Below are 55,918 nucleotides of genomic sequence, written 5' to 3' on the forward strand. Positions count from 1 at the left end.
CGAGACCCTGACTAAAGACCTCATCGATATCGGAAAATTCAAGGCTGGCTTTTAGTTTGCCAAGCAGACGTTCGATTTCCCTCGAGTCTTGATTGCGTACAGCAGCCATTAAGGGGATTAACTCATTGACACAAGAAACTAGCGAACGCGGCATTTGTGGGTTAAAAATTAATAGTTCTGCAACTTTTTTAGGGGTGATTTGATCTGAATAAATTTGCCGATAAATTTCAAATGCAGATACTGAGCGCAGTAGTGAGGCCCAATGATAAAAATCAAAGAAGCTATCGCCTGATTCTTCTTCTAATTCTTTTTTCGTTGGTATTTGCTTTAAATTTTCTTGAATCTCATATTTTGTTTCCAAGATGCGCGCAGTATTATCAGCGCGCTCGATTAAAGTGCCAATACCTAAAAAATATAAAGCTTCATTTTTTAACATTGTGCCTTGAATCACGCCACGCACTAAATGACAGCGGTGCTTAACCCAATCTAAAAAGCGACTATGGTCTGAGCGCTCGCGATTAACTAAGATGGTTTGTAGTTCAAGCCAAGTAGTATTTTGTGTTTCCCATACCTCGGAGGTGATGCGACCGCGAATCACGCGAGCATTTTCACGGGCAGAATATAGGCAAGAAACAATACTAGATGGGTTAGTATTTTCATAAATCATGAAGTCAAGCACGTTATGACGATTGATGGCGTCATATTTGCTGCCAAAATCATCTTCTAATTTCGAAATCGTCAAGAGTTTTTTCCAGCTTTGCTCGAGAAATTGTTCTGGCTGGGGAAGTAAAGACGTTTGATGACTAACGTCGAGCATGCGTGCCGTATTTTCAGCGCGCTCGGTATAACGTGCCATCCAATAGAGGCAATCGGCGGTACGACTTAACATGATTGCCTCATTTTTCTAGGACCCAGGTATCTTTTGTGCCGCCACCTTGAGACGAATTAACCACTAATGAGCCTTCTTTCAGGGCCACTCGGGTAAGCCCGCCTGGTACCATCTTCACCGTTTTACCTGAAAGCACAAAAGGGCGTAAATCAATATGGCGGGGCGCAATACCCGATTCCACAAAAGTTGGGCAGGTTGATAAGGCTAAGGTAGGTTGTGCAATATATTTTTCTGGGTTGGCTTTTAAGTGGACGCGGAAACTTTCTATCTCAGCTTTGCTGGCGGCTGGTCCTACCAACATGCCATAGCCGCCTGCACCATGCGTTTCTTTGACCACCAACTCGCTTAAGTGTGCCAAGGTGTAAGCCAGATCTTCTGGTTTACGGCATTGAAAAGTAGGGACGTTATTGAGAATGGGTTTTTCACCTAAATAGAACTGAATCATTTCCGGTACATAGGGGTAAATCGATTTATCATCAGCTACGCCTGTGCCTATAGCATTAGCCAAGGTCACATTACCAGCTCGGTAGGCCGAGAGGAGACCAGCAACACCGAGTGTGGAATCAGAGCGAAAAGCCAGAGGGTCTAAAAAGTCATCATCAATGCGTCGATAAATGACATCGACTCGTTCGGGGCCTTGGGTAGTGCGCATGAAGACCTGCTCATTTTTCACATACAAGTCTTTGCCTTCAACCAATTCAACCCCCATTTGTAAGGCTAAATAGGTATGTTCAAAGTAAGCTGAGTTGTACATCCCTGGAGTTAACACAACCACATTGGGTTTTTTAACATCGCTGGGTTTTACTGACTTCAGACACTCCAATAAAAGGTCGGGGTAATGCTCTACGGGTGCAATGCGTTGCTCTTGAAACAAGTCGGGAAATAAGCGCATCATCATTTTGCGATCTTCCACCATATATGAGACACCAGATGGCACGCGTAAGTTATCTTCTAATACATAAAACTCCCCTGCACCTGCACGCACAATATCAATTCCCGCAATTTGCGCGTAGATGTCGCGCGGCACATCTACATTGCGCATCTCGGGACGGTATTGGGCATTATTAAAAATTTGCTCGGCGGGCACAATGCCCGCTTTAATAATGGCTTCTGCATGATAAATATCAGAGATAAAACAGTTTAAGGCTTGAACCCGTTGACGCAGCCCAGCTTCAAGCTGAGCCCATTCTTGAGCGCTAAATATCCGCGGAATTTGATCGAATGGAATCGTGCGTTCTGCGCCCAAGTCATCACCATAAACAGCAAAGGTAATTCCCACTCGTCGAAAAATCAGTTCCGCCTCAGCGCGCTTCAGACCCATAAGGGTATCGCTTTGCTGCTTTAGCCAGCGATGAAAGGTGCGGTAATGGGGCCGCGCTTTACCTGCCTCGTTGAGCATTTCGTCGTATGGCAAGTTCATCGCTATAAGTTAAATCACCTTAGGGTACTTCAGGGGCGAACGGGGAGGTTCGATGGTGCATTAATGCACAAATTTGGTGCTAAAAGAAACTTTTTAGCTAAAAACGGCTTATTTTTAAAGGCAGCTCCAGCGAAAAGTGCCGTTAGCTTAAGACAGGTCGCCGCGGGCAATGCGGGCTTTTTCTCGCTCCCAATCACGTTCTTTTTCGGTAGCGCGTTTGTCATGTTGTTTTTTCCCTTTAGCTAAGCCAATCTCGCATTTCACATTGCCTTTCGAGAAATGCAGGTTAATGGGTACAAGGGTATACCCCTTTTGATCGACCTTGCCAATGAGTTTGCGAATTTCAAGGGCATTAAGGAGTAATTTACGGGTACGCGTGGGGTCAGCTAGTACATGGGTCGAAGTGGAGCTAAGCGGGCTAATATGTGCGCCAATGAGGAATAGTTCAGCCTTGCGGATTACCACATACGCCTCTTTAATTTGTGCCCGGCCTGCGCGAATGGCTTTCACCTCCCAGCCCTCTAAGGCGAGTCCAGCTTCGCAGCGTTCCTCGATAAAATAATCAAAGAAGGCTTTTTTGTTATCAACGATACTCATGGTTTATATAGTAATTTTCTGACTTAATTATGGCAGACGTCTACAAGACCGTTTTAATTAACCAATCCGTTGAACGGATGTTCGATTTAGTGACCGATGTGGCGCGTTACCCTGAATTTCTGCCATGGTGTGGCGGCGTAGAGATTTTTGAACAGTCTGAAACAATTTTAGACGCCAAAATACACATTCATTTTAAAGGCATTAATCAATACTTCCATACGCGCAATGTGAATCATCGCCCCGAAACCATTGATATGGTTTTTGTCGATGGACCGTTTCGGCATTTTTCAGGTCAGTGGAACTTTATTGCCTTGCGCGAAGATGCGTGCAAAGTAGAGTTTAAGTTGCATTGGGAATTTAAAAATGCCTTGCTCGATAAAATTATTGGCCCCGTCTTTGCCCATATTGCTGGTACGTTTGTCGATCGCTTTGTCACCCGAGCTGAAAGCTTATATGGCTAAAGGCTTGAATTTGTGGCTTTGCGACGCCCGCGCAAGCGCTAGTTTGCAAAGGGGCGATGCCTCACCGATCATTACTCCTTTGTATTTACCCCTGCCAAGTGGCGCGGTGGCCACCATTGGAATGGCCTTAATGCGTGCCGGGATTGCTAGTGGGCCCACTGATCCAGCCTTTAGTCGAAAGGGTTGTATTGGGGTCTTTGGCAAGCGCAAAGACTGGCTTAGCCCTATTTATGAAGGTGATCGAATTGAGTTATATGGCCCCTTATTGATTGATCCGAAGGCAGTGCGGCGTAAAAAAGCCAATCAAAACCGGGATAGTGAATTAAAGGCCAGTGCCCTGGCTCGTCAGGCCCGTCGCAAGGCGAAGCAGCGATAAGTCTATAATCTGATTTTGCGACTAGGGGTTTTGTATGCGACTCATCCAAAAAGCACTCACTTTCGACGACGTGCTCCTTGTGCCTGCTTATTCGGCGGTCTTACCACGTGATGCGAGTTTAATTAGTCGTTTAACCCGCGATATTGCCTTAAACATCCCCTTAGTTTCGGCGGCCATGGACACCGTAACCGAAGGTCGTTTAGCCATTGCAATGGCCAGCGAGGGTGGTATTGGTATTGTGCATAAAAATCTCAAACCAGCTGAGCAAGCCCGCGAAGTAGCTAAAGTAAAGCGTTATGAGTCAGGCGTCTTGCGTGACCCCATCACCATTGGACCTGAGGTTACCGTGCGCGAGGTGATTCAGTTATCGCGTGAACATGGCTTTTCTGGCTTTCCTGTGCTGCAGGGCAAGACGGTCGTGGGCATCATCACTAATCGCGATTTACGCTTTGAAGAGGAGCTTGATGCGCCGGTAAAAACCAAAATGACGCCGCGCGATCGACTCGTTACTGTGGGCGAAAGCGCTTCATTAGAAGACGCCAAGCGCTTAATGAATAAACATCGCCTTGAACGCGTGTTGGTGGTCAACGATGCTTTTGAATTACGGGGCCTAATTACGGTTAAAGATATTTTAAAGGCTACCGAGCATCCGAATGCGTGTAAAGATAGCGAAGGTAAGTTGCGCGTTGGGGCGGCGGTTGGAGTGGGCTCAGATAACGACGAGCGCGTCGAGTTACTGGTGAGGGCAGGGGTCGATGTGATTGTGGTTGATACGGCCCATGGTCATAGTCAAGGGGTTCTTGATCGAGTGAAGTGGGTGAAGAAAAATTATCCGCAAGTGCAAGTGATTGGCGGCAATATCGCCACTGCTGATGCCGCAAAAGCATTATTGGAAGCGGGGGCCGATGGCGTCAAGGTGGGTATAGGCCCCGGCTCCATTTGCACTACTCGCATTGTGGCGGGCGTCGGTGTTCCACAAATTACTGCCATCGTCAATGTTGCGCTGGCCCTCAAAGGCACCGGTGTGCCATTAATCGCCGATGGTGGAGTGCGCTATTCAGGTGATGTGGCGAAAGCGCTGGCAGCTGGAGCAGATGCGGTAATGATGGGCGGCATGTTTGCAGGTACTGAAGAGGCGCCAGGTGAAGTCTTTTTATATCAGGGCCGTTCATATAAAAGTTATCGTGGCATGGGTTCTTTAGGTGCGATGACGGATGGTGCTGCTGATCGGTATTTCCAAGAAGATATTGCCACTGCTAATGCCGATAAGTTAGTTCCCGAAGGTATCGAAGGGCAAGTACCTTATAAGGGTAGCGTTCTCACCATCTTGCATCAACTGACTGGCGGTATTCGTTCCTCAATGGGGTATTGCGGTTGTAAAACAATTGCCGAGTTACATGACAAAGCCAATTTTGTAGAAATTACTTCAGCAGGTGTGCGTGAATCGCATGTGCATGATGTCAAGATTACAAAGGAAGCACCTAATTACCATATTGATTAAACGATATCGCTGTGCACGCTAAGATTCTTATTCTTGATTTTGGTTCCCAAGTAACCCAACTCATTGCCCGCCGTATCCGTGAAGCAAAAGTCTATTGCGAAATTCATCCTTACGATTGCGCTCCTGAACTGATTCGACGTTTAGTAGAGCAAGACGACTGCAAAGGCATTATTCTTTCTGGCGGTCCAAATTCAGTTACTAGCAGCGCTAGTCCTAGAGCCCCACAAATTGTTTTTGAATTAGGTGTGCCAGTACTTGGCATTTGTTATGGCATGCAAACCATGGCTGAACAATTGGGCGGTGCGGTTGCGTCAGCCGAGACGCTGGGTAAAGCCCGCGAATTTGGTTACGCAGAAGTTCGAGCACATGGCCATACTGCCCTTTTAAAAGGCATTGAAGATTTTGTGACTACTGATGGTCATGGCATTCTGAAGGTCTGGATGAGTCATGGTGATTCGGTCACGACTATGCCGCCTGGCTTTCAATTAATGGCCTCAACCGCCTCTTGCCCCATTGCTGGCATGGCCGATGAAGCCAAACAATTTTATGGTTTTCAGTTTCATCCAGAAGTAACCCATACCCTGCAGGGCGAAGCCATCTTGCAGCGTTTTGTACATGATATTTGTCATTGCCCAGGCGATTGGGTGATGGGTGATTACATTAGTGAGGCCATCGCGCATATTCGCGCACAAGTTGGCAGCGATGAAGTAATTTTAGGTTTATCGGGAGGCGTTGACTCGAGCGTTGCCGCAGCATTAATTCATCAAGCGATTGGTAATCAACTTACTTGTGTATTTGTCGATCATGGTTTATTGCGCTTGAATGAAGGTGAAATGGTGATGGAAATGTTTGCCCGTAATTTAGGGGTGAAGGTTATTCGGGTGGATGCAGCTGAACAATTTATGGCGCAGCTAGCAGGCGTAAGCGATCCCGAGATGAAACGTAAAATTATTGGCAAAGAATTTATTGACGTATTTCAAGCTGAATCCATCAAAATTAAAAATGCCAAGTGGTTAGCGCAAGGCACTATTTATCCGGATGTCATTGAGTCTGCTGGCAAAGGTAAAAAGGGTGCTCATACCATTAAGAGTCACCACAATGTAGGCGGTTTACCAGATGATATGCACTTGAAATTACTCGAACCCTTACGTGAATTATTCAAGGATGAGGTGCGCGAGTTGGGTGTGGCGCTAGGTCTACCCCGTGAAATGGTCTATCGCCATCCCTTTCCAGGCCCTGGTTTGGGTGTGCGCATCTTAGGTGACGTGAAGGCTGAATACGCTGATTTACTGCGTCATGCCGATGCCATTTTTATTGAAGAATTGCGCAACACGATTGATGAAGTTAGCGGAAAATCATGGTACGACTTAACGAGTCAAGCTTTTGCGGTATTTCTACCAGTCAAATCAGTAGGAGTAATGGGCGATGGTCGCACTTACGAATATGTTGTAGCTTTGCGTGCAGTGCAGACTCAAGATTTTATGACCGCACATTGGGCGCATTTGCCTCATGAACTATTAGGGCGTGTATCTAACCGAATTATTAATGAGGTGCGCGGAATCAATCGTGTGGTCTACGATATTAGTGGTAAGCCACCCGCTACGATTGAGTGGGAGTAGCTGCTTGAGTACAAAATTAGTCACCTTTGATGTCTATATGGCTCTTCTCGATATCGAGGGCAGTCTCCGGCCTGTCGTTCAGGAAACGCTGGGCCTGGATGCCGATATTGCCTCAGCATTCGTGCGTCTTTGGCGGACCAAGCAAATGGAGCGAGCCGCCATCAGCAATTCACTTGAGAGGAGCCGTACATCCTTTGGCGAATGTACGGCCATGGCTCTCGACTACTGCCTTGGTCGCTACAACATTACAATAGGAGCGGATACGCACAGCAATCTACTCTTCGCCTGGGATAAAATAAAACCATGGCCTGACGCCGATGCTGCCATCGCTGCTGTCAAGGCAATGGGTTGCCAGACGGCGATCCTTTCCAACGGTGATCAGCGCATGCTCGAAGCCGTCGCCCTCAACTTTTCAACACAATCGTTTGATCACATTCTTTCATCCGAAACGGCTGGTTACTACAAACCACACCCCTCTATATACAATTTGCCAGTGAGTATTCTTGGCATTTCCAAAGAAAACACTGTCCATATTGCCGGCAGCCCTAATGATGTCCTTGGAGCAATCGCGGCGGGAATTCAATGCATCTGGTCAAACCGTCATGGTGATCTAATCCTCGATCCCGCTTTCCCGCCTACCCACGAAATATCAAACCTCACCGGTGTCGCTAACTTAATTGATGCTTAAAGAGGTGCTGTAGGCCGCACGTTCGAATCGTGCTGGGTAGGCAAAAAACTCAAAAATAATAATTATTACCTCAGTCAATTGAGATCTATTGGATCAATCATGATCGAACTTGAGTAGCGTTGGAGTCACCTACCTCAAGTTTTGATTACATTGGCGTAGCTCAGTTTGGCCATGGATCGATAGATAAAAAATTCCCATTTTTTGGTGGGCTTGCGCCCGCATTCCCCGCGGCAAGAGTAGATCCAACGACGGCAGATGCAACTATGGATCGTTGTATGAACTCACGACGCGAAACAAGTTGATTTTTTTGCATTTGTAAAATCCTTATTCGTGGTCAATAGGTTTAGTCAGCCTTGATATTCGTAGCCTTAATTACCTTTGCAAAATTTTGGATATCATTTCTAACGTAGGTATCTAGTGATTGCGAAGTCCCACCAAAAGGCTCGGCAGCCTGTACAAATAGTTGTTGAACTACTTCAGGACGCTTTAATATTTCATTAACGTCCGAATTGATTGACTGAATGATTGCGGCTGGAGTGCCTGCGGGTGCATATAGCGCTACCCAAAAGACGCTATTAAATCCTGGGAAACCACTCTCAGAAACTGTGGGAACGCTTGGCAGATTTGGGGAGCGTTTTTCACTAGTTACTGCTAATGGGCGAAGGCGCCCAGCATTAATGAAGCCAATAGATGCAGTCAGTCCCGAGACTAAAACCGGTACTTGCCCTCCCAAAACATCAGCAGCAGCAGGGCCACCACCTTTATAGGGAACATCAACCATTTTGATGTTAGCTGTAAATTTAAATTGCTCACCGGCAATATGTTGTAGGGAGCCAATCCCAGCGTGAGCATAGCTTAATGAGTCGGGATTGCTTTTCGATGCCGTCACAATATCTTGAAGCGACTTATAAGGGGTTTGTGGGTTGACTGAGATTGCATTTGGAGTGGAGGCCAATCCAACTATGGGAATAAAGTCCCTAGGAAAAATTTGGGCTTTGGCGCCTATTAAGGCAGGGTTTGCAGCATTACCACTACTAGCAGCTAAGAGGGTGTATCCATCATTTGGTGAGTTTGCGACAAACTCAGTACCAATCATGGCATTAGCACCCGGCTTATTTTCTACTACTATTGTGGCCCCCATTTTTTCTGTCAATTTTTGGGCAATCATCCTCGTTATAACATCGGTGCTTCCACCTGAGCCATAAGGCACAATGATTTTGATGGGCCGATTAGGGTAAGTAGATTGTGCAAAACTGGATGTGATATTCCAAGAAGTGAGTATCACCAAACTAGCTAAAAGAACTTTTTTCATGTTATTTCCTCCTAATAATTTAAGTTAGTTGCAACGCCTCTAGTTTAGAAACTTCATTTCCAGCAATTTGGCCGCTAATGAGGCATTCAGCCAAATTACCACCTGAAAGATATAAGAATCCCCATATTGAACCTATTTCACCTGCAACATAGAGCCTAGGGATAACTTCATTAAATGTATTTAAAACCTCTTGTTTTGTGTTGTGTACGAGAGCACCCTGAGTATTTGATACCACTGGCCAGACCGCTCCAAAATAGTAAGGGGCAGTGTGGATGGGTATTCTCGTTTGTGCGGGCCTACCTAACTCGTCGATTGCATTTGAGCTGCATAGAGTATTCCATTCTCGAATCGTATTTTGCAGAGTATCAATTGGCACATTCATTAAAGTTGATAGCTCTTCAAGTGAGTCGGCTTTCTTCAAAATGCCTAAATCAACTTCCTTAAGATTATCAGAGCTCCATTCGTAGACATCAATATCGGGGTCATTAATAAAGGCTTTTGCAACTGGATACAGCTTTCGTCCATCCTCATCAAAAAGCATAAACGCGGGTAAATTCGGAAATCGATTTTTACTAGCTTCATATTGATCCATATAGCGATGACCTGTATCGTGTCCATATGGCTCATATTCGTTCATGAAGCGTTTGCCATCTTGATTAATCAGAATCCAAGACATGCGAACATCTGTGGTTGTTACGCCTCTGGTCCAGTCTGGTAATTTTTTGCTTCTGATGCCAAAGGGGTACTTGGGGTCAGTATGACGAAATCCATAGCTGCCATGAAAATGCCACATATGACCAATATCCGCACCTAAAGCTTGAGCCATTTTGATGCCATCTCCAGTATTACCAAGAGTTGCAGCAGGTAACACGGGATAGAGTTGCCAGTACTGACGCTGCATTTCAATGCCAGCTTCAAATCCTCCGCAAGCTAGAACTACTCCATATCGCGTTCCGATTCGTCGAATTTGATTATTAGCTTCAACTAATAATCCGGTAACTACTCCATTGTTATCAATAATCAGTCTTTGCACGGCATTGGAATAGCGTACCTCAATATCAAGCTTTTTGACATTGTCATTGATCACCTTGAAAGCATTAGCACCCGATTTGAGAGATTTTGCTCTAGGAAACTCTTTGCTTTGATCAAAGCCAGGCACGGAATCGTATTCCATAAATTGAAAAGCTTCATAACCAGGTAGCGGGTAATTTGCTGGTCTGTCAAGCGTGGTCAGGCTTGCATTATTTACTTCACCTAATTCTTTTAACAATGTAGGAAGCTTAACCATTTCTCCTGAAAAGTGGCTTAACAGACTGTCATTAATTGTTTGTACATTAGTTGCCTTTAGGTACTCATAGGCCTTCTCTTTATTTGTAGCAATCCTAAAGCCACCACCTGAACAAATCGATAATCCACCTGGGATACTCATTTTTTCAAAAATGATCGCTTGTCGTCCAACCTTGGCCGATGCAATTGCAGTCATGCCGCCCGCAAAGCCATATCCCACAATCGCTACATCTATGATTTCGTCAAAATGATCTGACCCTGCTTGGGCGTGAGGAAATGCCGTCATAGATTGCTAACCTTAAATAATAATATGTTCCGCATAGCAGAACTTACAAATTTCATAATAACTATTGTGGGATAAAAAAAACATATTGACAAGTGTTTAATTAGGTTTTAGAGTCTTTTTAACTAAATAAAAAAAGTTCTGCAATGCAGTACAAAAATAATCTTACGCGCAACCAAGTCATAGCTTCAGCCGCTGGCACCCTAGAGGTACTGGAGGCAATTAGTAAGCTAGGGATGCCTTCCTCATTAGGCTCAATTATTTCTGCTACGGGAAGGCCAAAGGGCACGGTCCATCGTATGGTCTCAACCCTTGTAAATACAGGCTTTGTGATACAGGATGAATCAGGGCACTATTTTTTGACATTAAAAGCTTGGCGTATTGGCTCGGTGGCAGTACAGGCTTTAGATATTGCCGATAAAGGTAGGCCGATCCTCAGTAAACTGGGTTCCGAAACTGGCGAGACTGTGCATCTAGCGGTATTAGATCCTTCAGGCGGCGTTGTATATGTTGCCAAGGTTGAAAGTCCCAAGTCAATTAGTGTACAAACCAGGCTTGGCCAAATCAATCCTTCGTGGTGCACTGCAACTGGAAGAAGCATTATTGCTTTTAATGCCCTAGTTGCCCAAAAAGTTTTGTCAGAAGAGCTTGAAAAGTTTACAAATAAAACAATTACTAGTCCTGAGAAGATACAAAAAATACTCAATGAAGTTAGGGTGAACGGCTTTGCAGTCACATTAGCCGAGAACCATCCTGAAATGGGTGGTATCGCTGCGCCAATTCTGGATCACACTGGTACGGTAGTTGCTTCATGTGGAGTTGCCATTCCAGCATTTCGGATGAATGCAGATCTCGTTGATCGATTCATTCCTCTTGTAGTAGATGCAGCAAATAAAATTTCAAATCTACTTGGGTATACAGCTACATTAATTGATAAGGAAATCGCTCATGCATGAAGAGAGCTGTGATATTTTGATTTTAGGGGGAGGGGGCGCCGCTCTTTATGCAGCGATTAAAGCCCATGATGCCAACCCCAATTTAAAAATTATATTGGCGAGTAAAGGCTTGATTGGCAAAAGTGGCTGTACTCGTATGGTGCAGGGTGGATATAACGTTGTTTTGAATTCAGAAGACTCGTTTGATAAACATTATGACGATACCTTGCGGGGTGGTGGATTAATTAATGATCAAGAGCTTGCATGGACTTTAGTTACCGAGGCTCCAAATAGGATTATTGAGTTAGAAAATAAGTTTGGTTGTTATTTTGATAGAAATGATGATGGCAGCATTCATCAGCGGGCACTAGCGGGGCAATCATTTAATCGAACTGTTCATAGCGGAGATTTAACTGGCATTGAGCTAATGAATCGATTGCTTGAGCAAGTATTAGTCCGAGATATCAAAAAAATGAGTGAAGTGCGCGGTATTGATCTGTTATTTGATGGCAATCAAGAGCGGGTTATTGGCGCCGTTCTCATGGACTTCAACTCAGGTGAATTAATTCAGATGAAAGCTAGGGCTGTATTGCTCGCAACAGGAGGGGGCGCGCCCTTATATAAATTTACACCGGCCTCTTTAGAAAAAAGTGGCGATGGCTTAGCGATGGGCTTCAGGGCCGGAGCAGAAATGATCGATATGGAAATGATGCAGTTTCATCCAACAGGATTAATTGCTGGAGATTCTGTGATGACTGGGACTGTATTAGAAGAGGGGTTAAGGGGTGCTGGTGGACACCTATTAAATGTAGATGGCAAACGTTTTATGGAAAATTACGATCCCGCCAAGATGGAGCGCTCTACGAGAGATCGCGTCTCCAGATCAAGTTATATGGAAATTCGAGCTGGTAGAGGCACTCCGCAGGGCGGCGTCTTTTTGGATGTGAGGCATCTGGGAAAAGAATTCTTACTCAAATCCTCTCCAGGAATGTACAAGAGATGCCTGTCTGTTGGTTATGACATGGCAACGGATCCAATACAGGTAACTCCAACTGCGCACTTTCAGATGGGTGGAATACGAATTGACCCCCTTTGCCGAACTTCAATTCCAGGGTTATATGCCGCCGGAGAAGATGCCGGAGGCGTGCATGGAGCTAACCGATTAGGTGGTAATGGGGTTGCCGAGTCGATTGTGTTTGGGGGTGTTGCTGGTGAGGCAATGGTAAATGATTTAGAAAGCCAATCTGCCCCAAAAAATAAGGGCTTTGGCAATTTAGAGGAAATATTGAATAAATTAACCCCCTCACAAGGCAGCTTAAATCCATTTCATTTGCGTAAGGAATTGGGCTCGATGGCATGGGATCAAATTGGAATTATTCGCAGCAAAGATTCCCTTGAAATAGCGCAAACAAGTTTGGATGGCTATGAAGAGAAATTAAAAGGAATCTCAATTCCAGAAAAAAGAGCCGGTAACAGTGCCTTGCATGAAAGAATGAATTTAGAAAATTTAATTACAGTTGCAAAATTAATATCAAAATCTGCTGCCTTGCGTACTGAAAGTAGGGGTAGTCACTACCGTGAAGATTTTCCTGAAATAGATCAGCAAAATCTATACAACATTTATCTTAAAAAAGATATTGATGGAGCGATTCATTCTGAGAAGCGGCCTGTTAAATTCACCAGAAGAAACCCAGAGCAACTTCGTGGCGAAACCGTTATTCCCAAGGGCAATGTTAATTTAGCCGACGATTCTAAGATGACCTCTGAGGTTTGAAATGCTAAGAATTTATTCAGCTAAAAATTGGAAATTTCTATTTCATCGGGTGAGCGGATTAATTCTGTTAATTTATTTCTTACTGCACGTACTTTCAATATCTACCGCTTTACTATTTGGTCCTGAAGTATTTGATTCGGTGATGAAAGCCTTTCAATCTAACGTATTTCATTTGGTAGAAGCTATCGTTGTTATTTGTGTTTTGGGTCATGGATTAAATGGGCTTCATATCATTGCAAGTGAGCGTGGTTGGTTCAGAAATGAGCAGGGTAGCTAATGAAGCAAACTTATTTAAGCGGGAATTCATTAGATCTCAAATTGTGGAGGCTACAGCGTAGCTCAGCAGTTTTTGTATTACTTTTAGTTATTGTTCATTTGATTCTCCAGTTTATTGTTTTTAATTCTGATGCAATTACTTTTCTAGAGGTGTCCGATCGCATTAAAAGCGGATTAATCTTAGCCGTTGATGTTGTTTTGCTGATCTCAGTATCTCTCCATGGGTATCTGGGCTTTCGCGGTATCTTGCTCGACTATATTAATTCTTCACGCCTCGCTTATTTTATAACTTACACCATTTTCTTTGCTATCGCTGCGACCATTCTGTATGGGTTGGTTGCATTACGCGCGTTTATTTAAGGGAAACCACATGTCAAACGTAGAGTCCTTTGAAATTACTTTAGAAGTATCAAGAACTGATAGTGATGATTTTGAATCATTCAAAGTTCCCGTTCCCAGCAAGAATAGTCGAGTATTAGATGCCTTGCTTTATGTTCGACATAATATTGATCCATCCTTAGGCTTTCGCTATTCATGCCGTGCTGGTATGTGTGGATCGTGCGCTGTTGTCGTTAATGGTAAAGAGAGCTTAGCGTGTCAAACAACGGTCGGCTCTCTGCAATCCGATGTCGTTCGCGTCGAGCCAATGCGGGCATTGCCTGTATTAAAAGATGTGATGTGTGATATGGATCCATTTTTCAAAACATTAATCAAATCACATGCGGCTTTGGTATCCAATGATCCTGATAGAAAAACACTCAGGATTATGCCACCTGGTGAAAAAGTTCGAAAATCAATTCAAGACCAAAGTGGTTGCATTACTTGCGGTGCCTGTTTTTCTGCATGTGAATGGTCGGCTACTAAAGAGGAGTATTTAGGCCCCTCGGCTATGAATAGAATTTTGATGCTAGCTTTAGATGAGAGAGACTTGCTAGGGAAAAAGCGATTACGTGGAATTGCTACTGATTCAGGTATCTTTCGTTGTCACGGGCTTGGGAGCTGCTCTACCGTGTGTCCTGTCGATATTCCTCTACGAGAGGGGATGCAGAAATTGAAGGGTTTAATTAGTAAGGGTGATTTCGATTAATGCAAGCGTATGATTTGAACTTTTCTAATGCCGATTTAGTAGTTGGTAGTGTTCCAAAATACTATGCACAACTTGAACCAAACAAAATTGCACTTTACGATGGAAAAAAGTCTATTACTTATGGAAATTTAAATAATCAAGTAGATATCTTAGCCTCAGCTTTAATTTCCCTAGGGGTTAAATCAGGAGATATTGTTTGTGCATATCTACCAAATTGCATAGAGTATGTATTAGTGGTTTTAAGTGTTGCACGTGCCGGGGCAATTTTTTCACCAATCAATCCTCGTTACAAAAGTGTTGAAATTTCTGAAATATTGCAGCAGTCCAAGCCAAACATCATCTTCACTAATGTAGAGCAAGCAAAAAATATCAATGAAGTACTTAGTAGATGGGCTATTAATAAACCTGTCGTTATCGAAATTGATGGCCAGGATACTGATGGCAATATCTCTTTAGAAAAATTGCTTACTGCAGACAAAATAAAAATACCAGATTGCAGTGAGAGTCAATTCTTTAGTTTGATGTTTACCTCCGGAACAACGGGCAAGGCAAAGGGTGCTTTAGCAACACATAAAGCTAGAATGATTTGGGTTCTGAATGCAGCGATTCAATATGGTTTAAATAGCCAAGATGTCTATTTAGGTACCATGCCCCAAGTGCATTCAGCAGGCCTAACCTTTACATTAATGCATCTTTATGTTGGCGCAACAGTTCGGATCATGCCTCATTTTGATGCAGATGAATTTATAAAAATTGTTGAAGCCGAAGGAATTACATCTTCCTTGACGGTTCCCACAATACTAACAATGCTAGTAGAGCAATTAGAGAAGAATAAACAAGATTTAACTGCTACAAAATTAAAGCGAGTTGTCACTTGTGGGTCACCGCTTCCAGTGAATATAAAAAAGCGTGTGCTTGATAAAATTAGCAAGCAATTATTTGATTATTATGGCTCTACTGAATCCAATAGCATGTCCGTTTTGCGTCCTGAAGATCAATTAAGAAAGCCAGAATCTGTTGGGCAGGCATTTCGCGGTGTCAGACTAAAGATAATGAATATCGATGGTGTGGAATGTTCTGTTGGAGAAGTAGGTGAGGTTTGGTGTATCAATCCCTCTGTGATGACTGAGTATCTGAATCAACCAAAGGAGACCATGGAGGCCTTTACAGATCGCTGGTATCACACTGGAGATCATGGTTTCTTAGATGAAGAGGGATATTTACATCTTGCAGGTAGACTGAATGATGTCATTATTAGTGGCGGCGTCAATATTTATCCTGCAGAAATAGAGCAAGTTTTAATGAGTCATCCCAATATTCTTGATGCTGCAGTGGTGGGTGTCGATGATCCAAAATGGGGTCAAGCCGTTAAGGCTTATTTGGTAACCCGCGGCCATGTAAATATTGCAATAGGTGAAATACAGGCTTTTTGTGAAAAGCAGGTTGCAGCATATAAAAAACCGCGTTATGTTGAGTTTCGAGAGTTTTTACCAAAAAATGCAGGTGGTAAAACCGTTAAAGCCGAGTTAACTGGAGTTCATAATGTCTAATGCATCAAATTCTCTATTGGCATGTTCAATTAAAGATCGAATTGCAGTTCTTACATTAACCGACCCACCAAAAAGAAATGCTATGAGTCTTGGGTTGCGCAAAGAATTAATGGCGTGCTTGCAAAAAATTCAGTCACTTGATGAGGCAGATGCCATCATTATTACCGGCGATGGGGATAAATCTTTTTCGGCTGGGGCTGACATTAATGAGGTGGCTACTAGAACGCCTGCTAAGGAGCTCTCAATTGAAGCACAACTTCGACGCGAATTGCCCCGCCTAATTGAGACCATGCGGATTCCTACTATTGCCGCCATTAATGGATATTGTCTAGGCGCTGGTTTAGAGCTCGCGCTAGCTTGTACTTTAAGAATCGCCTCTAATAACGCGATCTTGGGGCTTCCTGAAATTAATTTGGGTGTAATTCCTGGTAGTGGGGGCACTCAAAGATTAATTCGCTTTGTTGGTTTGGGCAGGGCAATGGAGTTAATAACGATAGGAGAACCCATTTCAGCAGATGAGGCTTTACGAATTGGCTTAGTTAACAAAGTGTGCCCTCCTACAGAGCTGATGGGTGAAGCACAATCATTCTGTAAAAAATGGCAAAGTAAAGGGCCGATTTCTTTGATGCTTGCACGAGATGCAGTACTTAAGAGTTTTGACTTAGATTTGATGTCAGGGATCGACTATGAAAATAAATTATTTGCATTAGCTTTGGCAAGCAACGAAAGAGATGAAGGAATTGCTGCGTTCAAAGAAAAGCGCCCTGCAAATTTTCGTAAATAATTGAATATTTGCTCACTTTGAAAACAATCGCTGAACAATACGCTGAATTTTTAGTTAAATTAAATTATCAGCAGATCCCGGATGAAGTTCTCTTCAGTGCTAAACGGCATATTCTGGATACTATTGGCGTGGCTATTCGGGGGAGAGCGCATGAGAATGCAGTGAATTCTTTAAAAGGCCTGATTGAGGTAAATAAGAACGCATATTCCATATCGGTTTGGGGTTCTAAAGTAAAGCTTTCGACTGAATATGCTGCTTTAGCCAATGGGATTGCTGCTCATTGCCTTGATTTTGATGATACCCATACCGATTCAATTCTTCATGGTAGTACTATCATTGCGCCAGTTGTCCTCGCTTTGAGTGAGGAGCTTAATTTATCCGAAGAAGACCTTTTAACAGCATTTATTGGCGGCTGGGAGGTTGCCGCTCGGATTGGCTTGGCCTCTAAGGGAACCTTTCACAAGAGAGGTTTTCACACAACCTCCATTGCAGGAATTTTTGGAGCTGTTGCTGCGGCTTCAAAGTTACTTCATTTAAGTGAAAATGAAATCGTTAACGCACTTGGTTTGGCAGGAAGTCAAACTTCGGGGATCAATGAATACTTAACCAATAGCTCATCATCAAAAAGTATGCATGCTGGCTGGAGCGCCTTCTCAGGCATCTTATCAACTCGATTTGCGAAAAATGGCATGACTGGGCCGCATTCAGTATTTGAAGGTCGTGATGGTATTTTTAAAACCTATGGCATCTTCGATGAGTGCGATCTATCGATTGCTACTAGTTCATTATTTAAGACTTGGGAAACTACACGAATTTCTATTAAGCCCTATCCTTGCTGCCACTTTGCGCATGCCTTTATTGATTGCATAGGTAGCTTACTTGAAAAAGGAATTCAGGTTGAATCAATTTCTGCCATTAAGTGCTATGTTCCAGAAATTGAACAAGCCCTAATCTGTGAGCCATTTTCTGAGAAATTACGTCCAGTAACTACTTATGGCGCTAAATTTAGCCTACCTTTTTTACTTGCTACAAAGTTATTAGATAAAAAAATTAATCACAATACTTTTATCTTAAAAAATCTTAATAGAAGTGATATTGAAGCTATCTCAGATTTAGTGAGTTATGAAAATGCTGATCTATCAACGACGATGTTTCCAAAAACATTTCCTGGACATTTATCGGTAACTCTAAAAGATGGAAATGTTGTCACTGAGCGCTTGGATATAAATATAGGACACCCTGATAATCCAATTTCTCAAGACCTTTTACTAGAGAAATTTTCTGATAATTGTAGTGGGTTAATCAGCGAGCAAGCCATCAAAAAAATTATGGATTTAGTTATGCTTATGCCTAAATCCTCAATTAAAGATATCACAGCTGCAACCCAAATTACAGTGTAATTATTTTATAAGGATGGAGACCAAAATGAAATTATATGAAAACTATCAATACTTAAAATTTGATAGACCTTCTGAGCGGGTTCTTAGAATTACGATTAATCGGCCAGAAAAATTAAACTCGCTTCCTTGGGAGGCTCATGGAGAGCTCTCTAGAGTCTGGCTTGATGTTGATAAAGATAAGGAAACAAATGTCGCCATTATTTGTGGCGCAGGAAAAGGGTTTTGTGCTGGTGGTGATTTTGGTATGGTCGAAAAAATTATCAATGACTATGAAATGCAGGCAGAGGCTTTACGAGAATTTCGAGATCTTTGCTACAACATGATTAATTGCTCTAAACCAATTGTGTCTGCGATACACGGGCCAGCAGTGGGCGCAGGCTTGGCTACGGCACTCATGGCTGATGTTTCAATAGCTGCAAAATCTGCTAGATTAATTGATGGCCATACTCGACTAGGCTTAGCGGCAGGAGACCATGCTGCCATGATTTGGCCTTTACTTTGTGGAATGGCTAAAGCAAAGTACTATCTGTTAACCTGCGAGCCAGTAATGGGCGAAGAGGCTGAACGTATTGGTTTAGTTTCTATGTGCGTGCCGGATGAGGAATTGCAAGCTAAGGCAGAAGAGGTCGCTGCAAAATTAGCCAAGGGAGCTCAACGACCTATTCGCTGGTCTAAATATGCACTAAATAATTGGTTTCGCATGGCTGGGCCAATCTTTGACAATTCTGCTACCCTAGAATTATTAAGCTTTAATGGTCCGGAAGTTAAAGAAGGATTGGCTTCGCTAAAAGAAAAGCGAGATCCTAATTTTGATTTTAAAGTGTAGTTTTACTTTTTATTGAGCTGATAAATTACGTATTTGAATAATTTTGGCCCAATTTTTAGATTCGTTTTTAATTTGTTGACTAAATTCTAATGGTGTATTTCCAATAGCATCAAGACCATTTATTTCTAGGCTTGTACGCATTGCGTCTGTATTTAAAGCTTTAACAGTGGATTGTTGAATTATGTCGACAATAGATTTTGGAGTACCTGCAGGCGCAATAAGCCCAAACCATCCAACATTTTGAAATCCAGCTAGGCCCGCTTCAGTCGCTGTCGGAATATTTGGTAGCTGTTTGGATCGTTTAACATCTGCAATAGCAAGGGGATTTATTTGCCCAGTTTTTGCAAACCCTGATGCCCCTGAAATAAAGAGAACCATAAAATCAATTTGACCAGATGCTAAATCAATTACAGCGGCAGATTCACCTTTGTATGGAATATGGGTTGCGGAGATATTTGCTGAAAAAATAAAATTTTCTGATGCGAGGTGAGTTTGACTGCCAATACCTGCAGACCCAAAAGTAAGATTTTTAGTTTTTGCAAGTGTGATTAAGTCACTTAAATTATTAACTGGAACTTTTGAATTTACAGTAATTAACATTGGACCACCCGCTACATTGGTTATTGGTATTAAGTCTTTTTCATAATTAAGTGGTAATTTTTTATAAAGTGTGGGATTGACAGTGAGCATGCTCCCAGATGCAAGTAGAAGTGTATAGCCGTCGGGAGAAGAATTTGATACAAATTCAGCAGCTATATTTCCGCTTGCTCCAGCTTTATTTTCAACGATTACATTTTGATCCCATATTTTAGATAATTGTTGAGCCAAAACTCTTCCTAAAATGTCGGTAGTACCACCTGCAGTAAATGGAATTATCAGCCTAACTGATTTTTGTGGCCAAGCTTGAGCTTTTACTTGATTTGGAAAAAATAATACAAAAGTAATATAAATTAGGAAGCCTGTGGCGTATAAAAAGCAAAATTTATTTTTTATTAACATATTCCCTCTGATTTTTTATCTTACGTGAAATAAGTCTATGATTTTTATGCTGTTACTCATTCAAATCTATACACATCCCAGCAGATACAAATTTTTAAAGCCTAGGTAGCACGTTCGAATCGTGCCGGACGGAGACAGCATCCGCAAAATTTTTATCGTTAGGTAGGTCTCCCGCTATTCCCTTTAAATTCTCTATTGTTAGCTATACATTACCACAATCTTTACCTAATGATTCCGTTAGTTGTTTCATAAATTTTTCACAAGTTAGGTCGCATAGCGTGTAACCAATACCTGCGTACAATACTAGTTAATGGAAGACTAATTTATCGTCAAAATGCCACACCACCAAGCTAGTTACACAGAAGTTACACAAACAAATTCAGCAGGCGTAACCTACTGTTTTGTATGTGGTTTTTGCAACGTAACTATTGAGTGGGAATAGAATTTATTTACCTCATCAAGCCTTTATTCAGACTTTATTTGCATGCTCTTAACAATTGGGGCAAACCTAATTAAATCCCCCTTAATTTGCTCACCAAATTTTTCAGGGGTGCCGGGTGATGGAGTAATACCCATTGCTAAGAGTCTAGTCTTTCCCTCTGGTGAGTTCAAAATTTCATTTAAGGCTTGGTTTAATTTAATCAAAATAGGTTTGGGTGTTTTTGCCGGAGCCAACAAACCTACCCAATCATCTATTTCAAACTCTTTGATGCCTGACTCGGTAAAAGTAGGCACATCTGGCATGCTTGGACTTCTTTTTGCGCTTGAGACTGCAATGGCTTTAATGCGCCCTGATTTTACATATTGGTTAGCACCCGCCACAGCGGTATAAACCAAGGGGATGTTCCCTCCTAATAAATCAATTAAGGCCTGCCCACCGCCTTTGTAAGGCACGTGAACTAAATTAGCACCAGTTTTTTGCTTGAGTAATTCACCAGCAATATGCGGCGTTCCGCCAGCACCAGAGGTGCCATAAGATAAGCCATTCGGATCTTTTTTGGAGATGGCAATCACATCAGCTAAAGTTTTGCCTTGGAAATCATTGTTTGCCACCACAATCAAAATTGCATCGCCAATTTTGCCAATGGGCGCAAAATCTTTTACGCTATCAAACGAGATTTTGTCAAAAAGTGATGGGTTGATCGATAAAGTTCCGGCATAACCTAGGAGCAGGGTATATCCATCGGGCTCGGCAGCAGCCACCATTTGCGTGCCGATATTGCCAGATGCTCCAGGGCGATTATCAGCAATGACTTGTTGCCCTAATTTTAAAGAAAGCTGTTCTGCAATAAAGCGGCCTGAAGTATCTGTCACCCCACCAGGAGTGAATGGAATAATGAGGCGTATGGGTCGATTAGGATAGTTCGTTTGCGCATGTGAGGTGAGCGAGAAAATAAATGTTCCGACTAAAAGTCCATGCAATAGGTATTTGTGTAATTTCATCTCAGTTCCCTCACTTTGTTTCTACAAACCGTTTTTCAAATTCCCAAACATCTTGAAAGCCCATTAACTCGGAAAGCTCGCCAAAGTCATATAAGTCGACTGGGTTATCAATGGAAGACCCTGAATGTTTAAAGTGCTCGTAGACCTTAGTCATCGCTTGAACTGAGGCCAATAAAGCCGTAACCGGAAAGATTGCAAGCTTAAATCCACATTGCTCTAATTCTAATTTTGACAAAATAGGGGTACGACCTTTTTCCACCATATTGGCAACCAATGGATGGTTGGGAAAAGTTTCGCCAATGCGTCTGATCTCGTTTAGATTTTCAGGGGATTCAATAAATAATATATCCGCTCCAGCACGAGCATAGGCTTCACCTCTTTTTAACGCTTCATCCAAGCCTAACGTAGTTCTGGCATCAGTTCTGGCGATAATTTTAAATTGCGGGTCGACCCTTGAAGCAACTGCAACCTCAATTTTTTTAACCATCTCTGCCAGCGGTATGACGCGTCTTCCAGGGGTATGGCCACATTTTTTGGGAAACTCTTGATCCTCTAATTGAATCGCTACTGCGCCAGCTGTTTCATATCCGCGAACGGTATGCCGCACATTTAATAAGCCCCCATAACCGGTATCACCATCCGCAATAAGCGGTGTCTTAGCCATGCCAGCCATTGCGGTAACTCTGCCAACCATGTCAGTATAAGTGGCTAAGCCCGCATCGGGAAGGCCTAAAAGAGAGGCTACGGTGCCATAGCCGGTCATATAAAGAGCATCAAAATTCATGCGGTCTGCCAATCTGAGCGAGACCATTTCAAATACTCCGGGGGCAACAATTAAGCCAGGGCTAGCAAGTCTTTGATTAAAAGTGTCTCTTTGAGAAGGCATCGCGATCCTATTCATTTTTTACTTGATGTGTTTGCTGAAGGGTTGGTGAAGAACGCTCACTTAAATACTCGGCAATCTTTTTTAGCAACTGGGTGATATCGTTTTGCACCGTTTGAAAATTTGCATTCGGCTCTCGGCTTGCTTCATTCATATAGATGGGTCGACGAATTTCGACTTGAAGGCTATGTCGATTTTTATCAGGTTGGCCAATCTGCGCTATGAGTTGCATGCCTTTATATGGATCGTTGCGAGCAACTGTGTAACCCAGCGTGCGCAAATATTGTTCGATCAGATTCATAAATTCTGGCTCACAGGTGGTGCCATCGCGATCGCCAAGCACAAAGTCGGCCAAAGGATGAGGATTATTTTTTATCTGTAAGCGTTCGTAGGCATTATTTGGCATGGAGTGTAAATTTAAATGCCATACCCCGCCGAACCGTTGCATGCTATTTTCGATGGCTTGCGCTAGCGCTGCATGATACGGGCGATAATAGTTTTGAATGCGTTGCTGTACTTCGTTTACGCTCAATTGGCGATCATAAATTACAGTGGCAGCGTTTAGTTTTCGCCAAATTAAGCCGTAACCCAAGCGACTTTTCTCGCTTGGAGACAATGGTTCTGGCCAATCGCCATCTAATAACAGCGGATCAATATCGTTCGCTGTGCGGTTTAGGTCGATGTAAGTGCGAGGAAAGTTAGCTAACAGTAAGGTGGCTCCAACACTAGGAGCGGCGCGCCAGAGTTGATCAACATGGGTATCTTCGCCCCCCCTGAGTTGGGCTCGCGGTACAACATGACAAAAATCTGCAGGATATTCGGTACCACTATGTGGTGAGTCACAAACCAAAGGGATGGCTGAATCGGCTGGTTCAAGCAAGCGATAAGGCGAGTTTTGAGAGCCGATCATGGCCTTAGTCAACTTGAATGTTGGCCACTTTAGCGATGCGCTGATATCGGTCAATTGCTTGCTGAATCTGCTTGGCAAATTCAGCGGGTGTTCCAGGTATAGCAATCGCACCAGATTCCTCAAGCTTCTTAATAAATTCAGGATTTTTCATGCCCTGATGGATCGCTTTATTGAGCTTAGCAATAATGCTCGGTGGGGTACCGGCGGGGGCCACAATCCCAAACCAGCCACCACCACCCATTTGCGGAAACCCTAATTCGCCATAGGTGGGCACGTCGGGTAGGGCGGGTGAGCGTTTTTCTGCCAGTACCGCTAAGGCTCGTAAACGCCCTGCTTTAATTTGCGGTAATGCTGAGGGTAGGTTATCAGTAATGGCATCGACTTGCCCTGCTAACGCATCATTCATTGCTGCGCCTGCACCTTTATAAGGGACATGCAGTAAACGAATTTTGGCGAGCATGGCAAAGTACTCAACGTTGGCATGCCCTAATGAACCGGTGCCAGGGGTAGCAAAGGTATATTTATTGGGATTAGCTTGAGCTAAGGCAATGAATTGCTGCATGGTGTTAGCCGGCACTTTTGGATTGACCGCAAATACGCTCGGCGTTGCCGCCACATTAGTAATGGGCGCGAAGTCTTTAATCGGGTCATACTTGAGTTTTCCGGCATACACCGCTGAATTAGCCCCATGCGTACTCATGGTGGCCATTCCTAGGGTATAGCCATCAGGCTTTGCTTTCGCGACAACCTCCATGCCAACCGATCCGCCAGCGCCAGCCCGGTTTTCTACAATGATTTGCTGACCTAATTCACGGCCGGCATATTCAGCGATGAGGCGTGCAGCCAGATCGGTTGATCCACCAGGGCCAAAAGGAACGATTAGCTTCACTGGTTGATCGGGGTAATTACTCTGGGCAAAAGTAGGTAAGCCGCAGAACAGCAGGGCCCCCAAGAGAAGATGGAGCAACTGACGCAATCTAGGCATAGGATTCCTCAGTACCAAAAACAAGAAGAGTTGGCGTTTAATGGCTTGTCAGTTTACCTTACCGCACTCAATGAATTCAATGCACTTGAGCTCGGCCAGCAACAAGGTAAATTGTTTATCATAAGGGTCTGAAGCATCCGCTAATTTACGAACTGGAGCAATCAATGCCATTTTCACGTCGCCTTTTTATGCTGTCTGCCGCTCTGGCTCCCTTTGGCTGTGGTTCAATCGGTTATTTACGCGGGACTGCTGTGCCTGCGCCAAGTCCGATGCCGGCAGTGCGTCCACCGCAGGTGGGTCAAGAGTGGTCTTATTTACAGCGGGATATGTTTAATGGCAATACGCTGGGCACCTTAACCGAACGGGTGCAGTCGGTGGGCTCGCAAATTGTCATTACCCGCTCGATGGATACGAGCACAGCATCAGCCAATACGAGTTCTGGTGCCTTTGGTGCCATTATGAAAGATATCAATCAAATCAATGAACCAATTGGTTCAATGGGCAATGAAGTGCAAGGCCCATGGGGCACTTTTTTAGCGAATCCCAACTGGAAAACCTTATTGTTATTTAACCCAGGAGTACCAGCCTGGCCCCAACAATTAAATGCATCCTGGAGTAAGCAAACCAATACCAAATATCAGGTAGCTGGCAATGCGGGCTATACCTTTTCATGGGAAGAATATATGAGTGCTAGCGCTTGGGAAACCATCACGGTTCCAGCTGGCACATTTACCGCATTAAAATTTAGTAGTTTAGTTAACTACACTAGTCCCGATGCGAATAAAATTAATTGCATTTGGCGAGAAACCTGCTGGTTTGCCCCGCAAATTGGGCGCTGGGTAGCACGGGAATCATCGGGATCGTATATGTTAATTGGTGTTATGCAATCGCCATTTTTAGAAAATGAATATGTTTGGCAGCTAAGCTCTTGGAAATAAATTTATCGCGCCGTGTTTGTTTAATCGCTATAGGCGCCTTACCCAGTGCTTGTCTCACCCCGATTCCTTATCCTGCTGCAACTGTAAGCCCAACGCCGAGTGTACCTCCCCAAATGCGAGCACCTCAAGTGGGGCAGCAATGGGTTTACGCCGTGCGGAATATTTTTAACCAAGAGACACTCGATGTCGTTACAGAAACGGTGGTGCAAGTAGGCGAGCAAATTCGCATCCAACGTAACTCTAATAAAATAGGCCCCTTACCCGATGAAGTTCAAGGACCTTGGGGCAAGATCATTCAAGATCCGCATTGGCAACCTGCGCAAAAGTTTATTCGTCCACTACCAATATGGCCTGAAAAATTAGAGCTGGGCTGGTCTGGTTCTTATCGCGATCGTTATCAAGTGCTCGGTTACCCAGATGCTGACTTTGCTTGGCTAGTCACTATTTCAGCAATTGCTTGGGAAAAAATTCGTACGCCAGCTGGATCATTTGTCGCCTTGAAATACAGTAGCGACTCACCCTATTTTGAAAGTAATGATGTTTCACGTTTCGCTAGCTTACGCAATGAAGAAACTTGGCTAGTACCCGAAATTGGACGCTGGGCGATTCGCCGTAGCATGGGGCGCTATTTATTAGGCGGCATGAGTTGGTCTGGCTCATTTTGGGAGGATTATTTAGAGTGGGAGCTGCAGTCATGGAAATAAATTCTTTCCTAGCTAATTTATTCACCCAGCAATTTAATTAATGTATAGCGTTAAAGAAATTTTTCCTACCTTACAGGGTGAAGGCGCGCATGCTGGACGTGCTGCTGTATTTTGTCGGTTTTCAGGCTGCAATCTTTGGAGCGGACGTGAGGAAGATCGTGCTACTGCTATTTGCCAATTTTGCGATACCGATTTTATTGGTGTTGATGGTATTGGTGGTGGAAAATTTTCGATTGCTGGCGAGTTAGCGAGTGCAATTGAAGCTGCCTGGCTAACTACCGCTGCCGGCCGTCATTACCGCTATGTGGTTTTTACTGGAGGAGAGCCGCTCTTGCAGTTAGACGAAGCTCTTCTGCAAGCCTTACACGCGCTTCAGTTCGAAATTGCCGTTGAAACCAATGGCACCTTACCATTGCCCGCCGGAATCGACTGGGTGTGTGTGAGCCCGAAGGCAGGCACTGAGTTGGTGGTCAAACAAGCCGATGAAATTAAATTGGCGGTGCCACAAAATGGCCATACTCAATTGGAGATGTTGTTGAAACGATTTGAGAGCATGGACTACCGACATCGTTTTTTACAACCCATTGATGGTGTAGAGCGCACAGCGAATACCGCTTTAGCAGTACAGCTTTGCCAAAAAAGACCCTTGTGGCGTTTAAGTCTTCAAACCCATAAATACATTGGGATGCCTTAATATTAGCCCTATGATTACGATTACTAGGCGGTTCGAGTTTGATGCAGGTCACCGTATTCCCCACCACGAGGGTCAATGCGCCCATTTGCATGGTCATCGTTATGCTTTAGAGATCACACTTGCTGGCGAGGTTTTGCAGCATCCTGGCGCTGCCGATGATGGTATGGTGCTTGATTTTGGTGAAGTTAAGCACTTAACACAAGTGCATTTAGTGAGCTTATGGGATCACGCTTTTTTAGTAGCGCAGGAAGACCAGCGCGTCGTTACTTTTTTAGCAAGTATGCCAAATCATAAAACTGTCGTTTTGGCTGATGTGCCTACCGTAGAAAATTTAGCGCGAACCGCTTTTCAGATACTTGAGCCTGTTTTTAAGGACTCATTTCAGGGGCGCCTGACTTTAGCTTCAATTCGTTTGTACGAAACGCCTAATTGTTGGGCTGATGTTTTTAGTTCAGTGACCGTAGCAGTTTAATTTGATGAATACTGATATTGATTTTATGAGGCTAGCATTGGAACAAGCACAATTAGCGGCCGCCCAAGGAGAAGTTCCGGTGGGGGCAGTATTGGTTAAAAATGGCGCGGTCCTCGCTCGTAGTTTTAATCAGCCTATTGCTAAACACGACCCGAGCGCACATGCTGAAATGAATGTTTTGCGTTTAGCTGCAGCGCAGCTTGCAAACTATCGTTTACCAGATACCACGCTCTATGTCACCCTCGAGCCCTGTGCGATGTGTTGCGGGGCGATGCTGCATGCGCGTATCGAACGTGTTGTTTATGGAGCGCCTGACCCTAAAACAGGAGCGGCTGGCAGCGTCCTTAACATCTTTGGTGAATCGCAAATTAATCATCAAACTGCCGTCACCGGTGGTGTTTTAGGTGATGACTGTGGTCATGTATTACGCACCTTTTTTGAGGCCCGCCGCAGATGAAAATTCATCTCATTGCCCCCTCTGGTGCAGCGCTTGAGCAACGTAGCCCTGATAATGCGGTGCGCTACTTGATTGAGCAGGGTATTGCCGTAGAGAACCTTGCTTGTGTGAAACGAGTTCATCAGCGCTTTGCTGGAACTGACGTTGAGCGCTTAGTTGAGCTCAATGCGCTTGCCAAGCTTGATCCTGACACGACTGTAATGGCCATGCGCGGTGGTTATGGTTTGCAGCGTATTTTGCCGAGTATTGACTGGGTTGCATTAGCGAATACAGTAAAGCGGGGCGTGCAACTATGCGGACATAGCGATTTCACTGCGCTGCAATTAGGCCTATTGGCTAAAACAGGTGCGATTAGCTTGGCGGGCCCAATGCTGAATTACGATTTTGGGCGAGTGAATGCAGCAGGTGAGCCCATTCCCCCCAATGCTTTCATGTGGCAGCATTTTCAACGGGCAATCAACGCACGTCAATTAGATTGCCAAGTTCTAAAAGCACAACCCTATCTGGGAGCGAAGCAAAATGCAGTAGCACTAAAGGGCATCTTGTGGGGCGGCAATCTTACTATTTTATGCACCTTAATCGGTAGTGAGTTTATGCCGAGCGCTGAGCAAACTCGGGGCGGAATTTTATTTTTAGAAGACATTAACGAACATCCTTATCGGCTTGAGCGCATGCTCATTCAGTTATTAGAGGCTGGGGTCTTTGCACAGCAGCAGGCCATTTTATTAGGCGATTTTTCAGGCTATCGACTACTTGACAATGATCGTGGTTACGATTTCTCAGCCGCTGTGGCTTGGTTGCGCGAGCGCCTGCCAAGCTCGATTCCGATTTTAATGGGCTTGCCATTTGGCCATTGCCCTGAAAAATTGACTTTACCGGTGGGCGCGCAGGCTAATTTGACAGCCAATTTAAGCGGATTTGACCTGCAGGCACATTGGTAGGAATTACGCCTAAGCAGGCTAAGCTTCGGCACTACTTAAATGAAAGCTGGCTTTAGAGTCTTGTGCCAGAGCCTCCTGCAGAGCTGGTAAAGCAAGCTTCAATTTTTCATTTAGAGTCCAGGGCGGGTTCACAACTAACATCCCACTCGCTTGTAAGCGCCGCTCACTTGGATTATTCGCTACCCGCAACTCTGCTTGCAGCCAAGGTCTTGAGTAACTCATAATGATTTTTTTTAAGCGCGCAGCTAAAGCGATCGATTCTCGCCGCGGCAGAATGGGATACCAAATGGCAAAACAACCTGTAGCGAAACGTTGCAAACCTTCAGCAAGCGCGGTTTCAATCTGGCGATAATCATTTTTATCTTCATAAGCAGGGTCAATTAAAACTAAGCCCCTGCGCCCGGGTGGAGGTAATAATGCTTTAAGTCCACTAAAGCCATTGCTGGCATAGACATCAATTTGTTTGGCATTGGGTAGTTGCGCTACATTTCTTTGCAGAATCAAAATTTCTTGGGGATGTAATTCAAATAATTTGAGGCGGTCTTGCGGTCTTAAGAGCCTCGCCAAAATAAAGGGAGAACCTGGATAAATAGATAAGGACTCAGTTTGGTTTTCAAGCTGAACTTGCTGAAATAAGTTTTGAAAAGAGGGTACTAATTTGGTGGTTAAGCGTTCAATACCCCATTGCGCTTCTTTACTGATTTGCGCAAAGCCGTCTTGCAAGTGATAAATGCCAGCACCAGCATGCGTATCAATAAAAGTGACTGCCCCTGGTTTTTCTTGGAGGTAGTGAATTAACTCAATAAGCACAAGATGCTTCAACATGTCAGCATGTCCACCAGCATGAAAAGCATGGCGGTAACTAAACATAACAATGCATGATGAAGCAGTGAATGACTAGGCAGACGTTTTTTGGCGGAGACCAAAAACGATGAGGGTGAGGAAAATAAGCATTACCCCAAGATTTTGTAAATACTGGTTTTCAGCAAAATCGAGAGAGGTATTTAGCAAAATATAGATGGTAATAAGGCCACCCAAGGCAATAAAGCGTGGCCACCAGCCATTGGCTAGGAGTTGTTTGCGAGGTATTTTATCGGCTAGATAGGCACCAATGAGGCCGCACCAAAAGCCTAAACCCGCTGCCACTAACACATCGCTCAGCCAATGCACGCCGAGGGCACTGCGTGAAATTCCCACCAAAATAGCGAGGAGAAATAAAAGCAGAAGGGGGGTGCGTAAGGTTTGCTTAGCACAGAAAAATATTGCTGTGGCCACAGCAAAAGCAGTGAGCGTATGACCTGATGGCATGGAGTTGCTTAACAACATATCGCCAAAGCGAAAAAAACTGCCTTCAGCCAGCACACCAGAAGGCCGGGGTAGGCTTAGCAGCGGCTTCAGAATAGAGCTAATGACCGCTGTTAAGGCCCCAGCAAAAATACCAGCACTTAAAGCCCGCGGCGCAAAAATAAGCAGCGGGAAGGTAATCGCAAAAAGACCCCAACCGTTACCTAAATACGTAAATGCTGCCCAGGCCCAGTTCGGAAGAATTTGGCTGGCTTCATTGAGTACTAAAAACGAACTAACCTGTTGGTGGGAGACAAATAAACCAAGCCCCAACGCAATGGGAAGTAGGGGCAAAAGCCAGAATAGCAGCCGCGGTGCGCGATTAATCGGTGGCATCCAGTTGCACTGCGACCTTGACCATCACTTCTGCAACGGTAATAGCCTGCATACAGACATTATCTTGACAAGGCGTTTTGCGATGATTAGCTGCGCTTACACAAGGGGAGCAGGCAAGCTGCGCAGTAATGGGAATCGAGCGGCCGAGCGAGCCATATAAGGCTGGAGTTTCTGGGCCAAAAAGCACCACGGTACGTAATTGGGTAACCGAAGAAAAATGACCGGGACCCGAATCATTGGTAACCATGACTTTAGCCAGCGTATATAAAGCGGGTAATTCACCAAAACTTACTTTGCCAGCAAAGTTAATCGCACGCTCCACCTTTGCTTCTAAGCGAATGGCTTCAACATAAGCAACTTCATTGGCCGAGCCGGTAATGAGGATGAGATCGTTTGGCCAGCGGGTATGGATTGCCGCAATGAGCTCAGCAAACCGTTGCGGTGCCCAGCGGCGTTGGGGCAACAAATCGCTGGCATTGGGATTGACGAGGATGAGGCGTTGGGCTTGAGCAGCAAACGGAATAGCGAGTTGCCGAGCTAAGCCAATAATGCGCTCTTGTACAGTTTGTAGAACCTGTGGATCGATCTTGGCTTGCTGAATACGAATCGCAGAATCGGGAATGGTAATTTTACTAAAAGGAATTTCAATGGCAGTTGCAAATGCTGCATGCACCAAAGAAATAAAGTTTTTAGCGATATGAATATGGGGGTTGTAATGCACCTTACGCGTTAGCATGGTGCCGCGCCATAATCCCTCACCGTGAAAAATATGATAACCAACCCGCCGTTGTGCACCACAGAGCCCTGTTAAGAGGGCGGTAAAGCGAGAAAATAATTCGAGGTCAATTACGGTATCAATTCGCTGCTGTCGTGCTTGCCATAAAAAAACCACCGAGTCGCGCATCAGGCTAAATAAGCCCGATGAATCAATGGTAAAAACATTTTCTGGCTTTACAGTATTTAACAAGCTTAAGCTCGCACGATTACTTTTAAAAATAAGAAAGTAAATTTCTGCTCCGCGAGCTTGGGCTTCGCGCATGGCTGGATCAACTAATATTGCGCTACCCATTTCGGATAATTCAATAAACAGTAATTTACGCGGCGTTTGTAATGCTGGTTTAAATGCACTTTGCAGGCGATCGAGTACTGAAACTAGCGGGCTGATGATTGCGCAGAGTGGCACCCCCACCCAATGGTCGATGCTTCGCATGGTATTGACACGAATACTCATTCGGTACGCTTATTTAAATTTTAAAATGGGATAAACGCCAGGTAGAGCACAGAGCGCAGAGAATGCACCAAAGCTAACTGAGGCTAACACGGTTAAAGAGGGTTCCACTCCCCATAAAACGAGTACCGAGGAGAGTGTTGCTTCGCGTAGCCCCCAACCAGAAATACTAATCGGCAGCATGAGCAGCAAACTGAGAGCAGGCAAACCAATCATCAGCGCTTCTACTGGAACGGCAGCCCCATAGGCCTTTAAGCAGCAGCCTAGCGCAACGATATTAAAGCAGTGAATGCCAATTGAGAAAGTCACTTGGGCAATGGTTATAGGAAAACCAAAAGCAAAACGAATGCCTGGTAAGGTAGCCATCATGCGAAAGCGCGCCAAGATTTTTTCTAAGAGCCTGAGGCTGGGCCCCCAAATTAAAATGAGCGCACCAACTATGCCAGCAAAGAGCATGATTGCAATTACGCCGTAACCTAATTCAACCCCCCAGCTAGCTAGCGTAGCGCCACCTAATACCAAGCCAATCCCACCTAATAAGTTGTTACCTGCTAAGCCCAGCATACGATCAATTAAAGTCATCGCAAAACCTAGGCGTAACTTTGGTGTGGCGTGCCCTAAATCGACTTCATGATGCAATTCCTCATCAAGCTCTTTTTTGCCGCCAACCTTGTCATCAGCGGTCAGGTGGCTGCCGGTAACAGCCCGGTAACTATCGCCACCCAAGGTGCTAGGCAAGCCCTGATTAATTAAGGTGCCAGCAAAATACAACTTAATGTAAGCAAAGACACTCCCTTGAAAGCCTACTTTACGCATCAAGAGGGCCCAACGAATACCGCCACAAGTAAACGCCGAGAAAATAGCCAAAACCGCCCCAATAAACCACATGGGTTGCATTTTTAATTCAGTCGTAAAAAGTGCATGCCAGTCGATGCCACTGGTGGCTTTCCATAACAGGGCAATCGACAACAAAATACGAATAGTGGGCCAACTGCGCTTGAGAATGGTTTTCCAGCCAGGTTGAGGGGCGGCGTCTAAGGGCCTATTTTTGCTCATAGGCGTAAGGATAATGCTTTGGGGTGCCAGCCCTGACAAAAGCTGAAGTCAAAGCGGGATAAAGCTTGGTTAAAGCGGTTAATAGTAAGGCTCTCGATGGTTTCGCAAGTACTAAAATAACCCCGCGGATCGCTTGTATTCACTGGCGCGGCAAACGGTAGGCCTGACCAGTTCACCAAGATAACGTTGGCATTTTCTGGTAAAGGGCCAAACCAGAGATCAAATTGATCTTGACGCTGGTCGATGACAAAAACCGGTAAAGGCTCGCTATACCAAGCTAAGCGACTAGCCAGAGTCCAATTTTGTACTGCAGTTCCAGCAGCTTGTTTCTCTTGTACTAGTTGCGCAGCTCGGGCTCCTGCTAAATTCCAGCCATACAGATCAGCGATGGGATTATTTGGTTGCCCCCTAAAACTGATGCCACCGATAAATACTAAGGTGAAGCCTAATAAGCAAAGCAATAATTGCGTTCCTGCGCAAATGCTGAGCAACCAACGATATGATTTTTGCCACAGCCCAGCTAGGCCAATACCAGCAAAAGGCGCTAAACAAAACCAAGCGGGGCTTGTCCAATGAGGTAGACCACCGCCAGCAGAGAGAATTGCAAAAAGAATAAATGGCAAGAAAAAGAAGCTTAACAAAGCGAGTAGTTGCGGTTTATCAAGCTTCAGAAAGTAACGGATAAAAATACCGCCGCCGATTGGCAGTAAGACTCCATAGGCTAACAATTGCAGTCCAAAAAATCGCGCTATACCCAACCAAGACCAAGTACCGCCGCCGCCATGATTGATTTGGTATTGAAAGGAAATCCACGCATGGGCCCAATTCCAGAAAATAATCGGACTGATCGCAACGAGTGCAATGAAACACGCTAGCCAAAAACCAGACTGATTGAGCCAGTTCTTACGTGGAGATACTAAAAAAACCAGCGCAAGCGCAAGTGCACTAAAAATGGCAGTGTATTTACTTAAACCGGCTAAGCCTAGGACTACACCCAAGACCACCCATTGCCAAACGTAAAACTGCTGCGCTTGTTGCAGCCAGCAAATGGCCAGCCATAATAAAGTTAATACTAACGGGGTTAAAAGCGAATCGGGTAAGAGGCCAATTGCTAAAACGTGTGGCAATGGCGCTAAGACAATGGCAAGCACAGCAGCAACACTAGCCATTTGTTTTGAGGGTAATTGCTGGGCTAGCGAGTTGCGAGTTTTGGTTTGTAGATACAGTATTAAATCGTTAGTGATGTAATACACCAATACACATGAAATGAGCCACAGCAGTTCAGGTATGAAGCGGATCACACCCTCACTGAAGTCATTGGCAACTAAAGGCCATTGAATCCAGCCAACTAAAGGAGGGTGATCAAAATAACTCCAAGCCAGGTGTTTGGCATATAAGGCATAGTGCGCTTCGTCGACTGAAAATTCAACGGCAAAGCCCAGCGCCAAATGAATTAATGCCGCACCAAGCACGCAGCCTAAAACCCAGCGCAGTAGTACTGACGGGCGCAAGAAAGTTGTCATGCGAGCTGTTGAAGCAGCCTGTTTAGGCTAAGTTTTCCAAGTACACCTTAAAAAGGGCTTGTGTGCCGGAACGACCCAGTTCTTTGGTCATTAAAAGATCGTAGAGTTTTTTGGCTTGTTTTAAGCCCGGTAAATTGAGACCCATTTGCTCTGACTCGGTAATCGATATCCCTAGGTCTTTCACTAAATGTTCAATCATGAAGCCGGGGGCAAAGTCTCCTTGTACCATTTTTGGCCCCAACATATTTAATTGGGTGCTACTAGCAGCTCCGCTGCCAATCACTTTGAGTACAGCCAAAGGATCGAGACCGGCTTTTTTGGCGAACGAAAGGCCTTCACACACTCCCATAATGGTTGAGGCAATCACAATTTGGTTGCAAAGTTTAGTATTTTGTCCAGAACCAGCAGGCCCTAAGAGCGCAATATTGTTGCCCATCAGTTGAAAGAGGGGGAGTACTTGGTCAAAGGCTGTAGCATCTCCGCCAACCATGATGGAGAGTTTGGCATCACGGGCACCCACATCGCCACCTGACACTGGCGCATCGAGGCAGGCAACCCCTTTTTTAGATCCTGCGGCAGCAATTTGTACCGCTAAAGCAGGGCTGGAAGTGGTCATGTCGATGGCTATGACGCCATTCTTTGCATTAGCCAAAATGCCCTGCGGGCCCAAATAGGTCTCTTCGACATCGCGGGGATAGCCAATAATAGTAATAATCACATCTGCTTGCGCAGCTAGTTCCGCCAGCGAGTTGGCCCAAATGGCGCCGCGCGCAATGAGGCCAGCAGCTTTTTCCTTCGTGCGGTTAAAGACCTGTACTGGATATCCACCAGCGAGCAAATGACCGGCCATACTGTTGCCCATAATGCCGGTACCAATAAAACCAATTTTGCATTGCGCAGGGTTGGCGCTTTTTACTGAGGTGTTTGTCATGATCGAGTCTTTAAAGGGGTGAATAAAAATGATGAAAAGGTGATTTTAGACTGGTCTGCGCAGAATCTCTGGGACAATTCCAATTGATGAAGTTAAGTCCTCTTTTTAGCCGCCTAGTCATCGTTGCAGTAGCGCTTCAACTGGCTGCCTGCAGCGGGCCCATTTTGGTCTCTGCAGATGGTCAGGCCGGCGGAGTTTCGAACGCTGATCGGGAAGATCCCCAAGATTCAGTAATGAAATTTTCAGTCCAAAGCGGACAAACTGGGCTGCCTAAAGGTTGGCAGTTTTATCGTTTGGCACCTTATAAGAAAAATACTGTTTATCGCTTAGAGAATTATCAAGGCCGCACTGTCTTAAGCGCTAATGCGCAGTCAGCTGCATCTGGCTTAGCTGTGAAGCTCAAGCCCCAGTCGCCTAAAAATGCCTGGTTGCAATGGGAGTGGAAAGCCGGGGGTTCAATTCCGACTGCAGATAATGCCGAGCGTACAACTGATGACGCTCCGCTACGTATCTTAATTGCGTTTGATGGCAACAAGTCAAAACTCCCCTTAAAAGATCGCTTGGCATTTGAGATGGCTAACTTAATTAGTGGCCAAGAAATGCCTTATGCAACCTTAATGTATATCTGGGCAGGCAAAGGAGCAGTCGATAGCATTATTCCTAATGCCAATTCAGCACGCATCAAAATGGTGGTAGTCGATTCGGGCTGGGAAGGGGTTGGGGAATGGCGCAAACATCAACGCGACCTTTCGGCGGATTATTTTGCTGCCTATGGCGAAGCCCCAGGTAATTTGATTGGGGTGGGCATCTTGACGGATACTGACAATACCCATTCCGAAGTCAAAGCGTTCTATGGTGATATTGAGATAGTACGGAAGAGTACTAAGCCTTAGGACCTTGTCGTTGGCTTTATTAAAGGTAAAGTAACTTCCTTTAGAATGACTCACCCAGATTGTCTTCATGGCCTCATTTATGCAAAGGAACCAAACTCATGTTTTTTAGTAAGTTGATGCCCCACGATGGCAATTTCTTTGAGTTGTTTAATGAGCATGCCAACCATATTCTTGCAGCTTCTGAAGCCTTCCTAAAATTTATTAAGAATTACAGCGATGAAACGCTGCGTTTGAAATATTCGCAGGAGGTAGATAGCGCCGAGAATGCTGCCGATATTGTGGTCAAAGAAGTGAATCGGCGGCTACATAAAACTTTTATTACACCGATTGATCGAGATCAGATTTTTTCTTTAACTAATACCATGGATGATGTTGCTGATTTAATTCAGAATGCGACCGAAGCAATGCATTTGTATGACGTCAAGCAAATGACCCCTGAAATGTTAAAGATGGCTGAAATTTGTACGCAATGTTGTGGGCGAGTGAAGAATGTGATCGCTTGTCTAAAATCCATTTCCGATCCTGAAGTAGCGAAAGATACGCTTAAAACTTGCGAGGAAATCGATCGCCTTGAATCGGATGCTGATCGCCTGCTTTCTACTTCGATTGCTAAATTATTTCGTGAAGAAATAGAAGTGCGCGAGCTAATTAAACTACAGCGTATTTATGAGTTGCTGGAAGAGGCTACTGATAAATGCGAGGACGTAGCTAATTTGGTTGAAGGTATCGTACTTGAGAACTCTTAATTGTTGTATTTTTAAGGTAGATTAATTTGCTAGCGCTTGAAGTTGCATTTTGGGTTGTAGTGCTACTGGTGTTATTAGCGCTCCTATTTGATTTCATGAATGGTTTTCATGATGCAGCCAATTCAATTGCAACGGTTGTTTCTACTGGAGTTTTAAAACCACATCAAGCAGTTATCTTTGCCGCTTTTTTTAATTTTCTTGCGATTGCCATTTTTCATCTCAGTGTTGCCGCTACCGTTGGCAAGGGCATTGTCGACCCGAATACGATTGATTTGCATGTCATCTTTGGCGCTTTGGTAGGGGCTATTACTTGGAATGTAATTACTTGGTATTACGGAATACCTTCGAGTTCTTCGCATGCCTTGATTGGTGGTTTGGTGGGCGCCACTATACCAAAAGCAGGGTTTGCTGGACTTGTCTGGAGTGGTATTTTGAAAACGGTCGCCTTTATCGTTATCTCACCATGGCTTGGATTCTTATTTGGCTCCCTAATGATGTTAGCGGTATTTTGGCTTTGCCGGGGCCAAACGCCTTCGCGAACTGATCGTTGGTTTAGACGCTTACAACTTATTTCTGCTGGCGCTTATAGTTTGGGGCACGGCGGCAATGACTCGCAAAAAACCATTGGAATTATTTGGCTCATGTTGATTATTACAGGGTATATCGACGCTGCTGCCACTGCGCCCCCATATTGGGTTATCTTGACGTGTTATTTTGCAATTGCTTTCGGCACCATGTTTGGTGGATGGCGAATAGTGCGCACGATGGGTCAAAAGCTAACTAAATTAAAGCCAGTAGGAGGGTTTTGCGCTGAAACAGGGGGTGCAATCACCTTATTTTTAGCTAGCAGCTTTGGCATACCAGTCTCTACTACCCATACTATTGCTGGGGCTATTGTAGGGGTAGGGTCTACCCAAAGAGCTAGTGCAGTACGCTGGGGGATCGCTAGCAATATTATATGGGCTTGGATATTTACAATTCCTGCTACTGCTATCATGGCAGCCCTCGTGTATTACCTTAGCTTGTTATTGTTTTAATTGATTATCTGGAGAATCCTTTGGCTGTTACCGTAGAAGTAGTTCAAGAGGCATTAAAGCAAGTTATTGACCCTAATACAAAAATTGATTTGCTTGCCGGAAAATGCATTCGTAATTTGCAGGTTGCTGCAGGCGATGTGAGTTTTGACATTGTCTTGGCTTATCCAGCTAAAAGCCAGTTTGATTTGATTCGTGGCTTGGCGATGAGTGCTGTAAGTGCAATACCTGGTGTGACTAAAGTCAACATCACCATTGCCAGTAATATTGTCGCCCATGCTGTACAGCGAGGGGTCAAATTATTGCCTGGTGTCAAAAATATTATTGCAATTGCCAGTGGTAAAGGTGGTGTTGGAAAATCGACTACCGCAGTCAATCTTGCTTTAGCATTAGCAGCCGAGGGTGCTCAAGTGGGGATTTTAGATGCTGATATATATGGCCCAAGTCAGCCCATGTTGTTAGGTATTCAAGGACGCCCTGAATCACTTGAGGCTAACACTATTGAGCCCATGATGGGGCACGGAATTCAGGCTAGTTCAATCGGTTTTTTAATTGATGCAGATAATCCCATGGTCTGGCGTGGCCCGATGGTCACTTCTGCGCTTGAGCAATTGTTAAATCAAACGCGTTGGCGTGATCTCGATTATTTAATCGTTGATATGCCACCCGGTACTGGCGACATTCAGCTCACACTAGCGCAGAAAGTTCCGGTTACTGGTGCTGTCATTATTACCACCCCACAAGACATCGCCTTATTAGATGCGCGCAAGGGTCTCAAGATGTTTGAAAAAGTCAGCATTCCCATTGTTGGGGTGATTGAAAATATGAGTACCTATATTTGCCCTAAGTGTGGCAATGAGGAACACGTTTTTGGTACTGGCGGCGGGCAGAAAATGTGCAGTGACTATAAGGTCGATTTTCTCGGCGCCTTACCTTTGAATCTATCTATTCGTGAAGACGCCGATGCTGGCATGCCAACCGTGATCGCTAATCCAGATGGGCCAATTAGCGCAATTTATAAAAATATGGCTCGTCAAATTGCCATTCGGGTGGGAACATTGGCGAAAGATATGAGCAGTAAGTTCCCCAATATTGTGGTGCAAAATACTTGAAGCGCTCAAGCTAAATCAATCAGCCGCCACTAAATTGTAAAAAACGTTTAGCGGCGGTAGTTTGGGGGTTATTGAAGAATTCCTTCGGAGTGCCACACTCAACAATACTGCCAGCATCCATAAAAATAATGTAATTAGCTAAACGTTTCACTTGGGCTAGCTGATGAGAAGAAAAAATCACCCCGGTGTTTTCTTGTGCGAGAGTCCGAATTAATGCTTCAACTTGTTCGGTGGCGTTAGGATCTAAATTTGCTGTGGGCTCATCAAGTAAAACTAATTGTGGTTTGAGTAAGCGCGCTCGCCCAATACACAGTTTTTGCCGCTCACCAGCCGATAACTTCTTGGCTGGGGCTAGTGCTAAATGAGCCAAGCCAATTTCCCGCAACATAACATCTACAGCACCTGGAGCAGGAGGGTAAGGCGAATCGCTCACTAAATTTAAATTAGCCCGTACGGACGCCTTAATCATTGGCGTATGGTGCAATACCAGCGCGCTTCGTAATGCGCCACTGGGATGTTGTAATGGCATGGTGATATTTCCTTGTTGGGGCTGCACAATGCCATGCAAAGCTTTTAATAAAGAGGTTTTACCAGCGCCATTTGCGCCAATACAAGCGACTACTCCTGTTGCGGGAACATCAGCACTGAGAATATCTAAAATAATTCTATTATCTAAAACCAGTTGCAGCTTACGGATTGCAATCATCTGCTTATCCATAGCGTTGTTCCGCATTATGGCGAATCAGATAGGTAATCAGATTGGCGCCAATTACTAAAGACATGAGTATTAATCCCAAGGCTAGGGCTAGCGGTAAATCACCTTTACTCGTCTCGAGGGCAATCGCAGTTGTCATGGTACGGGTATGGTGATCGATGTTACCGCCAACGATCATGACTGCGCCAATTTCAGAAATGGCGCGTGCTAAACCGGCTAATAAAACAATTGATAAGGAAAAACGGCAATCCCAGATAAGCCATTTAAGGCGAGGTAACCAAGCTAGTTGCAAGGATAAAAACGACTCTCGATGGTAGTTCCAGGCATCTTCAATAAGCTGACGACTTAAGGCGGCAATTAAAGGTGTCGTTAAGCAAAATTGTGCAAGAATCATGCCTTTGACAGTAAACAACCAACCCCAATTACCAATCGGCCCAGTTCGCGATAAGAGCAAATAAACTACCACTCCAACAACAACAGTGGGCACGCCCATCAAGCTATTTAAGACGACGATCAAAAAACGCCGCCCTGTAAATGATTCCGTTGCAAGCAGAGCGCCTATAGGTAGGCCCACTATGCAACCAAGGAAGAGTGCACTGAGGCTCACCTGCAAAGAGACCAGCACAATACCCAGAATGCCGCTATTGGGCTGGCCGAGAAGAAGTAGGGCATCGTTAATGGCTGAAAGCATGAAGTGGGATAAGGGCTAAAGGATCCAAATGGTAAGTTACGCAAGAAACGCTCAGGTATTGATTCTAGCAAGTTAGCTTTCATCTTATTTATAGACGCCTCCCTTGGCCATCGCAATTAATAGAAGCAGTGGCAAAATGGGGCATTCAAATATTGGGAATATTAATTTCAACATGGCTGAAGTCATCTGTCTTTGCAATGGGGTATGGGATGAAGATTTACGCGAATACCTCGATGCGCATCCGATTGCCTCGATTGAGGAGCTGCGCGAGCAGGCCTCGATTTGTAATAAATGCTTGCAATGCGAAGATTTAGTTGCCAGTGAAATTTATGCGGCACGCATCCGTCGCCAAAATGCAGTGGGGCCGACTTGAAGGGTCAGCGCCTGCGGGTGATTACCATGAATATGCATAAGGGGCTCTCGGCCTTGCATCTGCACCCAACGATTTATGGCTTGCGCCAAAAAATGCGTCACCAACATGCTGACCTCATTTTTCTCCAAGAATTACAACAAGAGCATCGTGGTAGAGCAAAACGGTATGGATGGTGGCCACATAATGAATTAACCCATTATTTATCAGCTGGGTTTTGGCGCCATTGGCATTATGGGAAAAATGTTGAATATCAGCACGGGCACCATGGCAATGCTATTTTCTCGCAACATGCTTTACAAAAAGGCCTTAATTACGATATCTCTGCATATCGTTTCGAGCGGCGGGGCTTACTACATAGCCAAATTCAACTTACTGAAAATGGCCCAGTAATTCATTGTTTTTGCGTTCACTTAGCTTTATTTCAAAGTGGACGCGAGCGTCAATTAGTTGAAATTATTGCGCATATTAAGCAATTAACTGCCGGCGGGCCAACTATCGTGGCTGGTGATTTCAACGATTGGCGTAACCGTCTAAGTGAGCCAATGCGCGCCGCGGGCTTTAGCGAAGTATTTGAGGAGTTAACTGGAGTTCCAGCAAAAACCTTTCCAAGCATAAAACCCATTTTACCGATGGATCGAATTTATGTTCGTGGGCTGAAAATTCATTCGGCGGCCTTGTTGCACGATTGGGAAAAATTATCGGACCATTTAGGGATTACGACTGAATTGGAATTGACATGATTTATTTTTATCAGCTGCTACAGAATATATATGGTGATACCTTTCTTTTAGGCGATTACTTTCTTTTTTTTACCACCTTACATTTTATTGCAGTTGCCTGTATTGGGCTGCATTTAATTTGGGTGCGACGCACTGTTAGCGTCGCTTTAGCTTGGCTTGGCGTGGTGCTTATTTTTCCTTTCTTGGGTTTAATTGCCTATTTCCTGATCGGTGGTAAATCGATTGGGCGCGCCTTAATGGACAAGGCCGAGAACCTTAAAGATGCACTCCAGCAGCAATTAAATGCCGCATTTAGTTTTTATCAGGCTGACCAAGATCAATTACCTTTTGAGGAAAAAGCTATCAGTCGTTTGGCCGCATCCCACTTTGGCTCCCCTGTCGTTGCAGGTAACCGAATTGATTTATTGACTGATTCGCTAACTATTTTGTCTCACTTTATTGCTGATATTGAAGCGGCAAAAAAATCTTTGCACTTAGAGTTTTATATATGGGCCATTGGCGGTGATGCCGATAAGGTAGCTGAAGCACTGATTAGGGCTGCAAAACGGGGGATCGATTGTAAGGTGCTACTGGATTCATTAGGGAGCAAAGATTGGCTTAATTCAGCTTGGCCTGAGCGCTTAAGGGATGCGGGAGTCGAATTAATTGCCGCTTTACCAATTCATTTTGGCAACTTTCAATTTCGACGAGTTGACTTACGTTTACATCGTAAAATTTTTGTGATCGATGAAGTCATTGTTTGGACAGGAAGTATGAATCTAGTTGATCCACGCACTTTTAAACAAGATGCGAACGTAGGGGAATGGGTTGATGCGATGTTACGGGTACAAGGCCCCGTTGTTTCTGAATTTGAAACTACTTTCCAAATAGATTGGAGTGTTTGTAACCCTCGAGTGACGCAATTTTATCCCCGGTCATTTCAACAGCAGATTTTGCCAGGCACTATTTTGGCGCAAAAATTATCGACGGGACCGATTGCGCGCGATGATATTTTGTATCAATTCATCCTCTCGGCCTTAATTGATGCGCGCGAAAGTTTAATCATTACCACTCCTTATTTTGGTGCGGATGATGGCTTAATGCAGGCTTTAATGGCTTCAGCCCATCGTGGCGTTGATGTCACTTTAATTGTGCCTAAGAAGAATGATTCCAAATTAGTGGCACTTAGTAGTCGTAGTTATTATGAAGAGTTAATAGCGGCGGGAGTGCGTATTGCTGAATTTAATGGCGGCTTGTTACATACCAAGAGTTTACTCATCGATCGGCGCATGGCCATGTTTGGCTCGGTTAATTTTGATATGCGTAGTCTGCATCTTAATTTTGAAATTAGTTTACTGGTATATAACACTGAATTTTGTCAGCGCCTTAATGCCCTCTTGCAAACGTATATTCAAAAATCGAGTTTTGTTGATCCAGTGGCTTGGGCTAAACGCAGTCGCCTACAAAGGCTGAAAGAAAATGCAGCATATTTAATTTCACCGCTACTCTAAGCAGAGTGAGGTTTAAAAATTAAATTGTGCCTGCTTGGCGTAGTGTACTAATTTCATTCTCCGACAAGCCTAATTCTTCTAAGATAGCGGTGGTATGTTCTCCTACACTGGGTATGGGACCCATGCGGTATTCATAGGCATCATTAATACCGGGGGGAATGAGCGCTGGCATCTTACCGCTCGCACTTTCTACTTCGGCCCAGCGTTGCCGAGCGGCTAGTTGTTGGTGTTGCCACAAGCCAGCCATATCATTCAATTGCGCATTGGCTATTTGAGCCTGATCAAGCCTAGCAATGACTTGTTGGCTATTAAGCGGGCGAAAGGTATCTAAAATAATTTGCTTAAGGGCGGCACGATTCTCATTACGCAAGGCATTACTATTAAAGCGAGGATCAATTGCTAGTGCTTCATTCAGAAGAACCTGACGGCAAAATTGCAACCATTCTCGCTCATTTTGTAGGCCTAGCATCACCGTCTTACCATCCCCCGCCAGAAAAGGTCCATACGGATATATAGTGGCATGCGAGGCACCATTGCGTGAAGGAGGATCCGTATTATCCATCGCGTAATACAGCGGGAAACTCATCCATTCACTTAAACATTCCAGCATCGAAATATCAATACAAGAGCCAAGACCCGTTTTCTCACGTAGTAGCAGTGCAGCCAATATATTTGAGTAGGCATACATACCTGCAGCAATATCACCAATCGAGTTTCCTGCCTTACTGGGTTCATCTGGTGTACCGGTAACCGATAAAAACCCAGCTTCGCTTTGAATTAATAGGTCGTAGGCTTTCTTATCGCGATAGGGGCCGTCATTGCCATAACCAGAAACATCGCAATAAATTAAGCGTGGATTGACTTTTTGCAAATGATCGGCACTCAGGCCCATACGGCTAGCGGCCCCAGGCGCTAAGTTTTGTACGAAGATGTCAGCCGTTTGTAGTAGCTTATGCAAAATTTCTAAGGCAGCCGCTTGTTTTAAATCAAGCGTTAAGCTTTCTTTGGAACGATTAACCCAAACAAAATGGGATGACATGCCTTTAGCGCGGGTGTCGTATGCACGTGCAAAGTCGCCTAAACCAGGGCGCTCAATCTTAATGACGCGGGCCCCTAAGTCGGCCAACTGGCGAGTACAAAAGGGCGCTGCAATCACATGCTCTAAGGCTATCACCGTGATGCCATCAAGGGGTCGTTGGGCCACCTGGGTTTGCTGGGGCTTGGCTTGAGTGGAAGACATTAGAAGGAGCGGGGTAAACCGAGAACATGCTCAGCAATGTAAGCGTAAATTAAGTTGGTTGAAATGGGGGCTACTTGATACAGACGGGTTTCACGAAATTTACGTTCAATATCGTATTCACTGGCGAAGCCAAAGCCGCCAAAGGTTTGTATACACATATTGGCTGCTTCCCATGAGGCTTTTGCGGCTAAATATTTCGCCATATTCGCTTCGGCACCACATGCAGCGCTAGCGTCAAATAGGTTACAGGCTTTGAAGCGCATTAAATTGGCGGCTTCAGTTTCAATATAACTTTCAGCGAGAGGAAATTGAATGCCCTGATTTTTACCAATGGGGCGATCAAAGACGATACGTTCATTGGCATAGCGACGTGCGCGGTCAATAAACCAGTACGCATCGCCGATGCACTCAGCGGCAATTAAGGCGCGCTCTGCATTTAGCCCATCGAGAATATATTTAAAGCCTTGCCCTTCAGTGCCAATTAAATTTTCCGCAGGAATTGCGAGGTTGTCAAAAAATACTTCATTAGTTTCATGATTGACCATGTTATTAATTGGGCGCACTTCCATGCCCTGACCGATTGCATTGGCCAAGTTCACAATAAAAATGGACATGCCCTCCGATTTCTTTTTTACTTCTGCTAAGGGGGTGGTTCGCGCTAATAAAATCATTAAGTCGGAATGCTGTATGCGCGAAATCCAGACCTTTTGACCATGAATAAAATACTGATCCCCTTTTTTCACTGCCATGGTTTTTAGTTTTGTCGTATCGGTGCCAGTACTTGGTTCAGTAACTGCCATACTTTGCAAGCGCCATTCGCCGGCGGCAATTTTGGGTAAGTAAAGCTGCTTTTGTGCTTCTGAGCCATGCCTCAGTAAGGTTCCCATGTTGTACATTTGTCCATGGCAGGATCCAGCATTGCCCCCAGAAAAATTAATCTCTTCCATAATGACCGATGCTTCTGCCAAGCCTAGACCAGAGCCACCATATTCCTCCGGAATGAGGGCGGATAGCCAGCCTGCTTCAGTCAGGGTTTTGACGAAGGCCTCTGGATAGGCGCGCTGATGATCAATCGCCTGCCAATAAGCCGAATCAAATTGCCCACAAATTGCCCTGAGGGCTTCACGTATAGCTTGATATTGGTCGGGCTGGGGAATAGTGGGGTTCATGGTTTAAGACGTTTAGTTTGAGACGCAATTAAAATAGACGGATTGATCTTTTGATGCCTCTAGCATAATCGAATTGCTTATGGAGTAGTCATCAATCAGGGGGTAGGCAATGCGGCAAATTCTTGCAGGGATTAAGGTGTTGGAGTTAGGGCAATTAATTGCTGGCCCTTTTGCTGCCAAAACTTTAGCTGATTTTGGCGCTGAGATCATCAAAGTTGAGGCTCCCGGCGAGGGCGATCCTTTGCGTAAATGGCGCATGTTGCATGAAGGAACTTCTGTTTGGTGGCAAGCGCAGTCGCGCAATAAAGAATCGGTCTGTCTTGATTTACGCGTTCCTGAAGGGCAAGCAATTGCCCGCAGTTTAGCTGTAGAGGCTGATATCTTAGTTGAAAATTTTCGCCCCGGTACCCTGGAAAAATGGGGCTTAGGTTGGGACGATTTACATCGCCTTAATCCGCGCTTAATTATGTTGCGCATTTCTGGCTTTGGTCAAGATGGACCTCGGCGCGATGAACCTGGCTTTGCAGCAATTGGCGAGGCCATGGCTGGACTGCGTTATATCACTGGTGAGCCTGAGGGTGTACCTGTACGCGCTGGCATTTCTTTGGGCGATACGATTGCAGGCCTGCATGGAGCATTAGGTGTTTTATTGGCCCTGTATGAGCGCGATGCGCGTGGTGGTGAAGGGCAAATGATTGATGTTGCCCTGTACGAAGCGGTTTTCAACTTAACTGAAAGTTTGTTACCTGAATATTCGGTATTTGGCACTATTCGGCAACCGGCAGGGGGTGCCCTACCTGGCATTGCGCCCTCGAACGCCTATCCTTGCGCCGATGGCCAATATATTTTGATAGCAGGCAATGGTGATTCGATTTTTAAGCGTTTAATGAATTTAATTGGCCGCGCTGATTTGGCTGAAGACCCAGCCTTGGCTCGCAACGATGGGCGCGCTAAAAGAGCAGTTGAGATTGATACCGCGATTGGCGAGTGGACCTGCCAATTTCAGTTAGAGGACTTGTTAGAGCGCTTATTACATGCCGCAGTGCCCGCAGGGCGGATTTATACCGCGCAGGATATTGCTACCGACCCGCATTATGCTGCCCGTGGGGCAATTGCTACAGTAAAGTCTGCCGACGGTTTGTCGGTAGCGATGCCAGCCATCTTCCCGAAGCTATCTCATAACCCTGGTGCAATTCGTCAACGTGCACCAACCCTTGGCGAGCACACCGATGCGGTGTTATTAGCAGCAGGTTTAACTGCGGCACAAATTATCTCCTTACGTGCAGCTGGGGTCATTGCTTAATGGCAGAAATACTGCAGCAATTATTGCAATGGGCGCAGTTACCTAGCGTGGGCTTAAGCACTTTATTTATTACCGCCTTTGCTTCGGCAACTCTGATTCCGCTGGGCTCTGAGCCCATTTTATTTGGATACATTAGTTTGCGACCCGATATGTATTGGGCTGCGATTGGGGTCGCGACATTGGGCAATACCTTAGGTGGTATGTTCGACTGGTGGATGGGTTTAATTGCCCGCAATGCTTATGAATCATTAAAGGGCCCAACCCATTACCGCATTGGCAAGTGGTTTGAACGCAGTGGGCCAAAATTATTATTATTGGCGTGGGTACCCATCATTGGCGACCCCCTCTGTGTGGTTGCAGGCTGGATGCGCTTAGCTTGGCTACCTTGCCTAATTTATATGGCAATTGGAAAACTATTACGTTTTATAATGATGACTTGGTTATTAACTGAAATCCCAATGCAGTATTGGCATCAATTGGCCGAATGGTTGCATTTACCAGTTTTGCATTAAGCTTAGAGCCACCTAAACAGCGCAATATTTTTGCTGAATGTCATCATTATCAAGTAAACGTTGCGCAGTATCTTCAAATACAATTTCGCCTTGATCAATAATATAGGCTCGATCAGAAATAGACAGGGCTTGTTGTACATTTTGCTCAACCAATAAAATAGTGATACCTTGACTGCGCATGCGAGCAAATAATTCAAACATTTCATCGACTAAAACTGGCATGATGCCTTCAGACGGCTCATCAAGCAAAATCATTTTTGGCTTACCAATCATGGCTCGGGCGATAGCGAGCATTTGTTGTTCACCCCCAGAGAGTGAGCTACCATCTTGATGCAGGCGCTCCTTTAAACGTGGGAAGGTTTCTGCTATTTCATCAACTAAGGCATGCAAATCACCGCGCGATTTTTTGGCAATAACACCTAACTCAAGATTTTCTTTTACTGTTAAGCCCGGCACAATACGTCGATCTTCAGGAACGTAAGCTAAGCCAAGGTGGTAACGCAGGTGGGCGGGTTGCTCGAGAAACGATTTTCCATCAAATAGGGCAGTGCCACTGCGCTTTTCAACTAAACCCATTAAGGTACGCAGAGTAGTCGTTTTTCCAGCGCCATTGCGTCCCATAAGGGTCACAATTTCGCCGCGATGAATTTCTAAATTCAGGCCCTGAATGACGTGGCTTTGGTCATACCAGGCGTTGAGCTTTTCAACTTTTAACATCATCAACCCTGACCTAAATAAACACGTCGAACTTCAGCATTACTCTGAATTTCATCAGGACTGCCTTCAGCCAAAAATTCACCATGGTGTAAAACAATAATACGTTGGCAAAGACCCATAATTAACTTCATTTTGTGCTCAACTAAAATGACGGTACGCTCAGTAGCGAGGGTACGAATTAAATCCATCATTACTAGTGTTTCTTCAGGTGACATGCCTGCAGTAGGCTCATCTAATAATAATAAGCTGGGGTTACAGGCTAGGGCCATGGCTATTTCCAGGGCACGTTGTTGGCCATGGGCTAAATCACCAGCTTTCCGATCGCGTAATTTTTCTAAATTCACGCGTTGCAGTAATTCATTCGCGATGATGATGGGGTCGGGATAGCTCTGTGCATTTTTCAAGAAATTAAAACGAGACACCTCCATTTGGGCGGCAACCCGCACATTTTCGTGCACGCTAAGTTTTTTAAAAACATTAGTAATTTGAAAGCTTTTCGAAATTCCTTGGCGCGGAAACTCATATTGCGGTTGCCCAGTGAGATTAACGCCATTAAAGATGATCTCGCCGCTAGACGGAGGAAATGCGCCGCTGAGAAGATTAAAAAAAGTACTTTTACCAGCGCCATTAGGGCCAATAATCGCCGTTAATGAGCCCGCTGCAAAACTCGCTGAAACATCATTAAGTGCCCGAAACTTACCAAAGTACATGGTGAGGTTGCGCGCCTCAAGAATAGGGGGAGTTGGCGAGAGACTCATTTTGAATTTTTTGAAAGCGGTAATTTATGCAAAATGCTGCCCCAAATTCCTTGCGGAAAAAAGAGTACAAAAAACATAAAGATAAGACCGACAACTAACATCCAATGCGTGGTGAAATTAGTGATAACGTCCTCAAGGTAGAGCATGACTGCTGCGCCAATAAAGGGCCCAAAGAAGGTACCCATCCCCCCTAAAATACTCATCATCACCGCTTGGCCCGATTGCAAATAATGTAAGGAGTCGATTGGTACAATCGACAGATGCAAGGCTCGCAATGACCCGGCTAAACCACAAATTCCCGCAGATAAAATAAAGACTAGTAGCTTGGTACGCGCAACATTAAAGCCGCAAGCAGCAGCCCGTTTTTCATTTTCGCGAATCGCCTCCATGACTGCGCCTAGTGGTGAATTTAAAATACGCGATACAAACCAAATAGCCGCCAGTGCAAAAATAAAAATAAAATAGTATTTAGTGATTGGATTAAGCAGATCTACAGTGAAACCGAAGAAAGAAAATGAATCTACTTTTACACCCCGTAAACCATTTTCGCCGCCCGTCAGGCTTTCAGCCTTATAAAAAATATAATAAATAATTTGACCCAAGGCAAGCGTGACCATTGAAAAATAAATGCCGCGCGTGCGGATCGCTAAAAAGCCCATCACCAAGCCACCAAGCGCAGCCCCAAGCACTCCAATAACAATTGCCAAACCCCATGGTAATGAGAAATGAACCATGCTAATACCCGCAAGGTAACCGCCCATACCTAAAAATGCACCATGGCCAAAAGACAGTAGGCCCATATAGCCAAACAATAAATTAAAGCCCATAGCAAATAAACCAAATACCAAAATATTGATTGCCAGTGCTTCATAGGGCATAACGAAGGGTAGAATCAATAAGGCAATAGCGACTGAAATTACGCGATGACGAGCAATAGCTTGAGTTATTTTCGCGAGATTAGTTTGGGTTGATGGCATGGTGAATTTGATTTAACCCATTAATCCGGCTTTACCGAACAGACCTTGTGGGCGAATAATTAACACTACTGCCATCAAGACAAAAATGGAAAGTTCGGCCAAATCGGGCGCAAATAGTGAAGTCATACTGTACACAATGCCCACTAGTAAGCCGGCAACCACGGCGCCAACGGGTGAACCCATACCACCTACAACTGTCACCACAAAAGACTCGGCCAAAATAGGAATACCCATTTCAGGATTAACCGAACGAGTGGGTGAGGCTAAGATCCCCGAGAGGCCTGCAATAGCCGTACCAACTGCAAATACTAACAACCAAACCGTGGCAATATCAACACCCAATACCTTAAGGATTTCTTGATCACGTGAACCTGCTTTAATAATTAAGCCATAGCGGGTTTTTTGAATAAATAACCAGATGCATAAAATAATGACTGCGGTAGCCAAGATTAAAAAAAGTCGGTATTTGGGAAAGTAACCAAAGCCCACATTTACTGAGCCGCTAAGGCCCTCGGGGGTAATTGACGGCATACCCTCAATACCAAAAATAATCCGAGTCAATTCAATTAAGACATACGAGAGACCAAAGGTGAGTAGCAGAGGGTAATCAATGCCACGACCATACATGGGGCGCACCAAAAAGCGCTCGGTGATTAAGCCCATTACACCAGTAATAAGTGGGACTACCAGCAAACTAAACCAAAAGCTGCCTGTAAGGCCCAAAAAATAAACCCCTAAAAATGCACCGACCATAAAAAAAGCACCGTGAGCAAAATTCACGACGGTTAGCATGCCAAAAATTAAGCACAGACCAAGCGCAAGCAAAGCATAAATACTACCCAAGGCAATCCCCGTCAACAATTGCATGCAGAGTAGGTCGAGGGTTAATCCAGTCATGACGTTTGACATTAAAAAACCGATACCCAATTCAAGCTTTGAGGGTATCGGCCTTTCATTGGCTGCAGTTTTGTACTTAGGCTTTAAATCCTAGCTCAGCACAGCTACGCATATTTTCTTCCGAGACTGGATCAATCTGCAAAATATTAAAGACGTCGTACTTATCTTTCATATTTTTTGATTTTGAGTCGATTAGAATGACCGACTGTACTGCCTGATGATCGCACTTGCGGTAATACTCTGGTCCTTTGTACCAATCATATTTTAATTGTTCAAGCGCTGTAATCACTTTTGCGGTATCGGTAGACTTCGCATTTTTAATGGCTTGTAAGATACTACGAATTCCTGAATATCCTAGAGCGCCATAGTCGGAAGGAACTGCTCCACCATAGGCTTTACGAAAACGATCGTTAAATATCTTGGCACTGGGAATGCGATCTTCCAGACCCCAGTAATAAGAAGTGCCGCCCATGATGCCTTCAAAGGCCTCTGGGCCTCCTGCTTGCCGCGCCGTGTAGAGCAGCACTGGGGTAACAATTTTCATACTGTTCTTTAGACCAAAGTCGGTGCATTGCTTAGCGGAGTTAACTAGATCACGACCAAAGTTACATAACACCAAAATATCAGGATTTAAGGCTTTAATCCGTGGTAAGAAAGCGGAGTAATCTGCTGCGCCAAGGGGGTGACGAATATCAGCCAAGGTAGTTGCCCCCATCTTTTTACCCGCCCGTTCAAAAGCACGCACCATTTCGTGACCATAGGCATAGTCAGCAGTGAGAAAAACAATTTTTTTACCAAAGCGGGGAATCGCATAGCGGGCTACAGCGCCTGCAGTCATGGTGGGATTTAATGCTTCATGAAAGGTATAGATGCTCCAATCTTTTACTTCATTAATTGCATCAGACTGACTAATCGAGTTAAAAATGACTTTACGCTCTTTACAAACTGCATTAATTGAGAGCTGAGTAGCGGCAGATAAGGAGCCCACCACATAATCGACTTTATCTTTTTCAATTAACTCAAGAGTGCGAGTAGCAGCTTCACCAGGATTTAATTTGTCATCGCGAACCAATAATTCCGCTTTGCGACCATTAAAGCCGCCAGCCTCATTAAATTCTTTAATCGCTAACTCGGCAGCTCGAGCTTGATCTTGCGCTTCTGCAGAAAAGGGTCCGGTTAAGGGGGTTGGAAAACCAATCTTAATTGGTGCTGCCTGTGCTTTGGCAATATTGAACCAAAATGGTGTCGAGGCAACAGCTGCGCCACCGATTAGCAGTTTGCGACGCTGGGGATTTGTGCTTGGTTTGCGGCTCATGGTGTCTCCTTCATAAAAACGTTTTATATTGAAATGAATAACTATTTTTTTAAATCTTAACTGAATGCTGGAATTCTTGTGGTACAGCCTTACCTGCTGCTAATAATTGACTAATATCAACTGCGGTTTCAGACATCACTGTAATAGCATTGCGTTTTACGGCAGTAGCCGATAGTTCTGCTGAATTTCCTTGCTTGCCTTGAGACTGCATATACCGCCCAAGGTACTGCGCCCGCTTTACTACTTGTTGGCCCAGTGTAAGGCGGGAATTTTCATAGGCCAGCAAGGCTTGCGGGGTAGCCCCAAAGCTGGCAATACAGCTGGTGATGACGCGCGCTTCATCCCCGGCTTTGGTAACCCCCATACCGACATGTGGGCGACCAACAAAGGCCGCATCACCCATCAAGGCAACGCGATTAAAAGCAATTTGCTGCGAATAGACGTCATAAATAGCTTGCAAAAAAGGTTGCGGGGTTTTTTCGGTTACTTCGGCAAATTGTGGTGCCAAAATCGCCCGCGCGGTTTCCCGCATATGCGCTATGTGGCGCCAGGCAACTTTAGCCGGAGGAATGCCCAAGGGATAGGTTATGCCATCAGTATCGGTGAGTAATTCAGTAAGCTCACTAGTCGAGTCAGCGGGTCGATACCAGACAAAGTTATAACGGCGCTTACCAGCACGCGTGTCGTTACCTGATCCTGCTACTGGATAACCGAGCATTTGCTCGCCACTCGGTAAGCAAAATCCGAAGTAATTGAAAAGACTTGTACGGGTGTAATTTGATAACACGCTTTCATCGCAAACCCCGCGCCAAGCAATGTAACCAGCATATTCGGGCTGCACCATGGGTGCAAGTTGGGCCCGCACTCCCGAGCGAATTCCATCAGAAGCAATTAAGAGTTCAGCCTGGTATTCACTTTTATCTTCACAAGTAATTTTTACAGCACTAGCGGTTTGACTCAGGCAAATTATTGTTTTGCCTTGTAAATATCGCTCAGGTGGAAATTGATTTTTCAGTAGATGGTAAAGCCTACTCCACGAAGTTAAGACTTGCGGTAAGAGCATCTCGTCGAGACAGTGCCCATCTTCGGCTAAAGTCACCCTTTTATTAACCTGAACGCCGAGTGATTCATTCACTGGCACGCCTGCAATGATGAGTGCTTCTGCCAGCGCATCATGGGTAACAATCCCCGCGCCACGTCCATCTAGCGAGCCTAAGGCCTTTTCTAAAATAACTACATCATGACCTTGGCGAAGTAGCATATTGGCGACAAACAGACCGCCTAGAGAGCCGCCTGCGACGATTATTTTTGCCATTGACGGGTTAGCCTTGCGCATCTAAAGCGGCTTTTTCAGCAGCTGGATAATTCAGTTCAATGACAATACCATTAGGGTCATCAAGAAAAATTTGGTGCAACTTTAAGACAGGCACAGTTCGTTCGCGATAGGGTACTGCCAGGGTTTTTAATTTTTTCAGCATAGCGCCTAAGCCAGCAGCTAAAAAAGCAATATGATCAATGGCCCCTGAGCCTTGTAAAGAGGTAAAGTCACGCTCACCTAAATATTTTTTTAAGCCCTCTGGATCATTTTTATCGATCGCGATAAGGTGCAGAACTGCATTGTTGTAATCATTATCTGCACCGCTATATAGCCACACACCGGGAAAAGGAAAATCAGGGCGCGGGCCTTTTTTTAAATCTAAAACTTGGGAATAAAAAGCCACCGTTTTTTCAATTTCTAAACTACGAATAGAGAAATGATTCAAAATTAATTGCGCCATCATGACCTCGCTGAAGATGTAAATAGATTTTGGGCAGACAAAAGATAGGAATAAATTCGATCCTTAATAATTGCCTCATCGGTCTGTGGCGACGTGGGGCTGTAAATCGCCTGGCCATAGATCCACCGCCGAATACCAATGTAAAAAATACCGCCGTGCAAGCCCATTAGCAACTCGAGTTCACGGTTACTTGGTTTAGCGCGGGTATTACGGTGGCAATATTTTCGTGTTTCACGAATAAGGCGAGGAATTAAGCGCGAGCGTAAGGATTCAAAAAAGCGATCACTAATGGCGTGGTCGCTTAAGCCCGAATAAATGAGAATGCGCACAAAGTCGTAAGTGAGCACACTAGCGGTGTAATCGAGATAGAAGGCATTTAACTTGGCCTCGGGTAGTTGTGTTTTATCATCTAGTAGATCTTCCCACTCGGTTTTCCAACGCCGCTCAAAAACCTCTTGATAGACTTTTTTAATCAGTGCATCTTTGGTGGGAAAGTAATGATATAGAAGGGTGTGGGTAATACCCAGTTCATCTGTAAGGTTACGTAATTGCCCATCCATCCCATAGCGAGCAAAAAATTGGATTGCCCCATCAATAATTTGTTTATGACGATCAACCGTGCTCATCCGTCGCCGCAGGGCAGGTGGCTTATCTAAAACTCCGCTAGTGATGAATTCCATGCCTTTAAGGGTTTATCCTCATTTAGTCTTATTGACCAAAGGTTCAATAATGGTTCATTGTTGACCACTTGGTTGATAAGACTCTATTCGTATAAACCCGAGGAGATTGAATGGAACTCAATGGCGAGCAGTTTATTGCTGCTTCTGTGCCCGTTGTTTGGCGGGGCTTAAATGACATTGCAGTGCTGGGAAAGGCAATTCCGGGTTGTGAATCCATTGAGCGAATTTCGCCTGAAGAAGTTCACGCTAAGGTGATGTTTAAGATTGGCCCCGTGCGTGCTCGGTTCGCTGGCAAGCTGTTGCTTTCTGAAGTAGTTGAAGAAAAATCGTGTGCACTGGCTTTTGAAGGCTCGGGTGGAGCCGCTGGCTTTGCCAAAGGACGCTCGCGCGTTGAATTAAGTAATGCTGAAGGAGGTACCTTAGTGAGCTTTACTACCGAGGCCTCAATTGGCGGTAAGTTAGGGCAAATTGGCGGGCGCTTAATTAGTGCTTCAGCAAAAAAAATTGCAGATGATTTTTTTCAAGCTTTTGCTAAAGAATTAAATCCCCTTGCTAATGAAATTACCGATGGGGGCGTAGCGTGAAAGCAGCAGCGTTTGATTATATTAAGGCGCAATCTGTTCCCGAGGTATTGGCCTTAATGAGCGAGCATGGTGATGATGCCCGTTTAATGGCTGGTGGCCAAACATTATTGGCTACCTTGAATATGCGCTTATCAGAGCCCCAGTTATTGATTGACATTACAGAACTGACTGAACTAAAAGGCATTGAAATAATTGGCGAGCATTTGTGGGTTGGCGCTTTAGTTACGCATACTGAAATTGAAAACGCCGCCCTAGTAAAAAAATATGCGCCGATTTTATGCGCAGCAGCTCCGCATATTGCCCATCGGGCTATTCGTAATTTAGGTACTTGGGGCGGCTCATTAGTGTATGGTGATCCAGCAGCCGAGTGGCCTGCTTGCAGTATTGCCGTGAATGCAACCATGGTAGTGCGAGGCCTGCAGGGCGAGCGCCGCATTCTAGCAAGCGATTTTTTTGTCGATTTATATACCACCGCCTTGGCGCCTGATGAAATCTTAATGGGCACTGAAATTCCGCTGGCAAATGCGAAACAGGTTTTCTCTTTTCAAGAATTAGCGCGACGGCATGGCGATTATGCTGTGGCAGGCTTAGCTGCGGTAGCAAAAAAAACAGGCCAAGTTTTTAGCGACTGCCATTTTGTTTTTTTCTCCGTAGCGACAACGCCGGTAGCTGCGGTGCAAGCGCAAAACCTAGTTAATGGCCAAGCGGTGAACGCCGAATTAATTGCAGCAGCAGTTGCAGCAGCGCGTGCGGAGATTGAAACCATGGAAGATATTACCAATAGCGCCGCAGCCAAAAGTCATTTAGTCGGTGTGCTACTTGAGCGGGCTTTAAAAAAAATGTTAGCTGAGTAAAGATGCGCAGCTTGCACTTGAGCTAATTAAGGAAAAGAAGAATGAATCCAAAAATTCCGATTGAAATGATAGTGAATGGAAATAGGGTCCAGGCTGAAATTGAACCACGCCGTCATTTGGTTGATTTCTTAAGGGAAGATTTAGGCTTAAAGGGCCCCCATTTGGGTTGCGAGCAAGGTGCCTGTGGCGCATGTACGGTTCGGGTCAACGGCCAAATTGTGCGTGGTTGCTTGTATTTAGCAGTGCAAGCCAATGGCAAAGTGGTGGATACCGTAGAGGGCTTAACTGCACAAGGCGCATTAACTGAGTTACAAGACGCTTTTATGCGGCGCAATGCCATGCAATGCGGGTTTTGCTCGTCTGGCATGTTGCTGGCGGCAGCGGAATTGATTGAACAGCAACCACAAGCAACCCGCGCCGAAGTGCGCGAA

Annotated in this window: 62 protein-coding genes (2 of these 62 only partly in view); 33 read left to right on the forward strand and 29 right to left on the reverse strand. The window is 44.8% G+C overall.

What is annotated here, in order from left to right; genetic code table 11:
- The 3 genes from LZT22_RS04390 to smpB form a co-directional block, all read right to left on the reverse strand.
- Positions 1 to 889: the 5' portion of an alpha-E domain-containing protein gene (locus LZT22_RS04390; protein WP_233923852.1), read on the reverse strand. 89 nt of this gene lie to the left of the window's left edge; 889 of the gene's 978 nt are visible here — the first part of the coding sequence; its start codon is at positions 887 to 889; its stop codon lies off the left edge, out of view.
- A 7-nt stretch (positions 890 to 896) separates the two neighbouring features.
- A complete protein-coding gene (locus LZT22_RS04395; protein WP_233923853.1) occupies positions 897 to 2,309 on the reverse strand; it encodes a circularly permuted type 2 ATP-grasp protein in 1,413 nt (470 codons plus the stop codon).
- 147 nt (positions 2,310 to 2,456) lie between these two features.
- Complete coding sequence (smpB, locus tag LZT22_RS04400; RefSeq protein WP_233923854.1) at positions 2,457 to 2,906, reverse strand: SsrA-binding protein SmpB; 450 nt, start codon at positions 2,904 to 2,906, stop codon at positions 2,457 to 2,459.
- Positions 2,907 to 2,935: 29 nt separating this feature from the next.
- Between smpB and LZT22_RS04405 the strand changes: the two genes are divergently transcribed.
- The 6 genes from LZT22_RS04405 to LZT22_RS04430 all read left to right on the forward strand — a co-directional run bounded on the left by LZT22_RS04405 (position 2,936) and on the right by LZT22_RS04430 (position 7,853).
- Positions 2,936 to 3,367 carry a type II toxin-antitoxin system RatA family toxin gene (locus tag LZT22_RS04405; RefSeq protein ID WP_233923855.1) on the forward strand — a complete coding sequence of 144 codons (432 nt, stop codon included), beginning with the start codon at positions 2,936 to 2,938 and terminating at the stop codon, positions 3,365 to 3,367.
- On the forward strand, positions 3,360 to 3,743 hold the full coding sequence (locus tag LZT22_RS04410; RefSeq protein WP_233923856.1) for an RnfH family protein: 384 nt from the start codon (positions 3,360 to 3,362) through the stop codon (positions 3,741 to 3,743). Before LZT22_RS04405 ends, LZT22_RS04410 begins: the two co-directional genes overlap by 8 nt.
- A 34-nt stretch (positions 3,744 to 3,777) precedes the next feature.
- Positions 3,778 to 5,244: an IMP dehydrogenase gene (gene guaB / locus LZT22_RS04415; protein ID WP_233923857.1), complete on the forward strand. Its 1,467-nt coding sequence runs from the start codon at positions 3,778 to 3,780 to the stop codon at positions 5,242 to 5,244.
- Positions 5,245 to 5,255: 11 nt separating this feature from the next.
- Positions 5,256 to 6,863: a glutamine-hydrolyzing GMP synthase gene (gene guaA / locus LZT22_RS04420; protein WP_233923858.1), complete on the forward strand. Its 1,608-nt coding sequence runs from the start codon at positions 5,256 to 5,258 to the stop codon at positions 6,861 to 6,863.
- Between the two features lie 4 nt (positions 6,864 to 6,867).
- On the forward strand, positions 6,868 to 7,551 hold the full coding sequence (locus tag LZT22_RS04425) for a haloacid dehalogenase type II (protein WP_233923859.1): 684 nt from the start codon (positions 6,868 to 6,870) through the stop codon (positions 7,549 to 7,551).
- Between the two features lie 119 nt (positions 7,552 to 7,670).
- Entirely contained in the window at positions 7,671 to 7,853 is a 183-nt protein-coding gene (locus LZT22_RS04430; RefSeq protein WP_233923860.1) for a hypothetical protein, read from the forward strand.
- Between the two features lie 41 nt (positions 7,854 to 7,894).
- Here LZT22_RS04430 and LZT22_RS04435 read toward each other — a convergent pair whose 3' ends face one another.
- On the reverse strand, positions 7,895 to 8,863 hold the full coding sequence (locus LZT22_RS04435) for a tripartite tricarboxylate transporter substrate binding protein (RefSeq protein WP_233923861.1): 969 nt from the start codon (positions 8,861 to 8,863) through the stop codon (positions 7,895 to 7,897).
- A gap of 19 nt (positions 8,864 to 8,882) precedes the next feature.
- A complete protein-coding gene (locus LZT22_RS04440) occupies positions 8,883 to 10,436 on the reverse strand; it encodes an FAD-binding protein (RefSeq protein ID WP_233923862.1) in 1,554 nt (517 codons plus the stop codon).
- A gap of 143 nt (positions 10,437 to 10,579) precedes the next feature.
- Here LZT22_RS04440 and LZT22_RS04445 point away from each other — a divergent pair, with 143 nt between their 5' ends.
- From LZT22_RS04445 to LZT22_RS04485, 9 genes are read left to right on the forward strand one after another with little or no spacing between them, the layout of a single operon-like run.
- Positions 10,580 to 11,389, forward strand: a complete 810-nt coding sequence (locus LZT22_RS04445; protein ID WP_233923863.1) for an IclR family transcriptional regulator — start codon at positions 10,580 to 10,582, stop codon at positions 11,387 to 11,389.
- The gene (locus LZT22_RS04450) at positions 11,382 to 13,142 is read left to right on the forward strand and encodes an FAD-binding protein (RefSeq protein ID WP_233923864.1); all 1,761 of its coding nucleotides are present in this window, start codon (positions 11,382 to 11,384) and stop codon (positions 13,140 to 13,142) included. The genes LZT22_RS04445 and LZT22_RS04450 overlap by 8 nt, the downstream gene beginning before the upstream one ends.
- Before the next feature lies 1 nt (position 13,143).
- Complete coding sequence (locus LZT22_RS04455; protein WP_233923865.1) at positions 13,144 to 13,419, forward strand: hypothetical protein; 276 nt, start codon at positions 13,144 to 13,146, stop codon at positions 13,417 to 13,419.
- Positions 13,419 to 13,778 (forward strand): succinate dehydrogenase, hydrophobic membrane anchor protein, encoded by a 360-nt coding sequence (sdhD, locus tag LZT22_RS04460; protein ID WP_233923866.1) that lies wholly within the window; start codon positions 13,419 to 13,421, stop codon positions 13,776 to 13,778. The genes LZT22_RS04455 and sdhD overlap by 1 nt, the downstream gene beginning before the upstream one ends.
- Positions 13,779 to 13,788: 10 nt before the next feature.
- Positions 13,789 to 14,505 carry a succinate dehydrogenase/fumarate reductase iron-sulfur subunit gene (locus tag LZT22_RS04465; protein WP_233923867.1) on the forward strand — a complete coding sequence of 239 codons (717 nt, stop codon included), beginning with the start codon at positions 13,789 to 13,791 and terminating at the stop codon, positions 14,503 to 14,505.
- Entirely contained in the window at positions 14,505 to 16,055 is a 1,551-nt protein-coding gene (locus tag LZT22_RS04470) for a class I adenylate-forming enzyme family protein (RefSeq protein WP_233923868.1), read from the forward strand. The genes LZT22_RS04465 and LZT22_RS04470 overlap by 1 nt, the downstream gene beginning before the upstream one ends.
- Complete coding sequence (locus tag LZT22_RS04475; RefSeq protein WP_233923869.1) at positions 16,048 to 16,839, forward strand: enoyl-CoA hydratase/isomerase family protein; 792 nt, start codon at positions 16,048 to 16,050, stop codon at positions 16,837 to 16,839. The genes LZT22_RS04470 and LZT22_RS04475 overlap by 8 nt, the downstream gene beginning before the upstream one ends.
- A 17-nt stretch (positions 16,840 to 16,856) precedes the next feature.
- Positions 16,857 to 18,239: an MmgE/PrpD family protein gene (locus LZT22_RS04480; protein WP_233923870.1), complete on the forward strand. Its 1,383-nt coding sequence runs from the start codon at positions 16,857 to 16,859 to the stop codon at positions 18,237 to 18,239.
- Between the two features lie 25 nt (positions 18,240 to 18,264).
- The gene (locus LZT22_RS04485; protein ID WP_233923871.1) at positions 18,265 to 19,065 is read left to right on the forward strand and encodes an enoyl-CoA hydratase/isomerase family protein; all 801 of its coding nucleotides are present in this window, start codon (positions 18,265 to 18,267) and stop codon (positions 19,063 to 19,065) included.
- A 9-nt stretch (positions 19,066 to 19,074) separates the two neighbouring features.
- Here LZT22_RS04485 and LZT22_RS04490 read toward each other — a convergent pair whose 3' ends face one another.
- The 6 genes from LZT22_RS04490 to LZT22_RS12695 all read right to left on the reverse strand — a co-directional run bounded on the left by LZT22_RS04490 (position 19,075) and on the right by LZT22_RS12695 (position 24,456).
- Positions 19,075 to 20,064, reverse strand: a complete 990-nt coding sequence (locus tag LZT22_RS04490) for a tripartite tricarboxylate transporter substrate binding protein (protein WP_233923872.1) — start codon at positions 20,062 to 20,064, stop codon at positions 19,075 to 19,077.
- 465 nt (positions 20,065 to 20,529) lie between these two features.
- Positions 20,530 to 21,507, reverse strand: coding sequence for a tripartite tricarboxylate transporter substrate binding protein (locus LZT22_RS04495; protein WP_233923873.1), 978 nt, complete (start codon positions 21,505 to 21,507; stop codon positions 20,530 to 20,532).
- A gap of 10 nt (positions 21,508 to 21,517) precedes the next feature.
- Complete coding sequence (locus LZT22_RS04500; protein WP_233923874.1) at positions 21,518 to 22,393, reverse strand: oxaloacetate decarboxylase; 876 nt, start codon at positions 22,391 to 22,393, stop codon at positions 21,518 to 21,520.
- 7 nt (positions 22,394 to 22,400) lie between these two features.
- Entirely contained in the window at positions 22,401 to 23,300 is a 900-nt protein-coding gene (locus tag LZT22_RS04505; protein ID WP_233923875.1) for an N-formylglutamate amidohydrolase, read from the reverse strand.
- Positions 23,301 to 23,304: 4 nt separating this feature from the next.
- Positions 23,305 to 24,285: a tripartite tricarboxylate transporter substrate binding protein gene (locus tag LZT22_RS04510; RefSeq protein WP_233923876.1), complete on the reverse strand. Its 981-nt coding sequence runs from the start codon at positions 24,283 to 24,285 to the stop codon at positions 23,305 to 23,307.
- 48 nt (positions 24,286 to 24,333) lie between these two features.
- On the reverse strand, positions 24,334 to 24,456 hold the full coding sequence (locus LZT22_RS12695; RefSeq protein WP_255698798.1) for a hypothetical protein: 123 nt from the start codon (positions 24,454 to 24,456) through the stop codon (positions 24,334 to 24,336).
- Here LZT22_RS12695 and LZT22_RS04515 point away from each other — a divergent pair.
- The 6 genes from LZT22_RS04515 to LZT22_RS04540 are packed head-to-tail and all read left to right on the forward strand — an operon-like array spanning position 24,450 to position 28,491.
- Positions 24,450 to 25,223: a hypothetical protein gene (locus tag LZT22_RS04515; RefSeq protein ID WP_233923877.1), complete on the forward strand. Its 774-nt coding sequence runs from the start codon at positions 24,450 to 24,452 to the stop codon at positions 25,221 to 25,223. The genes LZT22_RS12695 and LZT22_RS04515 overlap by 7 nt on opposite strands.
- Positions 25,199 to 25,927: a hypothetical protein gene (locus LZT22_RS04520; RefSeq protein ID WP_233923878.1), complete on the forward strand. Its 729-nt coding sequence runs from the start codon at positions 25,199 to 25,201 to the stop codon at positions 25,925 to 25,927. Before LZT22_RS04515 ends, LZT22_RS04520 begins: the two co-directional genes overlap by 25 nt.
- A gap of 40 nt (positions 25,928 to 25,967) precedes the next feature.
- The gene (queE, locus tag LZT22_RS04525; RefSeq protein ID WP_233923879.1) at positions 25,968 to 26,621 is read left to right on the forward strand and encodes a 7-carboxy-7-deazaguanine synthase; all 654 of its coding nucleotides are present in this window, start codon (positions 25,968 to 25,970) and stop codon (positions 26,619 to 26,621) included.
- A gap of 1 nt (position 26,622) precedes the next feature.
- The gene (gene queD / locus LZT22_RS04530) at positions 26,623 to 27,093 is read left to right on the forward strand and encodes a 6-carboxytetrahydropterin synthase QueD (protein ID WP_233924082.1); all 471 of its coding nucleotides are present in this window, start codon (positions 26,623 to 26,625) and stop codon (positions 27,091 to 27,093) included.
- Between the two features lie 4 nt (positions 27,094 to 27,097).
- Entirely contained in the window at positions 27,098 to 27,550 is a 453-nt protein-coding gene (gene tadA / locus LZT22_RS04535; RefSeq protein WP_255700905.1) for a tRNA adenosine(34) deaminase TadA, read from the forward strand.
- On the forward strand, positions 27,547 to 28,491 hold the full coding sequence (locus LZT22_RS04540; protein ID WP_233923881.1) for an LD-carboxypeptidase: 945 nt from the start codon (positions 27,547 to 27,549) through the stop codon (positions 28,489 to 28,491). Before tadA ends, LZT22_RS04540 begins: the two co-directional genes overlap by 4 nt.
- Positions 28,492 to 28,509: 18 nt before the next feature.
- Here the strand turns inward: LZT22_RS04540 and LZT22_RS04545 are convergent, their stop codons facing one another.
- The 6 genes from LZT22_RS04545 to LZT22_RS04570 are packed head-to-tail and all read right to left on the reverse strand — an operon-like array spanning position 28,510 to position 34,909.
- On the reverse strand, positions 28,510 to 29,361 hold the full coding sequence (locus tag LZT22_RS04545; protein WP_233923882.1) for a 23S rRNA (adenine(2030)-N(6))-methyltransferase RlmJ: 852 nt from the start codon (positions 29,359 to 29,361) through the stop codon (positions 28,510 to 28,512).
- A 27-nt stretch (positions 29,362 to 29,388) separates the two neighbouring features.
- The gene (locus LZT22_RS04550) at positions 29,389 to 30,171 is read right to left on the reverse strand and encodes a phosphatase PAP2 family protein (RefSeq protein ID WP_233923883.1); all 783 of its coding nucleotides are present in this window, start codon (positions 30,169 to 30,171) and stop codon (positions 29,389 to 29,391) included.
- On the reverse strand, positions 30,158 to 31,402 hold the full coding sequence (locus tag LZT22_RS04555) for a glycosyltransferase family 9 protein (RefSeq protein ID WP_233923884.1): 1,245 nt from the start codon (positions 31,400 to 31,402) through the stop codon (positions 30,158 to 30,160). The genes LZT22_RS04550 and LZT22_RS04555 overlap by 14 nt, the downstream gene beginning before the upstream one ends.
- Before the next feature lie 9 nt (positions 31,403 to 31,411).
- Positions 31,412 to 32,455, reverse strand: coding sequence for a lysylphosphatidylglycerol synthase transmembrane domain-containing protein (locus LZT22_RS04560; protein WP_233923885.1), 1,044 nt, complete (start codon positions 32,453 to 32,455; stop codon positions 31,412 to 31,414).
- On the reverse strand, positions 32,452 to 33,978 hold the full coding sequence (locus LZT22_RS04565; RefSeq protein ID WP_233923886.1) for a glycosyltransferase family 39 protein: 1,527 nt from the start codon (positions 33,976 to 33,978) through the stop codon (positions 32,452 to 32,454). The genes LZT22_RS04560 and LZT22_RS04565 overlap by 4 nt, the downstream gene beginning before the upstream one ends.
- 22 nt (positions 33,979 to 34,000) lie before the next feature.
- Positions 34,001 to 34,909, reverse strand: a complete 909-nt coding sequence (locus tag LZT22_RS04570; RefSeq protein WP_233923887.1) for an NAD(P)-dependent oxidoreductase — start codon at positions 34,907 to 34,909, stop codon at positions 34,001 to 34,003.
- An 86-nt stretch (positions 34,910 to 34,995) separates the two neighbouring features.
- Here LZT22_RS04570 and LZT22_RS04575 point away from each other — a divergent pair, with 86 nt between their 5' ends.
- The 4 genes from LZT22_RS04575 (at position 34,996) to apbC (ending at position 38,694) form a co-directional block, all read left to right on the forward strand.
- Positions 34,996 to 35,802, forward strand: a complete 807-nt coding sequence (locus tag LZT22_RS04575) for a DUF3047 domain-containing protein (RefSeq protein WP_233923888.1) — start codon at positions 34,996 to 34,998, stop codon at positions 35,800 to 35,802.
- 98 nt (positions 35,803 to 35,900) lie between these two features.
- Positions 35,901 to 36,548, forward strand: coding sequence for a DUF47 domain-containing protein (locus tag LZT22_RS04580; RefSeq protein WP_233923889.1), 648 nt, complete (start codon positions 35,901 to 35,903; stop codon positions 36,546 to 36,548).
- A 95-nt stretch (positions 36,549 to 36,643) separates the two neighbouring features.
- Positions 36,644 to 37,585: an anion permease gene (locus LZT22_RS04585; protein WP_370635188.1), complete on the forward strand. Its 942-nt coding sequence runs from the start codon at positions 36,644 to 36,646 to the stop codon at positions 37,583 to 37,585.
- A 20-nt stretch (positions 37,586 to 37,605) separates the two neighbouring features.
- Entirely contained in the window at positions 37,606 to 38,694 is a 1,089-nt protein-coding gene (gene apbC, locus LZT22_RS04590) for an iron-sulfur cluster carrier protein ApbC (RefSeq protein WP_233923891.1), read from the forward strand.
- A gap of 19 nt (positions 38,695 to 38,713) precedes the next feature.
- Here the strand turns inward: apbC and LZT22_RS04595 are convergent, their stop codons facing one another.
- Entirely contained in the window at positions 38,714 to 39,400 is a 687-nt protein-coding gene (locus tag LZT22_RS04595; RefSeq protein WP_233923892.1) for an ATP-binding cassette domain-containing protein, read from the reverse strand.
- A gap of 4 nt (positions 39,401 to 39,404) precedes the next feature.
- Positions 39,405 to 40,100, reverse strand: coding sequence for an ABC transporter permease (locus LZT22_RS04600; protein ID WP_233923893.1), 696 nt, complete (start codon positions 40,098 to 40,100; stop codon positions 39,405 to 39,407).
- A gap of 136 nt (positions 40,101 to 40,236) precedes the next feature.
- Between LZT22_RS04600 and LZT22_RS04605 the strand changes: the two genes are divergently transcribed.
- Genes LZT22_RS04605 through cls form a run of 3 tightly spaced genes read left to right on the forward strand, consistent with a single transcriptional unit; the run spans position 40,237 to position 42,703 of the window.
- Entirely contained in the window at positions 40,237 to 40,473 is a 237-nt protein-coding gene (locus tag LZT22_RS04605) for a (2Fe-2S)-binding protein (RefSeq protein ID WP_233923894.1), read from the forward strand.
- Positions 40,474 to 40,499: 26 nt separating this feature from the next.
- Positions 40,500 to 41,213, forward strand: coding sequence for an endonuclease/exonuclease/phosphatase family protein (locus LZT22_RS04610; protein WP_233923895.1), 714 nt, complete (start codon positions 40,500 to 40,502; stop codon positions 41,211 to 41,213).
- Positions 41,210 to 42,703 (forward strand): cardiolipin synthase, encoded by a 1,494-nt coding sequence (gene cls / locus LZT22_RS04615; protein WP_233923896.1) that lies wholly within the window; start codon positions 41,210 to 41,212, stop codon positions 42,701 to 42,703. Before LZT22_RS04610 ends, cls begins: the two co-directional genes overlap by 4 nt.
- Positions 42,704 to 42,722: 19 nt before the next feature.
- Here cls and LZT22_RS04620 read toward each other — a convergent pair whose 3' ends face one another.
- The gene (locus LZT22_RS04620) at positions 42,723 to 43,943 is read right to left on the reverse strand and encodes a CaiB/BaiF CoA-transferase family protein (RefSeq protein WP_233923897.1); all 1,221 of its coding nucleotides are present in this window, start codon (positions 43,941 to 43,943) and stop codon (positions 42,723 to 42,725) included.
- Positions 43,943 to 45,112, reverse strand: a complete 1,170-nt coding sequence (locus tag LZT22_RS04625) for an acyl-CoA dehydrogenase family protein (RefSeq protein WP_233923898.1) — start codon at positions 45,110 to 45,112, stop codon at positions 43,943 to 43,945. Before LZT22_RS04625 ends, LZT22_RS04620 begins: the two co-directional genes overlap by 1 nt.
- Before the next feature lie 109 nt (positions 45,113 to 45,221).
- On the opposite strand from LZT22_RS04625, the gene LZT22_RS04630 reads away from it, so the two are divergent.
- Both LZT22_RS04630 and LZT22_RS04635 read left to right on the forward strand, forming a co-directional pair.
- Entirely contained in the window at positions 45,222 to 46,415 is a 1,194-nt protein-coding gene (locus LZT22_RS04630; RefSeq protein WP_233923899.1) for a CaiB/BaiF CoA-transferase family protein, read from the forward strand.
- Complete coding sequence (locus LZT22_RS04635; RefSeq protein WP_233923900.1) at positions 46,415 to 46,927, forward strand: YqaA family protein; 513 nt, start codon at positions 46,415 to 46,417, stop codon at positions 46,925 to 46,927. The genes LZT22_RS04630 and LZT22_RS04635 overlap by 1 nt, the downstream gene beginning before the upstream one ends.
- 12 nt (positions 46,928 to 46,939) lie before the next feature.
- Here LZT22_RS04635 and LZT22_RS04640 read toward each other — a convergent pair whose 3' ends face one another.
- The 8 genes from LZT22_RS04640 to LZT22_RS04675 all read right to left on the reverse strand — a co-directional run bounded on the left by LZT22_RS04640 (position 46,940) and on the right by LZT22_RS04675 (position 54,049).
- Positions 46,940 to 47,644, reverse strand: coding sequence for an ABC transporter ATP-binding protein (locus LZT22_RS04640; RefSeq protein ID WP_233923901.1), 705 nt, complete (start codon positions 47,642 to 47,644; stop codon positions 46,940 to 46,942).
- 2 nt (positions 47,645 to 47,646) lie between these two features.
- Positions 47,647 to 48,402 (reverse strand): ABC transporter ATP-binding protein, encoded by a 756-nt coding sequence (locus LZT22_RS04645; protein WP_233923902.1) that lies wholly within the window; start codon positions 48,400 to 48,402, stop codon positions 47,647 to 47,649.
- Positions 48,399 to 49,379 carry a branched-chain amino acid ABC transporter permease gene (locus LZT22_RS04650; protein ID WP_233923903.1) on the reverse strand — a complete coding sequence of 327 codons (981 nt, stop codon included), beginning with the start codon at positions 49,377 to 49,379 and terminating at the stop codon, positions 48,399 to 48,401. Before LZT22_RS04650 ends, LZT22_RS04645 begins: the two co-directional genes overlap by 4 nt.
- A gap of 12 nt (positions 49,380 to 49,391) precedes the next feature.
- The gene (locus LZT22_RS04655) at positions 49,392 to 50,288 is read right to left on the reverse strand and encodes a branched-chain amino acid ABC transporter permease (protein ID WP_233923904.1); all 897 of its coding nucleotides are present in this window, start codon (positions 50,286 to 50,288) and stop codon (positions 49,392 to 49,394) included.
- A 64-nt stretch (positions 50,289 to 50,352) separates the two neighbouring features.
- A complete protein-coding gene (locus LZT22_RS04660; RefSeq protein ID WP_233923905.1) occupies positions 50,353 to 51,591 on the reverse strand; it encodes an ABC transporter substrate-binding protein in 1,239 nt (412 codons plus the stop codon).
- A 49-nt stretch (positions 51,592 to 51,640) separates the two neighbouring features.
- A complete protein-coding gene (locus LZT22_RS04665) occupies positions 51,641 to 52,906 on the reverse strand; it encodes an FAD-dependent oxidoreductase (RefSeq protein ID WP_233923906.1) in 1,266 nt (421 codons plus the stop codon).
- A 7-nt stretch (positions 52,907 to 52,913) separates the two neighbouring features.
- Positions 52,914 to 53,369 carry a VOC family protein gene (locus tag LZT22_RS04670; protein ID WP_233923907.1) on the reverse strand — a complete coding sequence of 152 codons (456 nt, stop codon included), beginning with the start codon at positions 53,367 to 53,369 and terminating at the stop codon, positions 52,914 to 52,916.
- Complete coding sequence (locus tag LZT22_RS04675) at positions 53,369 to 54,049, reverse strand: TetR/AcrR family transcriptional regulator (RefSeq protein WP_233923908.1); 681 nt, start codon at positions 54,047 to 54,049, stop codon at positions 53,369 to 53,371. Before LZT22_RS04675 ends, LZT22_RS04670 begins: the two co-directional genes overlap by 1 nt.
- Before the next feature lie 110 nt (positions 54,050 to 54,159).
- On the opposite strand from LZT22_RS04675, the gene LZT22_RS04680 reads away from it, so the two are divergent.
- The 3 genes in view from LZT22_RS04680 to LZT22_RS04690 are tightly spaced (at most 41 nt apart) and all read left to right on the forward strand, a layout consistent with a single transcriptional unit that may run on beyond the window.
- The gene (locus LZT22_RS04680; protein ID WP_233923909.1) at positions 54,160 to 54,633 is read left to right on the forward strand and encodes a CoxG family protein; all 474 of its coding nucleotides are present in this window, start codon (positions 54,160 to 54,162) and stop codon (positions 54,631 to 54,633) included.
- Positions 54,630 to 55,487 carry an FAD binding domain-containing protein gene (locus LZT22_RS12760; RefSeq protein WP_233923910.1) on the forward strand — a complete coding sequence of 286 codons (858 nt, stop codon included), beginning with the start codon at positions 54,630 to 54,632 and terminating at the stop codon, positions 55,485 to 55,487. Before LZT22_RS04680 ends, LZT22_RS12760 begins: the two co-directional genes overlap by 4 nt.
- Positions 55,488 to 55,528: 41 nt before the next feature.
- Positions 55,529 to 55,918 carry the 5' portion of a (2Fe-2S)-binding protein gene (locus LZT22_RS04690; RefSeq protein ID WP_233923911.1) on the forward strand. Its footprint extends 96 nt past the window's final position, so 390 of the gene's 486 nt are visible here — the first part of the coding sequence; it begins with the start codon at positions 55,529 to 55,531; its stop codon lies off the right edge, out of view.

This window comes from Polynucleobacter sp. IMCC 29146, assembly GCF_021395195.1.
Classification (GTDB): Bacteria; Pseudomonadota; Gammaproteobacteria; order Burkholderiales; family Burkholderiaceae; genus Polynucleobacter.

Bases quoted from the DNA above. Each gene is read 5' to 3' on its own strand.
- LZT22_RS04395 (WP_233923853.1), bottom strand. From the start codon at position 2,309: ATGAACTTGCCATACGACGAAATGCTCAACGAGGCAGGTAAAGCGCGG.
- smpB (WP_233923854.1), bottom strand. From the start codon at position 2,906: ATGAGTATCGTTGATAACAAAAAAGCCTTCTTTGATTATTTTATCGAG.
- LZT22_RS04405 (WP_233923855.1), top strand. From the start codon at position 2,936: ATGGCAGACGTCTACAAGACCGTTTTAATTAACCAATCCGTTGAACGG.
- LZT22_RS04410 (WP_233923856.1), top strand. From the start codon at position 3,360: ATGGCTAAAGGCTTGAATTTGTGGCTTTGCGACGCCCGCGCAAGCGCT.
- guaB (WP_233923857.1), top strand. From the start codon at position 3,778: ATGCGACTCATCCAAAAAGCACTCACTTTCGACGACGTGCTCCTTGTG.
- LZT22_RS04435 (WP_233923861.1), bottom strand. From the start codon at position 8,863: ATGAAAAAAGTTCTTTTAGCTAGTTTGGTGATACTCACTTCTTGGAAT.
- LZT22_RS04440 (WP_233923862.1), bottom strand. From the start codon at position 10,436: ATGACGGCATTTCCTCACGCCCAAGCAGGGTCAGATCATTTTGACGAA.
- LZT22_RS04445 (WP_233923863.1), top strand. From the start codon at position 10,580: ATGCAGTACAAAAATAATCTTACGCGCAACCAAGTCATAGCTTCAGCC.
- LZT22_RS04450 (WP_233923864.1), top strand. From the start codon at position 11,382: ATGCATGAAGAGAGCTGTGATATTTTGATTTTAGGGGGAGGGGGCGCC.
- LZT22_RS04455 (WP_233923865.1), top strand. From the start codon at position 13,144: ATGCTAAGAATTTATTCAGCTAAAAATTGGAAATTTCTATTTCATCGG.
- sdhD (WP_233923866.1), top strand. From the start codon at position 13,419: ATGAAGCAAACTTATTTAAGCGGGAATTCATTAGATCTCAAATTGTGG.
- LZT22_RS04465 (WP_233923867.1), top strand. From the start codon at position 13,789: ATGTCAAACGTAGAGTCCTTTGAAATTACTTTAGAAGTATCAAGAACT.
- LZT22_RS04470 (WP_233923868.1), top strand. From the start codon at position 14,505: ATGCAAGCGTATGATTTGAACTTTTCTAATGCCGATTTAGTAGTTGGT.
- LZT22_RS04475 (WP_233923869.1), top strand. From the start codon at position 16,048: ATGTCTAATGCATCAAATTCTCTATTGGCATGTTCAATTAAAGATCGA.
- LZT22_RS04485 (WP_233923871.1), top strand. From the start codon at position 18,265: ATGAAATTATATGAAAACTATCAATACTTAAAATTTGATAGACCTTCT.
- LZT22_RS04490 (WP_233923872.1), bottom strand. From the start codon at position 20,064: ATGTTAATAAAAAATAAATTTTGCTTTTTATACGCCACAGGCTTCCTA.
- LZT22_RS04495 (WP_233923873.1), bottom strand. From the start codon at position 21,507: ATGAAATTACACAAATACCTATTGCATGGACTTTTAGTCGGAACATTT.
- LZT22_RS04500 (WP_233923874.1), bottom strand. From the start codon at position 22,393: ATGCCTTCTCAAAGAGACACTTTTAATCAAAGACTTGCTAGCCCTGGC.
- LZT22_RS04505 (WP_233923875.1), bottom strand. From the start codon at position 23,300: ATGATCGGCTCTCAAAACTCGCCTTATCGCTTGCTTGAACCAGCCGAT.
- LZT22_RS04510 (WP_233923876.1), bottom strand. From the start codon at position 24,285: ATGCCTAGATTGCGTCAGTTGCTCCATCTTCTCTTGGGGGCCCTGCTG.
- LZT22_RS04515 (WP_233923877.1), top strand. From the start codon at position 24,450: ATGCCATTTTCACGTCGCCTTTTTATGCTGTCTGCCGCTCTGGCTCCC.
- LZT22_RS12695 (WP_255698798.1), bottom strand. From the start codon at position 24,456: ATGGCATTGATTGCTCCAGTTCGTAAATTAGCGGATGCTTCAGACCCT.
- queE (WP_233923879.1), top strand. From the start codon at position 25,968: ATGTATAGCGTTAAAGAAATTTTTCCTACCTTACAGGGTGAAGGCGCG.
- tadA (WP_255700905.1), top strand. From the start codon at position 27,098: ATGAATACTGATATTGATTTTATGAGGCTAGCATTGGAACAAGCACAA.
- LZT22_RS04540 (WP_233923881.1), top strand. From the start codon at position 27,547: ATGAAAATTCATCTCATTGCCCCCTCTGGTGCAGCGCTTGAGCAACGT.
- LZT22_RS04545 (WP_233923882.1), bottom strand. From the start codon at position 29,361: ATGTTTAGTTACCGCCATGCTTTTCATGCTGGTGGACATGCTGACATG.
- LZT22_RS04550 (WP_233923883.1), bottom strand. From the start codon at position 30,171: ATGCCACCGATTAATCGCGCACCGCGGCTGCTATTCTGGCTTTTGCCC.
- LZT22_RS04555 (WP_233923884.1), bottom strand. From the start codon at position 31,402: ATGAGTATTCGTGTCAATACCATGCGAAGCATCGACCATTGGGTGGGG.
- LZT22_RS04560 (WP_233923885.1), bottom strand. From the start codon at position 32,455: ATGAGCAAAAATAGGCCCTTAGACGCCGCCCCTCAACCTGGCTGGAAA.
- LZT22_RS04565 (WP_233923886.1), bottom strand. From the start codon at position 33,978: ATGACAACTTTCTTGCGCCCGTCAGTACTACTGCGCTGGGTTTTAGGC.
- LZT22_RS04570 (WP_233923887.1), bottom strand. From the start codon at position 34,909: ATGACAAACACCTCAGTAAAAAGCGCCAACCCTGCGCAATGCAAAATT.
- LZT22_RS04575 (WP_233923888.1), top strand. From the start codon at position 34,996: ATGAAGTTAAGTCCTCTTTTTAGCCGCCTAGTCATCGTTGCAGTAGCG.
- LZT22_RS04580 (WP_233923889.1), top strand. From the start codon at position 35,901: ATGTTTTTTAGTAAGTTGATGCCCCACGATGGCAATTTCTTTGAGTTG.
- LZT22_RS04585 (WP_370635188.1), top strand. From the start codon at position 36,644: ATGAATGGTTTTCATGATGCAGCCAATTCAATTGCAACGGTTGTTTCT.
- LZT22_RS04595 (WP_233923892.1), bottom strand. From the start codon at position 39,400: ATGATTGCAATCCGTAAGCTGCAACTGGTTTTAGATAATAGAATTATT.
- LZT22_RS04600 (WP_233923893.1), bottom strand. From the start codon at position 40,100: ATGCTTTCAGCCATTAACGATGCCCTACTTCTTCTCGGCCAGCCCAAT.
- LZT22_RS04605 (WP_233923894.1), top strand. From the start codon at position 40,237: ATGGGGCATTCAAATATTGGGAATATTAATTTCAACATGGCTGAAGTC.
- LZT22_RS04610 (WP_233923895.1), top strand. From the start codon at position 40,500: ATGAATATGCATAAGGGGCTCTCGGCCTTGCATCTGCACCCAACGATT.
- cls (WP_233923896.1), top strand. From the start codon at position 41,210: ATGATTTATTTTTATCAGCTGCTACAGAATATATATGGTGATACCTTT.
- LZT22_RS04620 (WP_233923897.1), bottom strand. From the start codon at position 43,943: ATGTCTTCCACTCAAGCCAAGCCCCAGCAAACCCAGGTGGCCCAACGA.
- LZT22_RS04625 (WP_233923898.1), bottom strand. From the start codon at position 45,112: ATGAACCCCACTATTCCCCAGCCCGACCAATATCAAGCTATACGTGAA.
- LZT22_RS04630 (WP_233923899.1), top strand. From the start codon at position 45,222: ATGCGGCAAATTCTTGCAGGGATTAAGGTGTTGGAGTTAGGGCAATTA.
- LZT22_RS04635 (WP_233923900.1), top strand. From the start codon at position 46,415: ATGGCAGAAATACTGCAGCAATTATTGCAATGGGCGCAGTTACCTAGC.
- LZT22_RS04640 (WP_233923901.1), bottom strand. From the start codon at position 47,644: ATGTTAAAAGTTGAAAAGCTCAACGCCTGGTATGACCAAAGCCACGTC.
- LZT22_RS04645 (WP_233923902.1), bottom strand. From the start codon at position 48,402: ATGAGTCTCTCGCCAACTCCCCCTATTCTTGAGGCGCGCAACCTCACC.
- LZT22_RS04650 (WP_233923903.1), bottom strand. From the start codon at position 49,379: ATGCCATCAACCCAAACTAATCTCGCGAAAATAACTCAAGCTATTGCT.
- LZT22_RS04655 (WP_233923904.1), bottom strand. From the start codon at position 50,288: ATGTCAAACGTCATGACTGGATTAACCCTCGACCTACTCTGCATGCAA.
- LZT22_RS04660 (WP_233923905.1), bottom strand. From the start codon at position 51,591: ATGAGCCGCAAACCAAGCACAAATCCCCAGCGTCGCAAACTGCTAATC.
- LZT22_RS04665 (WP_233923906.1), bottom strand. From the start codon at position 52,906: ATGGCAAAAATAATCGTCGCAGGCGGCTCTCTAGGCGGTCTGTTTGTC.
- LZT22_RS04670 (WP_233923907.1), bottom strand. From the start codon at position 53,369: ATGGCGCAATTAATTTTGAATCATTTCTCTATTCGTAGTTTAGAAATT.
- LZT22_RS04675 (WP_233923908.1), bottom strand. From the start codon at position 54,049: ATGGAATTCATCACTAGCGGAGTTTTAGATAAGCCACCTGCCCTGCGG.
- LZT22_RS04680 (WP_233923909.1), top strand. From the start codon at position 54,160: ATGGAACTCAATGGCGAGCAGTTTATTGCTGCTTCTGTGCCCGTTGTT.